Source organism: Jiangella sp. DSM 45060, from assembly GCF_900105175.1.
Classification (GTDB): domain Bacteria; phylum Actinomycetota; class Actinomycetes; order Jiangellales; family Jiangellaceae; genus Jiangella.
Window position 1 is genome coordinate 7,031,507 of record NZ_LT629771.1, and the last position, 56,825, is coordinate 7,088,331.

53 protein-coding genes (2 of these 53 running past the window's edge) are annotated in these 56,825 nt (G+C 73.0%); 31 read left to right on the plus strand and 22 right to left on the minus strand.

Features of this window, described 5'->3' with window-relative positions:
- Nucleotides 1-219, plus strand: partial view of a hypothetical protein gene (locus BLU82_RS31805; RefSeq protein ID WP_092624812.1) — the 3' portion only. Its footprint begins 768 nt before the window's first position; 219 of the gene's 987 nt are visible here — the last part of the coding sequence; its start codon lies beyond the left edge, outside the window; it ends in the stop codon at nt 217-219.
- A gap of 41 nt (nt 220-260) precedes the next feature.
- Nucleotides 261-941, plus strand: coding sequence for a class I SAM-dependent methyltransferase (locus tag BLU82_RS31810; protein ID WP_092624813.1), 681 nt, complete (start codon nt 261-263; stop codon nt 939-941).
- A 2-nt stretch (nt 942-943) separates the two neighbouring features.
- Here BLU82_RS31810 and BLU82_RS31815 read toward each other — a convergent pair whose 3' ends face one another.
- From BLU82_RS31815 to BLU82_RS31825, 3 genes are all read right to left on the minus strand, one after another.
- Nucleotides 944-1,777, minus strand: a complete 834-nt coding sequence (locus BLU82_RS31815; protein WP_092624814.1) for an SMP-30/gluconolactonase/LRE family protein — start codon at nt 1,775-1,777, stop codon at nt 944-946.
- 52 nt (nt 1,778-1,829) lie between these two features.
- Nucleotides 1,830-2,009, minus strand: a complete 180-nt coding sequence (locus tag BLU82_RS35365) for a hypothetical protein (protein ID WP_197682602.1) — start codon at nt 2,007-2,009, stop codon at nt 1,830-1,832.
- A gap of 508 nt (nt 2,010-2,517) precedes the next feature.
- A complete protein-coding gene (locus tag BLU82_RS31825) occupies nt 2,518-3,351 on the minus strand; it encodes an alpha/beta fold hydrolase (protein WP_092624815.1) in 834 nt (277 codons plus the stop codon).
- Between the two features lie 108 nt (nt 3,352-3,459).
- On the opposite strand from BLU82_RS31825, the gene BLU82_RS35870 reads away from it, so the two are divergent.
- A complete protein-coding gene (locus BLU82_RS35870; protein WP_172885747.1) occupies nt 3,460-3,957 on the plus strand; it encodes a CGNR zinc finger domain-containing protein in 498 nt (165 codons plus the stop codon).
- Nucleotides 3,958-4,281: 324 nt separating this feature from the next.
- Here the strand turns inward: BLU82_RS35870 and BLU82_RS31835 are convergent, their stop codons facing one another.
- Nucleotides 4,282-4,686: a VOC family protein gene (locus BLU82_RS31835; RefSeq protein WP_092624817.1), complete on the minus strand. Its 405-nt coding sequence runs from the start codon at nt 4,684-4,686 to the stop codon at nt 4,282-4,284.
- A gap of 83 nt (nt 4,687-4,769) precedes the next feature.
- On the opposite strand from BLU82_RS31835, the gene BLU82_RS31840 reads away from it, so the two are divergent.
- Together BLU82_RS31840 and BLU82_RS31845 are read left to right on the plus strand one after the other, a co-directional pair.
- Nucleotides 4,770-5,270, plus strand: a complete 501-nt coding sequence (locus tag BLU82_RS31840; protein ID WP_092624818.1) for a gluconokinase — start codon at nt 4,770-4,772, stop codon at nt 5,268-5,270.
- Between the two features lie 253 nt (nt 5,271-5,523).
- Nucleotides 5,524-7,995: a transglycosylase domain-containing protein gene (locus tag BLU82_RS31845; RefSeq protein WP_092624819.1), complete on the plus strand. Its 2,472-nt coding sequence runs from the start codon at nt 5,524-5,526 to the stop codon at nt 7,993-7,995.
- On the opposite strand, the gene BLU82_RS31850 is transcribed toward BLU82_RS31845, so the two are convergent.
- On the minus strand, nt 7,976-9,322 hold the full coding sequence (locus BLU82_RS31850) for an FAD-dependent oxidoreductase (RefSeq protein ID WP_092624820.1): 1,347 nt from the start codon (nt 9,320-9,322) through the stop codon (nt 7,976-7,978). The genes BLU82_RS31845 and BLU82_RS31850 overlap by 20 nt on opposite strands.
- Before the next feature lie 163 nt (nt 9,323-9,485).
- Here BLU82_RS31850 and BLU82_RS31855 point away from each other — a divergent pair, with 163 nt between their 5' ends.
- The 7 genes from BLU82_RS31855 (at nt 9,486) to cobA (ending at nt 19,138) form a co-directional block, all read left to right on the plus strand.
- Nucleotides 9,486-10,853 carry an MFS transporter gene (locus BLU82_RS31855; protein ID WP_092624821.1) on the plus strand — a complete coding sequence of 456 codons (1,368 nt, stop codon included), beginning with the start codon at nt 9,486-9,488 and terminating at the stop codon, nt 10,851-10,853.
- A gap of 94 nt (nt 10,854-10,947) precedes the next feature.
- On the plus strand, nt 10,948-13,023 hold the full coding sequence (locus tag BLU82_RS35375) for a molybdopterin oxidoreductase family protein (protein WP_197682604.1): 2,076 nt from the start codon (nt 10,948-10,950) through the stop codon (nt 13,021-13,023).
- Nucleotides 13,020-14,456 (plus strand): FAD-dependent oxidoreductase, encoded by a 1,437-nt coding sequence (locus tag BLU82_RS35380; protein WP_231947636.1) that lies wholly within the window; start codon nt 13,020-13,022, stop codon nt 14,454-14,456. Before BLU82_RS35375 ends, BLU82_RS35380 begins: the two co-directional genes overlap by 4 nt.
- Complete coding sequence (nirB, locus tag BLU82_RS31865; RefSeq protein WP_092624822.1) at nt 14,453-16,954, plus strand: nitrite reductase large subunit NirB; 2,502 nt, start codon at nt 14,453-14,455, stop codon at nt 16,952-16,954. The genes BLU82_RS35380 and nirB overlap by 4 nt, the downstream gene beginning before the upstream one ends.
- Nucleotides 16,951-17,292: a nitrite reductase small subunit NirD gene (gene nirD, locus BLU82_RS31870; protein ID WP_092624823.1), complete on the plus strand. Its 342-nt coding sequence runs from the start codon at nt 16,951-16,953 to the stop codon at nt 17,290-17,292. The genes nirB and nirD overlap by 4 nt, the downstream gene beginning before the upstream one ends.
- Nucleotides 17,289-18,422, plus strand: a complete 1,134-nt coding sequence (locus BLU82_RS31875) for a uroporphyrinogen-III synthase (protein ID WP_231947637.1) — start codon at nt 17,289-17,291, stop codon at nt 18,420-18,422. Before nirD ends, BLU82_RS31875 begins: the two co-directional genes overlap by 4 nt.
- A complete protein-coding gene (gene cobA / locus BLU82_RS31880) occupies nt 18,419-19,138 on the plus strand; it encodes a uroporphyrinogen-III C-methyltransferase (protein WP_092624825.1) in 720 nt (239 codons plus the stop codon). Before BLU82_RS31875 ends, cobA begins: the two co-directional genes overlap by 4 nt.
- An 8-nt stretch (nt 19,139-19,146) precedes the next feature.
- Here the strand turns inward: cobA and BLU82_RS31885 are convergent, their stop codons facing one another.
- On the minus strand, nt 19,147-20,562 hold the full coding sequence (locus BLU82_RS31885; RefSeq protein ID WP_092624826.1) for a threonine/serine exporter ThrE family protein: 1,416 nt from the start codon (nt 20,560-20,562) through the stop codon (nt 19,147-19,149).
- 50 nt (nt 20,563-20,612) lie between these two features.
- Here BLU82_RS31885 and BLU82_RS31890 point away from each other — a divergent pair, with 50 nt between their 5' ends.
- Nucleotides 20,613-21,305, plus strand: coding sequence for a sirohydrochlorin chelatase (locus tag BLU82_RS31890; protein ID WP_092624827.1), 693 nt, complete (start codon nt 20,613-20,615; stop codon nt 21,303-21,305).
- Here BLU82_RS31890 and BLU82_RS31895 read toward each other — a convergent pair.
- Genes BLU82_RS31895 through ddaH form a run of 6 tightly spaced genes read right to left on the minus strand, consistent with a single transcriptional unit; the run spans nt 21,277 to nt 27,520 of the window.
- Entirely contained in the window at nt 21,277-21,786 is a 510-nt protein-coding gene (locus tag BLU82_RS31895) for a hypothetical protein (RefSeq protein WP_092624828.1), read from the minus strand. The genes BLU82_RS31890 and BLU82_RS31895 overlap by 29 nt on opposite strands.
- A complete protein-coding gene (locus BLU82_RS31900; protein ID WP_092624829.1) occupies nt 21,783-22,931 on the minus strand; it encodes a hypothetical protein in 1,149 nt (382 codons plus the stop codon). The genes BLU82_RS31895 and BLU82_RS31900 overlap by 4 nt, the downstream gene beginning before the upstream one ends.
- 37 nt (nt 22,932-22,968) lie before the next feature.
- Complete coding sequence (locus BLU82_RS34885) at nt 22,969-25,269, minus strand: S8 family serine peptidase (RefSeq protein ID WP_092624830.1); 2,301 nt, start codon at nt 25,267-25,269, stop codon at nt 22,969-22,971.
- Nucleotides 25,266-25,442, minus strand: a complete 177-nt coding sequence (locus BLU82_RS34590; RefSeq protein ID WP_157741393.1) for a hypothetical protein — start codon at nt 25,440-25,442, stop codon at nt 25,266-25,268. The genes BLU82_RS34885 and BLU82_RS34590 overlap by 4 nt, the downstream gene beginning before the upstream one ends.
- A gap of 60 nt (nt 25,443-25,502) precedes the next feature.
- Nucleotides 25,503-26,720: an ornithine--oxo-acid transaminase gene (gene rocD / locus BLU82_RS31910; protein WP_092626659.1), complete on the minus strand. Its 1,218-nt coding sequence runs from the start codon at nt 26,718-26,720 to the stop codon at nt 25,503-25,505.
- Nucleotides 26,721-26,722: 2 nt separating this feature from the next.
- Nucleotides 26,723-27,520 (minus strand): dimethylargininase, encoded by a 798-nt coding sequence (gene ddaH, locus BLU82_RS31915; protein WP_092626663.1) that lies wholly within the window; start codon nt 27,518-27,520, stop codon nt 26,723-26,725.
- Between the two features lie 250 nt (nt 27,521-27,770).
- Between ddaH and BLU82_RS31920 the strand changes: the two genes are divergently transcribed.
- A complete protein-coding gene (locus BLU82_RS31920; RefSeq protein WP_092624831.1) occupies nt 27,771-28,253 on the plus strand; it encodes an Lrp/AsnC family transcriptional regulator in 483 nt (160 codons plus the stop codon).
- Between the two features lie 241 nt (nt 28,254-28,494).
- Nucleotides 28,495-29,871, plus strand: coding sequence for an NlpC/P60 family protein (locus tag BLU82_RS31925; protein ID WP_157741394.1), 1,377 nt, complete (start codon nt 28,495-28,497; stop codon nt 29,869-29,871).
- Between the two features lie 10 nt (nt 29,872-29,881).
- Here the strand turns inward: BLU82_RS31925 and BLU82_RS31930 are convergent, their stop codons facing one another.
- Nucleotides 29,882-30,376 carry an inorganic diphosphatase gene (locus tag BLU82_RS31930; RefSeq protein ID WP_092624833.1) on the minus strand — a complete coding sequence of 165 codons (495 nt, stop codon included), beginning with the start codon at nt 30,374-30,376 and terminating at the stop codon, nt 29,882-29,884.
- Between the two features lie 94 nt (nt 30,377-30,470).
- Here BLU82_RS31930 and dacB point away from each other — a divergent pair, with 94 nt between their 5' ends.
- The 6 genes from dacB (at nt 30,471) to folE (ending at nt 38,060) form a co-directional block, all read left to right on the plus strand.
- The gene (gene dacB, locus BLU82_RS31935; RefSeq protein ID WP_092624834.1) at nt 30,471-31,826 is read left to right on the plus strand and encodes a D-alanyl-D-alanine carboxypeptidase/D-alanyl-D-alanine-endopeptidase; all 1,356 of its coding nucleotides are present in this window, start codon (nt 30,471-30,473) and stop codon (nt 31,824-31,826) included.
- 34 nt (nt 31,827-31,860) lie between these two features.
- The gene (locus tag BLU82_RS31940) at nt 31,861-32,961 is read left to right on the plus strand and encodes a zinc-dependent metalloprotease (protein ID WP_092624835.1); all 1,101 of its coding nucleotides are present in this window, start codon (nt 31,861-31,863) and stop codon (nt 32,959-32,961) included.
- Nucleotides 32,962-32,971: 10 nt separating this feature from the next.
- Complete coding sequence (gene tilS / locus BLU82_RS31945) at nt 32,972-34,453, plus strand: tRNA lysidine(34) synthetase TilS (RefSeq protein WP_092624836.1); 1,482 nt, start codon at nt 32,972-32,974, stop codon at nt 34,451-34,453.
- Between the two features lie 225 nt (nt 34,454-34,678).
- Nucleotides 34,679-35,230, plus strand: coding sequence for a hypoxanthine phosphoribosyltransferase (hpt, locus tag BLU82_RS31950; protein ID WP_092624837.1), 552 nt, complete (start codon nt 34,679-34,681; stop codon nt 35,228-35,230).
- Nucleotides 35,231-35,434: 204 nt separating this feature from the next.
- Nucleotides 35,435-37,456 (plus strand): ATP-dependent zinc metalloprotease FtsH, encoded by a 2,022-nt coding sequence (gene ftsH / locus BLU82_RS31955; protein ID WP_092624838.1) that lies wholly within the window; start codon nt 35,435-35,437, stop codon nt 37,454-37,456.
- 4 nt (nt 37,457-37,460) lie between these two features.
- The gene (folE, locus tag BLU82_RS31960; protein WP_069109965.1) at nt 37,461-38,060 is read left to right on the plus strand and encodes a GTP cyclohydrolase I FolE; all 600 of its coding nucleotides are present in this window, start codon (nt 37,461-37,463) and stop codon (nt 38,058-38,060) included.
- A gap of 170 nt (nt 38,061-38,230) precedes the next feature.
- Here folE and BLU82_RS31965 read toward each other — a convergent pair whose 3' ends face one another.
- The 4 genes from BLU82_RS31965 to BLU82_RS31980 all read right to left on the minus strand — a co-directional run bounded on the left by BLU82_RS31965 (nt 38,231) and on the right by BLU82_RS31980 (nt 40,664).
- A complete protein-coding gene (locus tag BLU82_RS31965) occupies nt 38,231-39,010 on the minus strand; it encodes an LLM class F420-dependent oxidoreductase (RefSeq protein WP_092624839.1) in 780 nt (259 codons plus the stop codon).
- 76 nt (nt 39,011-39,086) lie between these two features.
- The gene (locus BLU82_RS31970; protein WP_092624840.1) at nt 39,087-39,782 is read right to left on the minus strand and encodes a hypothetical protein; all 696 of its coding nucleotides are present in this window, start codon (nt 39,780-39,782) and stop codon (nt 39,087-39,089) included.
- Nucleotides 39,779-39,934 carry a CopG family transcriptional regulator gene (locus tag BLU82_RS31975; RefSeq protein ID WP_069109962.1) on the minus strand — a complete coding sequence of 52 codons (156 nt, stop codon included), beginning with the start codon at nt 39,932-39,934 and terminating at the stop codon, nt 39,779-39,781. Before BLU82_RS31975 ends, BLU82_RS31970 begins: the two co-directional genes overlap by 4 nt.
- A gap of 19 nt (nt 39,935-39,953) precedes the next feature.
- Complete coding sequence (locus BLU82_RS31980) at nt 39,954-40,664, minus strand: GAP family protein (RefSeq protein ID WP_092624841.1); 711 nt, start codon at nt 40,662-40,664, stop codon at nt 39,954-39,956.
- Between the two features lie 67 nt (nt 40,665-40,731).
- Here BLU82_RS31980 and BLU82_RS31985 point away from each other — a divergent pair, with 67 nt between their 5' ends.
- On the plus strand, nt 40,732-41,340 hold the full coding sequence (locus tag BLU82_RS31985) for a TetR/AcrR family transcriptional regulator (protein WP_092624842.1): 609 nt from the start codon (nt 40,732-40,734) through the stop codon (nt 41,338-41,340).
- Here the strand turns inward: BLU82_RS31985 and BLU82_RS34890 are convergent.
- The gene (locus tag BLU82_RS34890; protein ID WP_172885748.1) at nt 41,333-41,476 is read right to left on the minus strand and encodes a GPGG-motif small membrane protein; all 144 of its coding nucleotides are present in this window, start codon (nt 41,474-41,476) and stop codon (nt 41,333-41,335) included. The genes BLU82_RS31985 and BLU82_RS34890 overlap by 8 nt on opposite strands.
- A gap of 100 nt (nt 41,477-41,576) precedes the next feature.
- Between BLU82_RS34890 and purB the strand changes: the two genes are divergently transcribed.
- Nucleotides 41,577-43,010: an adenylosuccinate lyase gene (purB, locus tag BLU82_RS31990; protein ID WP_092624843.1), complete on the plus strand. Its 1,434-nt coding sequence runs from the start codon at nt 41,577-41,579 to the stop codon at nt 43,008-43,010.
- A 449-nt stretch (nt 43,011-43,459) separates the two neighbouring features.
- Here the strand turns inward: purB and BLU82_RS31995 are convergent, their stop codons facing one another.
- Nucleotides 43,460-47,788, minus strand: a complete 4,329-nt coding sequence (locus BLU82_RS31995) for a carboxypeptidase regulatory-like domain-containing protein (RefSeq protein WP_197682605.1) — start codon at nt 47,786-47,788, stop codon at nt 43,460-43,462.
- A gap of 367 nt (nt 47,789-48,155) precedes the next feature.
- Between BLU82_RS31995 and BLU82_RS32000 the strand changes: the two genes are divergently transcribed.
- The 4 genes from BLU82_RS32000 to purL all read left to right on the plus strand — a co-directional run bounded on the left by BLU82_RS32000 (nt 48,156) and on the right by purL (nt 52,204).
- On the plus strand, nt 48,156-48,638 hold the full coding sequence (locus tag BLU82_RS32000; protein ID WP_157741395.1) for a winged helix-turn-helix domain-containing protein: 483 nt from the start codon (nt 48,156-48,158) through the stop codon (nt 48,636-48,638).
- A gap of 394 nt (nt 48,639-49,032) precedes the next feature.
- A complete protein-coding gene (purS, locus tag BLU82_RS32005) occupies nt 49,033-49,284 on the plus strand; it encodes a phosphoribosylformylglycinamidine synthase subunit PurS (protein ID WP_069109956.1) in 252 nt (83 codons plus the stop codon).
- Entirely contained in the window at nt 49,284-49,955 is a 672-nt protein-coding gene (gene purQ, locus BLU82_RS32010) for a phosphoribosylformylglycinamidine synthase subunit PurQ (RefSeq protein WP_092624846.1), read from the plus strand. Before purS ends, purQ begins: the two co-directional genes overlap by 1 nt.
- Complete coding sequence (gene purL / locus BLU82_RS32015) at nt 49,952-52,204, plus strand: phosphoribosylformylglycinamidine synthase subunit PurL (protein ID WP_092624847.1); 2,253 nt, start codon at nt 49,952-49,954, stop codon at nt 52,202-52,204. The genes purQ and purL overlap by 4 nt, the downstream gene beginning before the upstream one ends.
- On the opposite strand, the gene BLU82_RS32020 is transcribed toward purL, so the two are convergent.
- From BLU82_RS32020 to BLU82_RS32030, 3 genes are read right to left on the minus strand one after another with little or no spacing between them, the layout of a single operon-like run.
- Complete coding sequence (locus tag BLU82_RS32020) at nt 52,168-53,523, minus strand: MFS transporter (protein ID WP_092624848.1); 1,356 nt, start codon at nt 53,521-53,523, stop codon at nt 52,168-52,170. The two genes, purL and BLU82_RS32020, sit on opposite strands and share 37 nt — an antisense overlap.
- The gene (locus tag BLU82_RS32025) at nt 53,520-54,113 is read right to left on the minus strand and encodes a winged helix-turn-helix domain-containing protein (RefSeq protein WP_092624849.1); all 594 of its coding nucleotides are present in this window, start codon (nt 54,111-54,113) and stop codon (nt 53,520-53,522) included. The genes BLU82_RS32020 and BLU82_RS32025 overlap by 4 nt, the downstream gene beginning before the upstream one ends.
- 32 nt (nt 54,114-54,145) lie before the next feature.
- Entirely contained in the window at nt 54,146-54,556 is a 411-nt protein-coding gene (locus BLU82_RS32030; RefSeq protein WP_092624850.1) for a VOC family protein, read from the minus strand.
- A gap of 83 nt (nt 54,557-54,639) precedes the next feature.
- Between BLU82_RS32030 and BLU82_RS32035 the strand changes: the two genes are divergently transcribed.
- The 4 genes in view from BLU82_RS32035 to BLU82_RS32050 are tightly spaced (at most 34 nt apart) and all read left to right on the plus strand, a layout consistent with a single transcriptional unit that may run on beyond the window.
- Entirely contained in the window at nt 54,640-55,233 is a 594-nt protein-coding gene (locus BLU82_RS32035; RefSeq protein WP_092624851.1) for a TetR/AcrR family transcriptional regulator, read from the plus strand.
- A 34-nt stretch (nt 55,234-55,267) separates the two neighbouring features.
- Nucleotides 55,268-55,531 (plus strand): type II toxin-antitoxin system prevent-host-death family antitoxin, encoded by a 264-nt coding sequence (locus BLU82_RS32040; RefSeq protein WP_197682606.1) that lies wholly within the window; start codon nt 55,268-55,270, stop codon nt 55,529-55,531.
- Nucleotides 55,528-55,959: a type II toxin-antitoxin system VapC family toxin gene (locus BLU82_RS32045; protein ID WP_092624852.1), complete on the plus strand. Its 432-nt coding sequence runs from the start codon at nt 55,528-55,530 to the stop codon at nt 55,957-55,959. Before BLU82_RS32040 ends, BLU82_RS32045 begins: the two co-directional genes overlap by 4 nt.
- 4 nt (nt 55,960-55,963) lie before the next feature.
- Nucleotides 55,964-56,825 carry the 5' portion of an AAA family ATPase gene (locus BLU82_RS32050; RefSeq protein WP_092624853.1) on the plus strand. Its footprint extends 302 nt past the window's final position, so only the first 862 of its 1,164 coding nucleotides appear in the window; it begins with the start codon at nt 55,964-55,966; its stop codon lies beyond the right edge, outside the window.

Consider the following 56,825-nt stretch of genomic DNA (forward strand, 5'->3'; position numbering starts at 1 on the left):
AACCACACCCGCGGCCGCGCCGTCGACATCTGGGCCGTCGACGACCGGCCGGTCGTGTCGATGGCGAAGGACGAGCCGTTCCTGCTCGACTTCCTGGCGGCGGTGCGGGCCACCGGCAGCGACGAGATCGGCGGCCCGGTGGACCCGGACGGCCCCGGCGGCCAGCACTTCGCCGACGACCTGCACCGCGACCACGTCCACCTCGGGTTCGAGCGATAAATGGGTAGGCCCAGCGCCGCGAGGTCTGATCGAGTGAGGGCATGGGACAGCGCTACGACGAGTTCGCACAGTGGTACGCCGGCTACGTCACCCGCGGGGTTGGACAGACGGTCGCCCGTGCGGCTGACCGCCTGCTGGATCGCCTGCTCGGCCCCGGCGACGGCCGGCTCTGCCTCGACCTCGGCTGTGGCGGCGGCGCCCACGTCCCGGCACTGACCGGCCTGGGCTGGCGGGTGATCGGCGCCGACATCTCCGCCCGGCAGGTCGAGCTGGCCCGCCGGGCCGGCGTCACCGCCGTGGTCGCGAGCGCCGACGACCTCCCGCTCGACGACCGGTCCGTCGACGCCGTCGCGACGATCATGACGACGACCGACTTCGACGCGCTGCCGCCGGTGTTCGCCGAGGTCCACCGGGTACTCCGTCCCGGCGGCCGGCTCGTGGTGGTCGCCGGGCACCCCTGCTTCGGCGGCGCGTTCGTCGAGCGCGACGATCACGGCGCCTGCACCGTCCATCCCGGGTACCGCAGGCACGAGCGGGTCGAGGCGCACCCGCTGCTCGGCGACGGCATCCGATCCCGCGTCGGCGTCGTCAACGTCCCGCTGCCCGCGCTGCTGAACGCCGTGATCGGCGCGGGGCTCGTGCTGCGCGAGACCGCCGAGGACGACGGCGACGAGCCGGTCCCGTCGCTGCTCGGTCTGGTCGCGTCCCGGCCAGGGGGCTGAGCTCAGGGGCGCCCGGCGCCCGGGGCGGGCGCCGGGTAGGCGACCAACCGGCCGGTGGGTTCGGGCGACGGCGGGTCGGTGAAGTCCTGCCCGACGACGTACAGCTGGGGGTCGGCGCCGCGGCTGAGGGCGCAGGCGAACGCGCCGCGGCCGAAGTCGATGGCGGCCAGCACCTCGCCGCCCTCGCGGACCCGGACGCAGTGCTGGCGGCCGACGTCGGCGTACCAGACCGCGCCCTCGGCGTCGACGCAGATGCCGTCGGGGTGATCGCCGGGGGTGTCTGCCCAGACGCGCCGGTCGCCGAGCGTGCCGTCGTCCTCGATGGGGAACGCGGTGAGCCGGTTCGCGTACGACTCCGCGACGATCAGCGTGGCGCCGTCGGCGGTGACGGCCATGCCGTTCGGGAACGCGAGGCCGCCGGCGACGTGGTCGACCCGGCCGTCCGGCGTGACGCGGACGACGAGGCCCGGCGCGAACTCGCCGCCCGGGAAGTCGAACCCGATGCCGTTGACGTAGGCGTCGCCGCCGGCCGTCACCACGATGTCGTTCCACGGGTGCTCGGAGAACCCGCCGAGGTCCGCGTGCGCGACCAGGGACCCGTCCGGCTCGCGCCGCAGCAGCCGGCGCCGAGCGGAGTCGACCACCAGCAGCCGGCCGTCGGGCAGGAAGTCGATGCACATCGGGAACGACTCGACCGTCGCCACCACCTCGTGCCGCCCGTCGTCGTCGACCGCGATGACCTGGTGGGCGCCCCAGTCGGAGAACCACAACCGGCCGTCGTGCCAGCGCGGCGACTCGCCGAACGCGATCCCGTCCATCAGCACCCGTGCGCTCATACCCGTTCCTCCTCGTCGGTCTGACCGGGTAGACCGGGGCCGACGAGGGAACTCATCGCGACCGGCGGTCGAGGCGGCGCAACCGGCGCCGTCCGTACACGGCCAGGGCGGGCTTGAGCAGGATCCACTCGCCGAACCGGTAGTCGGCGCCGCGGACCAGGCGGCGGGCCAGTTCGGGGTAGGCGCGATGCAGGTACTCACGGCCCTTCTCGGCGTGCAGCGGGTGCGACACGATCTTGATGCGGTCGGCGTCGGCCAGCAGCGGGGCGGCGGGAGCGCGTCGACGGTCGCGGCCAGCGTTGCGGATGTTCTCCCAGGTGGTGCGGCTGTCCGGCTCGAGCCGCAGGTCGCCGTCGTAGCCGCGTCCGCCCGTGCGTACCGCGCCATCAGCGTCGCCTCGGGCACCGGCCCGGCGGTGCTGCCGCCGCAGACGACCAGGCGGGACGGGCCGAGGTCGGGCCGCTGCGAGCGCAGCCCGGCCCGCACCCGCCAGCGGTTCATCGCGTTCGCCCGCGGTCCGGCGTCGCGGTACCCGAGGACGACGACGGCCTCGCTGCCGCGCGCCGCCGGTGCGTCGCCGAGGCGGCGGTGCGACGCCCGCCAGTGCTCGTACTCGCCCCAGAGCAGGACGGCGCCCAGCGCGCCCGCGACCCATGCCGGCCTCATGTCCCGAACCCTACGAAGTGCGGACGCGCCGAGGGGCGGCCGGGCCGTGGCCCCGCCGCCCCTCGTCCGGCGGACTACTTGCGCAGGAAGGCGAGCAGCGCCTCGGTGACCTCGTCGGCGTGGGTCCAGAGCAGGCCGTGCGGCGCGCCCTCGATCTCCACGTAGTCGGCGTCCGGGAGCCGCTTCGCGAACTCGCGGGCGGTCGCGTCGATCGGCAGGATCCGGTCGGCCGTCCCATGCAGGATCAGCGCCGGCACGTCGACCTTCTCGATGTCGGCCCGGAAGTCGGTCAGCCAGCTCTGCACCACGGCGAACGAGGCGTACCAGGACGCCCCGGCGGCGACGTTCCAGCTGGCCCGGACCGCGGCCTCGCCGATGCGGCTGCCGAGGTTCTCGTCGAGGTTGTAGAAGTTCTCGTAGAACGAGTCGAACCAGGCGTAGCGGTCGCCCTTGGCGGCAGCCTCGATGCCGGCGAACACGTCGGCCGGCACGCCGGTCGGGTTGTCGTCGGTCTGCAGCAGGAACGGCTCGAGCGACGCGAGGAACGCGGCCTTGGCGACCCGCTCGCTGCCGTACGTGCCCAGGTAGCGGCCCACCTCGCCGGTGCCCATCGAGAACCCGACGAGCACGACGTCGCGCAGGTCGAGGATGTCGAGGACGGTCTTGAGGTCGGCGGCGAAGGTGTCGTAGTCGTACCCGGTGGTCGGCTGGCTGGACCGGCCGAAGCCGCGGCGGTCGTAGCTGATGACGCGGTAGCCGGCGTCGAGCAGGGCGGCCGACTGCTTCTCCCAGGAATGCCCGTCGAGCGGGTAGCCGTGGATCAGCACGACCGGCTGCCCGGTGCCGTGGTCCTCGTAGTACAGGTCGATGTTCGCCGAGTTCTCGGTTCCGACGGTGATGTACGGCATGACGTGGACTCCTTCTAACTGGTTCGGATGCTTGTGGGGGTTACAAGTGCGATCGAAGCACGGGTATTCCAACCTGTCAACAGTCTCGGTGGGGTTAGAATGGATGGCATGACGGAGTTGCTGCTCGACCTGGTGAACTCGCGCATCGTCTATCCCGACGGTCCGCGCGACGAGCTGGGTTCGGACGCCGCGGCTCGTGAGTGGCTGCGGTCGCGAGGCGCTCAGGGCACGCGCGCCGAGATCGCCGATGCCCGCGAGGTGCGGTCCGTCCTGGCCGCGGTCATCAGGGGCGAGGCGCCGGTGGAGGCACTGGCCCCGTGGGTCTCGGTCATGCGGCGAAGCGCCCGGCTCACCCCCGACGGCCTCCTCTGGCAGGACGACGTCCCCGACGGGCGGCAGGTGGGTGCGCGGGCCGTCGAGGAGTGGGCCGCGCTGCAGGGGCCGGACGGGTCGCGCATCCGGCCCTGCGCCGACCCCGACTGCCAGCACTTCCTCGTCGACCACAGTCGCGCGAACGCCCGGAAGTGGCACTCGATGGAGATCTGCGGCAACCGCGCGAAGGCGCGGCGCCACTACGCCCGCTCGAAGGAGGCGGCGGACGACTGACCCGGGGCCGGGCGACGTGCCCCGCCTCTGGGGGTGGGGCCGTGGCGGCGGCCCTGCGACGCTGCCCGGGCCTGGCGACGGCTCGCGGCCCCGCCGTGTTCCCCGGCCGGGCCCGCGGTGCTGCCTTGGCCTGGCGACGGGGTGGCGCGCCGGCGAAGGGATGCGGCTCGGCAATGCCGCGGCGACCTGTGCGTTCGGCTGAGTACGGTCCCCGCCCGGCTGGGAGGGCTTCCCACCCTACGGGCGGGCACCGACAACGTGCGCGCGCCGACGGACGGACTTGCCGTTCGCCGGCTTCGATGGCGAGAGGTCGGCCGCCCGCCGTCAGTCGCCGAGTTCGGTGAAGAGGGTGAGCTGCAGGCCGCCGGGGGCGTCGAGGCGGGAGTTGAGGGAGTCCCAAGGGGTGCGGGTCGGCTCGGCCAGCACCTCGGCGCCGGCGGAGGCGAGGCGCCGGGTGGTGGCGGCCGAGTCGTCGACCTCCAGGGCGACGCGGATCGGGCCGGCCACCCGCGAGCCTACCTCGACGCGGTCGATGAACTCGGCCTGGGACTGGTCGACGATCTCGAGGGTGGCCCGGCCGGCGCCCAGCAGGATGACCCTGCCGTCGGGGGAGGAGAAGTCGGCGAGCTCGGGCAGGCCCAGCACGTCGCGGTAGAAGTGGACGGCGGCGTCGTGGTCGGGGACGGTGACGACGAGGCGGAGTTCGCGCACCGGCGCGGAGTCGGTCATGTCCCCAGTCTGGACGCCGCACCTGGAGCGGGCCAGGCCATGCGACCCTGGTCCGCGTGACCCTTCCGCCCCACATCGTCGTCATGGGTGTGTCCGGCTCCGGCAAGACCACCATCGCGACCCGGCTGGCCGACGCGCTCGGCCGGCCGTTCGCCGAGGCCGACGACATGCACCCGGCGGCCAACGTCGCCAAGATGGCGGCCGGCACGCCGCTCACCGACGAGGACCGCGCGCCGTGGCTCGCCACTGTGCGTGACTGGCTGACGAGCGAATCGACGCAGGGCCGCGCCGCCGTCGTCACCTGTTCCGCGCTGCGCCGGGTCTACCGCGACGTGCTCCGTGAGGCGGCCGGCGGGGTCACGTTCGTCCAGCTCGACGTCGATCCGGACGAGCTCGCCGAGCGCATGCGGCGGCGAAAGGGCCACTTCATGCCGCCGAGCCTGCTGCAGTCGCAGCTCGACACGCTGGAGCCGCTGCAGCCGGACGAGGACGGCGTGCGGGTCGCGGCCGAGGGCCGGCCGGACGACGTCGTCGCCGAGGCGTTGCGCCGGCTCGGTGCGAAAGCGCACGGTCACGCCCAGTGATGTGACCCCGGCCTCGGTTTCAGTTCCGGTACGAACCGGGTATACCGGGTCGGCGGGCAGGGCGCGGCGAGACGTGGTCTCCGCTCGCGGGGGTGGCGGAGAACGTCGCTGCGCCGTGCCCGTCCCCGGGCGGGCCGCAGCGGCGCCGACGGTGTGATCGGCGTCGCCCAGCGGCCCGGAACTCCACGGCGGCCCCAGCCGTCTTCCCATTGGCACGAGCGACCCAACCGCGCAACGTACCATCGAAGACGTCATGAGCACGGAACCCGAACCCGAGAACGCCGAATCCGCCGACACCTCCGACCGCCCCGACCGGGGCGGTCCGCGTTATCGAGCCGGCCGCAAGAAGCGGACCGGCTGGCGCCGCATCTTCAACTGGAAGGTGTTCGGCTTCACCGTGCTCGGCATGTTCCTGCTGTTCGCAGGCGCCATCGGCATCGCCTTCGCGATGATCGACGTGCCCGAGCCGAACGACTTCTCCACGTCCGAGTCGACCATCGTGTACTGGGACGACGGCCAGACCGAGCTGGGCCGGTTCAGCGCCGAGAACCGTGAGATCGTCGGCATCGAGGAGATCCCCGAGACCCTCCAGCAGGCCGTCGTGGCCGCCGAGGACCGCAGCTTCTACGAGAACTCCGGGTTCTCGATCACCGGCATGGCCCGGGCCGGCTGGGATGCGCTGACCGGCTCGTCCAGCGCCGGCGGCGGCTCGACCATCACCCAGCAGTACGTCAAGAACTACTACCTCACCCAGGACCGCTCCTACACGCGGAAGCTGCGCGAGCTGGTCATCTCGGTGAAGATCGACCAGGACGTCGACAAGGACCAGATCCTGGCCGACTACCTCAACACCATCTGGTTCGGCCGCGGCACGTACGGCGTGCAGACGGCGTCGCGGTCCTACTTCGGCGTCGACGTCGCCGATCTCGATCTCGCGCAGAGCGCCGCGCTGGCCGCCATCCTGCGCTCGCCGACGCGCTACGACCCCACGCTCGGCCCCGAGAACGCCGAGCGGTTCGCGCAGCGGTTCCAGTACGTGCTCGACGGCATGGTCACGACCGGCGCCGTCGACCAAGCCACCGCCGACGCCACGGTGCCGCCGGAGATCCTGCCCGAGCAGCAGGTCAACCGGTACGGCGGGCCCAACGGCTACCTGCTGATGATGGTCCGCAACGAGCTGGTCGCCATGGGCTACGACGAGCAGGAGATCGAGACCGGCGGGCTGCGGGTCACGTCGACGTTCAACACGCAGGCGCAGTCGGCGGCCATCCAGGCGATCCAGGACGAGCGGCCCACCGAGGACGCCGACGGCGTGCGCATCGGCCTCGCGGCGGTGCGGCCCGGCGACGGCGCCGTCGTGGCGGTGTACGGCGGGCCCGACGCCGTCGAGCAGAGCTACAACGACGCCGTCGACGCCATTCCGCAGGCCGGTTCCACGGTGAAGCCGTTCGTGCTGGCCGCGGCGCTGGAGAACGGCTACTCGCTGCGCAGCCGCTTCTGGGGCAACTCGCCGTTCGACCCGCCCGAGCTCGGCCCGCCGGTGAACAACCAGGGCAACCGCGACTACGGCCGCAACGTCACGCTCGAACGCGCCATGGAGAACTCCGTCAACACCGCGTTCGTCGACGTCGCCCTGCAACTGGGCTCCGACAAGGTGGCCGACTCCCTGGTCCGGGCCGGTTTCCCCGACGACGAGCAGTTGTCCGCGAACCTCAACCCGCGCATCGCCATCGGCATCGGCGGCGTGTCGGCGCTGAACATGGCCAACTCCTACGCCACGCTCGCCGCCCAGGGCCTGCGCTCGACCACGACCACCGTCCAGCAGATCGTCGACCGCGACGGCGCCGTCATCCACGAGCTCCAGGCGGCCGGGGAGCGGGTGTACGAGGAGGACGTCACCAGCGACGTCACCTACGCCCTCACCGAGACCGTCGACAACGGCACCGCCGACGCCGCCCAGGACCTCGACCGCCCGGTCGCGGCGAAGACCGGCACCCACGACGACAAGACGGCCTGGTTCGCCGGCTACACGCCGCAGCTGGCCGCGTCGGTCGTGTACTTCCGCGGCGACGGCACCGAGTCGCTCGACGGCGTCGGCGGCATGTCCCACTTCAGCGGCGGCGCCTACCCGGGCCGCACGTGGACGGCGTTCATGGAGGGCGCGCTCGAGGGGCTGCCCGAGGAGGACTTCCCAGACGCCGCGAACATCCGCGAGGACAACGGCAACGAAGACGAGGACCGGCCGAGCAACAACCGTCCCAACCGTCCTGACAACGACGACGAGGACGAGGACGACAACAACGGCAACCAGAACGGCGACGAGGGCGGGCAGCCCCCGACGGAGGAGCCGCCGCCGACCGAGGAGCCGCCGCCGAGCAGCGACGAGGGTGGCGAGGAGCCGCCGCCCGGAACGGACGACGGCACCGAGTCCGGCACCGACACCGGCGGCACCGACACCGGCGGGACGGACACCGGCGGCACCGACACGGGTGGTACTGACACCGGCGGCACGGACGGCGGGACAGACGACGGCACCGACTCCGGCACCGACACGGGCGGCACCGACACCGGCGGCACCGACACCGGCGGGACGGACACCGGCGGCACCGAGATCGGCACCGAGCTGGGCGGCACCGACACCGGCACCGACGCCGGCCGGGGCGCGGTCGTGCTGCTGGGCGCGGGTGCGCTGGCCGTCGGCGGGATCAGCCGGCGGCGTCGATGACCTCGAGGGCGGTGGCGAGGTCGTGCACCACGATCGGGTCACCGCCCGCGGCGTCGCCGGTCGCCTTCTCGTGTGCCTCGAGCCGTAGCCAGTCGGCCCACGTCACGACCCTGACGCCGCGCTCGGCGAGCAGTTTGTCGACGCTGTCGGGGTCGGACGGACGCTCCGGCAGGGTGTCGAGGTCGGCCAGCACCGACTCGGCGACCTCGTTGGCGTCGCCGCGGTTGGTCGCGATGACGCCGGTGGGGCCGCGGCGCAGCCAGCCGGTGACGTAGACCCCGGCGAGCGTCGCGCCGTCGTTGAGCACCCGGCCGTCCTGCGACGGGATGGTGCCGCTGCTCTCGTCGAACGGCAGCCCGGGGATCGGCCGGCCGTGATAGCCGATGGCCCGCACGACCAGCTGCGTCGGCAGCGACAGCGCTTCGCCGCCCGGCCGGGTGGGCTCCAGCTCGATGCCGGTGACCGCGTCGTCGCCGAGGATGCGCGCCGGCCGGCGCCAGTAGTGCAGGTGGATGCGGCGCGGCGCGCCGGTGGCCGGGCGCTCGGCCCACTCGCGGCAGACGTCGACGGTGACCTTGGCGTGACGGTCGTGGGCGACGGCCTCTTCGTCGGCCGGGCCGAGCACGAGGTCGGCGGGGTCGACGACGAGGTCGACGGCGTCGAGGGCGCCCAGTTCGTGCAGCTCGGGCGAGGTGAACTTGGCCTGCGCCGGCCCGCGCCGGGCGACCAGGTGGATGTCGGTGACGGTGCTGGCGGCCAGCGCGTCGACGACGTAGCGCGGCATGGACGTGCTGCGCAGCGCCGTCGCGTCCTTGGCGAGGATGCGGGCGATGTCGAGGGCGACGTTGCCGGCGCCGATGACCGTCGCACTGGTGAGACCGTCGGGCAGCGAGACGTCGCCCGCCTCGGGGTGGCCCGTGTACCAGGCGACCAGCTCGGACGCGCCGTACGAGCCGGGGAGGTCCTCGCCCGGGATGCCCAGCCGGCGGTCGCCGAGCATGCCCGTGGACACCACGACGGCGTCGTAGCCGGCCCGCAGTTCGTCGACGGTGACGTCGCGGCCCACGCTCACGTTGCCGAGGAACCGCACCCGGGTGTGCTCGAAGCCGCGGGCCAGCACCCGGGAGATGTTGCGGGTCTTCGGATGGTCCGGCGCGACGCCGTAGCGGACCAGGCCGTACGGCGCGGGCGCGGCCTCGAACACGTCGATGCGGTCGAACCGTTCCTCGCGGACCAGCGCCGCCAGGGCGTACAGCCCGGCCGGACCGGCACCGACGATGGCGGCCGCCCGGCCGGCCGCCTCGGATCGACTCCCGTCGTCCTCCATCCCACCAACGTATGCCGTCGGCGCCCGCCCGCACCAGAGGCTCACGGGCGGGGGCGGGGCACGGTGAGGAGACGTTGACACGGGCGGGCCGATCAGGGCACGTCGCGGAAATGCGGCGTTCCTAGCGTCGGCGACGCAGTCAGACCCCGACCCGGAGGACGTCATGACACGGACGCCGACGCTCGCCCCGCCCACACCATCCCCTCCCGTGCGACGCGGCGGACGGTGGATCGACCACTGGGAGCCGGAGGACGAGGCGTTCTGGCAGCGCACCGGCCGCGGCGTCGCCCGGCGCAACCTGGTCGTCTCGATCGTCGCCGAGAACGTCGCGTTCTCGGTGTGGACGCTGTGGAGCATCTCGTCCGCGCTGCTCGTCGCGCACTACGGGTTCGGCTTCAGCGCCGCCCAGATGTTCTTCCTGGTGGCGGTGCCGAACCTGGTCGGCGCGGTGCTGCGCATCCCATACACGTTTGCGGTGCCGCGCTTCGGCGGCCGGAACTGGACGGTCGTCAGCGGGCTGCTGCTGCTCGTGCCGACGGTGCTGCTGGCGGTCGCGGTCGGCAACCCGGGCACGCCGTACTGGGCGTTCCTGCTGATCGCGGCGACGGCCGGGTTCGGCGGTGGGAACTTCGCGTCCAGCATGACGAACATCAGCTTCTTCTACCCGGACCGGTCGAAGGGGCTGGCGCTCGGCCTGAACGCGGCCGGCGGGAACGTCGGCGTCGCGCTGATCCAGCTCGGGCTGCCGCTGATCGTCGGCGCCGGCGGGCTGTTCGGGCTGGTCGGCGCGAGCGCCGCCGGGGTGGACCTGGCCCGGGCGGGATGGGTGTGGGCGGCGCTGGGGCTGGTCGCGGCGGTCTGCGCGTGGTTCTTCATGGACAACCTGTCGGTGTCGCTGGCGACGTTCCGCTCGCAGATCGCGGTCGTCCGGCACCGGCACACCTGGATCGTGTCGTGGCTCTACATCGGCACGTTCGGCTCGTTCATCGGCTACTCGTCGGCGTTCCCGTTGCTCATCCAGCTGCAGTTCCCGGAGGTGCCGGCGGCGAACTACGCGTTCCTCGGCGCGCTGGTCGGCTCGGTGGCGCGGCCGTTCGGCGGCTGGCTGTCCGATCGGGTGGGCGGGGCGCGGGTGACGTTCTGGAACTTCGCGGCGATGGCCGCCGGGACGGTCGTCGTGATCATCGCGGTCGACGGCGGCAGCTGGCCGCTGTTCCTGGGGGCGTTCCTGCTGGTGTTCGTGACGACCGGGCTCGGCAACGGGTCGACGTTCCGGATGATCCCGATGATCTTCCGCAACCGGACCGAGGCGGCCGCCGTCATCGGGCTGTCGTCGGCGGTGGGCGCGTTCGGCGGGTTCGCCATCGTCGCGACGTTCGGCGTTCTGGGGCTGGTGAACGACGGCCGGGTGCCGGCCGGCGCCGTCGCGGCCGCGTTCGTGATCTTCCTCGGCTTCTACGTCACCTGCGCGGCGCTGACCTGGTGGAACTACGCGCGACGGGGCGCGGCGCTGGCCGGCTCCGACATCTGATCACGGCCGGCGGAGGTGACGAGTGCGAGGCATTTATCGCGGGCGTAACGTGGCGGAGCCGGTCCGGAAACGGCCGGTTCACATCGTGGCGGGCATGGGCACCACGGCCACCCACTGCGCGTACTGCGCCCTGCAATGCGCCATGACGCTGACGGCGGACGCCGGCGGCCGCGTCACCGTGGGCCCGCGCGACTTCCCGACCAACCGCGGCGGCCTGTGCCAGAAGGGCTGGACCGCGGCCGAACTGCTCGGCTCGCCGCACCGGCTGACGACGCCGCTGCTGCGCGACGACCGCACGGCGCCGTTCCGGGAGGCGAGCTGGGACGAGGCGCTCGACGTGGTGGCGACCCGGCTGACCACGACCCGGCGCGACCACGGCCGCGACGCGGTCGCCGTCCTCGGCGGTGGCGGGCTGACCAACGAGAAGGCCTACCAGCTGGGCAAGTTCGCCCGGGTCGCGCTGCGGACGAAGAACATCGACTACAACGGCCGGTACTGCATGTCGTCGGCCGCGGCGGCGTCGAACCGGGCGTTCGGCATCGACCGCGGGCTGCCGTTCCCGCTGCCGGACCTCGCCGAGACCGGCGCCGTCCTGCTGGCCGGCGGCAACGTCGCCGAGACCATGCCGCCGCTCGTGCGGCACCTGGCCGCCGTCGTCGACCGCGGCGGTGCGCTGATCGTCGCCGACCCACGCCGCACCGCCACCGCCGAGCAGGCGACGTTGCACCTGCCGGTCGCGCCCGGCACCGATCTCGCACTGGCGCTCGGGCTGCTGCACATCGCCGTCGCCGACGGGCACGCCGACCGCGCCTACATCCACGACCGCACGACCGGGTTCGACGCCGCTTGGCGAGCGGCCGCGCAGTGGTGGCCGGAGCGGGTGGAACGGGTCACGGGCGTCTCGGTGCAGGCGCAGCGGGCGACGGTCGCGCAGCTGGCCGCGGGCGCGCGCGGGCGCGGCGCCGTCGTCCTCACCGCCCGCGGCGCGGAGCAGCAGAGCAAGGGCACCGACACCGTCTCGGCCCTGATCAACCTGACGCTGGCGCTCGGCCTGCCGGGCAAGCCGTCCAGCGGGTTCGGCTGCATCACCGGCCAGGGCAACGGGCAGGGCGGGCGCGAGCACGGGCAGAAGGCGGACCAGCTGCCCGGCTACCGGAAGATCGACGACCCCGCCGCCCGCGCGCACCTCGCCGCCGTCTGGGGCGTCGACCCGGACGACCTGCCCGGGCCGGGCCCGTCGGCGTACGAGCTGATCGAGAGCCTCGGGACGGACGGCGGGCCGCGAGCGCTGCTGGTGCACGGCACCAACCTCGCGGTGTCGTCGCCGCGCGGGCGCTTCGTCGCCGAGCGGCTCGCGGCGCTGGACCTGCTGGTCGTCAGCGACGTCGTGCTGTCCGAGACCGCCGCGCTGGCCGACGTCGTCCTGCCGGTCACGCAGTGGGCCGAGGAGGACGGCACGATGACCAACCTCGAGGGCCGGGTGATCCGGCGGCGCCGGGCCGTCGCGCCGCCGCCGGGCGTGCGCACCGAGCTGGAGGTGCTGACGGCGCTCGCGAGGCGGCTGGGCCGGGGCGAGGGATTCAGCGCCGACCCGGAGACCGTCTACGACGAGTTGCGCCGGGCCAGCGCGGGCGGCGTCGCCGACTACGCCGGCATCGGCTGGGACCGCATCGACGCCGAGGGCGGGGTGTTCTGGCCGTGCCCGTCGGCCTCGCACCCGGGGACGCCGCGGCTGTTCGCGGACGGCTTCCCGACGCCCGACGGCCGGGCCCGGTTCGTCGCCGTCGAGCACCGGCCGCCGGCCGAGGACGTCGACGCCGACCACCCCGTCTACCTGACGACCGGCCGGGTGCTGCAGCAGTACCAGAGCGGCGCGCAGACCCGCCGGATCCCGGCGCTGGCGGTCGAGCCGCACGTCGAGATCCACCCCGACCTCGCCGGACGCAGCGGGCTGGCCGACGGCGACCTCGTCCGGGTGGTCAGCCGTCGCGGCGACGCCGTCGGACGGGTCCGGCTGACCACGACGATCCGGCCCGACACCGTGTTCATGCCGTTCCACTGGGGCGGCGAGCAGGCGGTGAATCGGGTGACCAACCCCGCGCTGGACCCGGTCTCGCGGATGCCGGAGTTCAAGGTGTGCGCGGTGCGGCTGGAACGGGTGGTCGCGTGACCCGGATCCTCGTTGTCGGACACGGCATGGCCGGCGCCCGGTTCGTGCAGGAGCTGCGCGCCCGCGACCCCGGCCGCCGGTTCGAGCTGACGGTGCTGGGTGCGGAGCCGGAGGCCGCGTACAACCGGGTGCTGCTGTCGTCGGTGCTGGCCGGGTCGCTGACGCCGGCGGAGATCGAGACGGTGCCGTCGGCCTGGTACGCCGCCGAGGACGTCGAGCTGCGTACCGGCGTCACGGTGGCCGCGATCGACCGACGTCGCCGCCGCGTCCTCACGACCGCCGGCGAGCACATCCCGTACGACCACCTCGTGCTGGCCACCGGCAGCCGGCCGTGGGTGCCGCCGATCGACGGGCTGACCGGCGACGACGGCGAGCTTGACCGCGACGTCGTCGTCTTCCGCACTCTGGGCGACTGCCGGGCGATGCTGGCGCGGCTGCACCGGGTGCGGCACGCGGTGGTTCTCGGCGGCGGGCTGCTCGGACTGGAGGCGGCCCGCGGGCTGGCCGGTCGCGGGATCGCCGTCGAGGTCGTGCACCCGGCGGACCGGCCGATGGAGCGGCAGCTGGATCTCGACGCCGGCCGGGTGCTGGCCCGGACGCTGCGCACGCTGGGGGTGCACGTGCGGCTCAACGCGGGGGCGGTGCGGTTCACCGACGGCTGGGGCGGCGGCGGGCGCGGCCTGCGGCTGGAGGACGGCACCCGGCTGCCGGCCGACCTCGTCGTCGTGGCCTGCGGGGTGCGTCCGAACAGCGCGCTGGCGGCGGCCGCGGGCGTCGCGACCGAGCGGGCGATCGTCGTCGACGACACCATGACCTCGGTGACCGACCCGGCGATCCACGCCATCGGTGAGTGCGCGCAGCACGACGGCCAGGTGTACGGGCTGGTCGCGCCGGCGTGGGAGCAGGCCACGGTGCTGGCCGACGTGCTCACCGGCGGGGCCGCGCGGTACAGCGGCTCGGCCGTCGTCACCCGGCTCAAGGCGGCCGGCGTCGACCTCGCCGCGATGGGCGAGACCGACGTCGACGACTTCGCCGACGGTGTCGAGGTGCTGCGGTTCGCCGACCCGGCCCGCGGGACGTACCAGAAGGTCGTGATCCGCGACGACCGCGTCACCGGCGCGATCATGCTCGGCGGGCCGGAGACGGTCGGCGCCGTCACCCAGCTGTTCGACCGCGCGGCGCCGCCGCCGGCCGACCGGCGCGCCCTGATCTTCCCCGGCGTGGCCTCGGCCGCCGTCGATGCCGCGGACGCGCCGGACGACCAGACCATCTGCCGGTGCAACGGCGTCACCGCGGGCCGGATTCGCGCGGCCGGCGCGGACACCGTCGCCGAGGTCGCCGCCACCACCCGCGCGACCACCGGCTGCGGCGGCTGCCGCGCCGACGTCGCCGCGCTGCTCGCGTCCCGACCCACCGTGGAGGTCCCCGCATGAGTGCACCACGTCACCTCGTCGTCGTCGGCAACGGCATGGTCGGGCAGCGGCTGGTCGAGGCGGTCCGGCAGCGTGACCCGCGGCGGCGGTGGCGCATCACCGTCCTCGGCGAGGAGCCGCGGCCCGCCTACGACCGCGTCGCGCTGACCTCGTACCTCACCGGGACGACCGAGGAGGAGCTGCGGCTGGTCCCGGACGGCTGCTACGACGACGGCTGCGAGCTGCTGCTGGGCGAGGCGGTCGTCGAGATCGACCGGGCTGCCCGGCGGGTGCGCACGTCGGCCGGTCGGGAGGTCGGCTACGACGCGCTGGTGCTGGCCACCGGGTCGCGGCCGTTCGTGCCGCCGGTGCCGGGCGCGGACCTGGACGGCTGTTTCGTCTACCGGACCATCGACGACCTGGACGCGCTGCGATCCCGGGCCGCGTCGGTGTCGTCCGGCGTGGTCGTGGGCGGCGGCCTGCTCGGGCTGGAGGCGGCGAACGCGCTGCTCTCGCTCGGACTGTCGGCCGGCGTGGTGGAGTTCGCGCCGCGGCTGATGCCCGCGCAGGTCGACCGCGGCGGCGGCGAGGTGCTGCGGCGCCGGGTCGAGGCGCTCGGGCTGACCGCCCGGCTGGACACCGCGACCGAGCGGATCTCGGCCGTCGACGGCGGGCTGCGGCTGACCTTCGCCGACGGATCGTCGCTGGACACCGGGGTGGTGGTGTTCTCCGCCGGGATCCGGCCGCGGGACGAGCTGGCGCGTGCGGCCGGGCTCGCCGTCGGGGAGCGCGGCGGTGTGGTCGTCGACGAGGGCTGCCGGACGTCCGACCCGGCGATCTGGGCGGTCGGCGAGTGCGCGGTGGCCGGCGGCCGCGTCTACGGGCTGGTCGCGCCCGGCTACGAGATGGCCGAGGTGGTGGCCGACCGGCTGCTCGGCGGCGACGCGGCGTTCGCCGAGGCCGACACGTCCACGAAGCTCAAGCTGCTCGGCGTCGACGTCGCCAGCTTCGGCGACGCGCACGCGGCGGCGCCGGACGCGCTCGAGGTGGTCTACGCGGACCCCGTCGGCGGCGTCTACAAGAAGCTGGTCGTCACCGACGACGCGTCGCGGCTGCTCGGCGGGGTGCTGGTCGGCGACGCGTCGGCGTACGCGGCGCTGCGGACGATGGTCGGGCAGCCGCTCGCCGACACCCCCGAGCAGCTGCTGCTGGCCGGGCCGTCCACGTCCGACCTCGGTGACGACGCACAGGTGTGCTCGTGCCAGAACGTCTCCGCCGGGGCCATCCGCGCCGCGATCCATGACGAGGGCTGCGCCGACGTGGGCGCGCTGAAGGCGTGCACCCGGGCCGGCACCGTCTGCGGTAGCTGTGTCCCGCTGCTGAAGACGCTGCTCACGCAGTCCGGCGTCGAGGCGAACCCGGCGCTGTGCGAGCACTTCGCCATGGGCCGCGCGGAACTGTTCGACCTGGTCAGGGTCACTGGGCTCCGGACCTTCAGCGGGATCGTCGCCCGGCACGGGACCGGCCGCGGCTGCGACATCTGCAAGCCGGTGGTCGCGTCGATCCTGGCCAGCCTGGGCAGCGGCCACGTCCTGGACGGCGAGCAGGCGGCGCTGCAGGACACCAACGACCACTTCCTGGCCAACCTGCAGCGCAACGGCACCTACTCGGTCGTGCCGCGGGTGCCGGGCGGCGAGCTGACGCCGGAGGGGCTGATCGCGATCGGCGAGGTGGCCCGCGACTTCGGTCTCTACTCCAAGATCACCGGCGGACAGCGCATCGACCTCCTCGGCGCGCGGGTGGAGCAGCTGCCGGCGATCTGGCGTCGGCTGGTCGACGCCGGGTTCGAGAGCGGGCACGCCTACGGCAAGGCGCTGCGGACGGTGAAGTCGTGCGTCGGGTCGGCCTGGTGCCGGTACGGCGTGCAGGACTCCACGTCGCTGGCGATCATGCTGGAGCTGCGCTATCGCGGGCTGCGGGCGCCGCACAAGATCAAGGCCGGCGTCTCCGGGTGCGCCCGCGAGTGCGCCGAGGCGCGCAGCAAGGACGTCGGCATCATCGCGTCGGAGCACGGCTGGAACCTCTACGTCGGCGGCAACGGCGGGTTCCGGCCGCGGCACGCCGAGCTGTTCGCGTCCGACCTCTCCTCCGAAGCGCTGGTCGCGCTGGTGGATCGGTTCCTCATGTTCTACGTGCGGACGGCCGACCGGCTGCAGCGCACCTCCGCCTGGATCGAGGCGCTCACCGACGAGCACGGCGACGGCCTGGCCTACCTGCGCCGCGTCCTCGTCGACGACTCGCTGGGGCTCGGCGCCGACCTGGACGCCGCGATGGAGGCGCACGTCGGCTCCTACACCGACGAGTGGGCCGCGGTCCTCGACGACGAGGAGAAGCTCGGCCGGTTCGTGTCGTTCGTCAACGCCCCCGACGCTCCCGACCCGAGCATCCGGTTCGAGGTGGAGCGCGGGCAGATCCGTCCCGTCGTGGCGGGGCCGACCCTGGAGGTGGTGCGCCGATGACCGTTCTCGACGTCCGGCTGTGGACCGTCGTCTGCCGCCTCGACCGCCTGCTGCCCGAGCGCGGGGTGGCGGCGCTGGTCGGCGGCGTCCAGGTGGCGATCTTCCGCGGTGTCTCCGGCGATATCCACGCGGTGGGCAACCGCGACCCGTTCAGCGGCGCCCACGTGCTGTCGCGCGGCATCGTGGGGTCGCGCGGCGCCGTCCCGACCGTCGCCTCGCCCCTGCACAAGCAGGTGTTCTCGCTGCTCACCGGGGAATGCCTGGACGAGCCGGGGGTCGCGGTCCCGGTGTACGACGTGCGGGTGCGCGACGGCGACGTCGAGGTGGCGGTGCCGTGACGGAGCACCTGCCGCTGGCGGGATTCACCGTCGCGCTGACGGCCGCGCGCCGGCGGGAGGAACTGGGCGCGCTGCTGGAGCGGCGCGGCGCCCGGGTCGTGCAGGCGCCGGCGATCCGGATCGTGCCGCTGGACGACGACGCCGAGCTGCTCGCGGCGACCCGCCGGTGCGTCGACGAGCCGGTCGACATCGCCGTCGCCACCACCGGGATCGGGTTCCGCGGCTGGATGGAGGCGGCCGACGGGTGGGGACTGGGGGAACGGCTGCTGGACCGGCTCGGGTCGGCGACGCTGCTGGCCCGCGGCCCGAAGGCGCGCGGTGCGCTGCGGGCGGCCGGGCTGACCGACGACTGGGCGCCGCCGTCGGAATCGTCCGCCGAGGTGCTGGAGCACCTGCTCGCGCAGGACCTGACCGGCCGGCGCATCGCGGTGCAGTTGCACGGCGAACCGCTGCCGGACGTCACCGACGCGCTGACCGCCGCCGGCGCCGTCGTCGTCGCGGTGCCGGTCTACCGCTGGGTGCCGCCGGACGACGTCGCGCCGCTGGGCCGGCTGGTCGAGGCGGTCGCGGCCCGGCAGGTCGACTGCGTCGTGTTCACCAGCGCGCCGGCGGTGGCCAGCCTGCTGTCGCTGGCGTCGTCCATGGGGCTCTCGTCCGCGGTGCTCGACGCGCTGCGGTCGTCGGTGCTGCCCGCGTGCGTTGGGCCGGTGACCGCGGCTCGGCTGGAGCGCCTGGGCATCGCGACGGTGCAGCCGGCCCGATCGCGGCTGGGCGCGCTGGTCCGCGAGATCGTGGCGTCGTTGCCGGCCCGCTGCCGCACGCTGCGCGCCGCCGGGCACGCCGTCCAGCTGCGCGGGCACGCCGTCGTCGTCGACGGGGAGGTGCGCGAGCTGCCGCCCGGGCCGATGGCCGTGCTGGCCGAGCTGGCCCGCCGTCCCGGCGTCGTCGTGTCGCGGGCCGAGCTGCTCGCCGTCCTGCCCGGCGGCGGCAGCGACGAGCACGCCGTCGAGATGGCGGTCACCCGGCTGCGCGGCGCCGTCGGGGCTCGCGTCGTCCAGACAGTGGTCAAACGCGGCTACCGGCTGGCGTACGAGCCCGAGGCGTCCGGCGCGGGGAAGTACGCGTCGTGACGGGGCACGTGGCGATCGTCGGCGGCGGACCGGGCGACCCGGGACTGCTCACCCTGCGCGGGTTCGACCTGCTGAAGCAGGCCGACGTCGTGCTGGTGGACCGGCTGGCGCCGCGGTCGCTGCTGGACGCGCTGCGCCCGGACGTCGAGGTCGTCGACGTCGGCAAGGAGCCGCACCGGCACCGGCGCGACCAGCGCGAGATCGAGGCGCTGATGATCGACCGCGCCCGCCGCGGGCTGCGCGTCGTCCGGCTCAAGGGCGGCGACCCCTTCGTCTTCGGCCGCGGCGGCGAGGAGGCGCTCGCCTGCGCCGCGGCCGGCGTGCCGTACGAGGTGGTGCCCGGGGTGAGCAGCGCCGTCGCCGTCCCCGGGCTGGCCGGCATCCCGGTGACGCAGCGCGGCGTGACGCAGGAGGTGACGATCGTCAGCGGGCACGCCCACCCCGATTCGCCGGAGTCGACCGTCGACTGGGATCGGCTGGCGGCCGGCACCGGCACGATCGTCGTGCTGATGGGCGTGACGCACCTCGCCGGTATCGCCGCCCGGCTCGTCGCCGGCGGGCGGCGGCCGGGCACGCCGGTCGCCGTCGTGATGGCCAGCGGCGCGCGGGTCGTCGTCGCGACCCTGGACACCGTCGGCTGCGCGGCCGAAGGGATCGAGCCGCCCGCTGTCGTCGTGGTCGGCGACGTGGTCGCGCTGCGCGACCTGCTGGCGTGAGCGCGCGGTCAGCTGCGGGTGCCGCGGGCGCGGCGGGCGACCCGGCGCTGCCAGCGGTCCATCTCCGAGCGCAGCGGCGTGGCCAGGAACTCGCCCAGCGTGACGCCCGCGGCCAGCGCCAGCGCGATGCCGAACGCGGCGATCAGCTGCCCCGTCCCGCCGACGACGTCGTCGCCCTCGACCATGCGGAACATCGCGTTGTAGATCGCCAGGCCCGGCAGCAGCGGCGTGATACCGCACACCGAGATGACCAGGTTCGGCGTCTTCAGCGGCTCGCTCAGACCGCCGGCGATCAGGCCCACCACCAGCGCCGCGAGGAAGGACGAGCCGGCCGGGCCGATCTCCAGCACCTGACGGCCCAGCAGCAGCACCGCGGCCGCCACCATGCCGACACCGAGCACGACCGGGATCGTGCGCGCCCGCGTGTACGACGCGAGGCTCCAGGCGCCGGCGATGAGGCCGCCGCTGAGGATCTGGATCGTGGTCGGGATGTTCAGCGTGCCCGGCTCGAGGATCGTCAGCGGGATGCCGGCCCGCTGGCCCAGATCGAGCATGACGCCGATGCCGACCACCAGCCCGATCGTGTGCAGCACCACCTCGTACGTCCGGGCCGCGGCCGTCAGCGGATAGCCGGCGATGGCGTCCTCGGCCGAGCCGACCAGCGACAGCCCGGCCAGCAGCACGACGATGCCGGACGCCACGATCAGCGACGGCGGCAGCAGCGTCGGCGACCAGCCGAAGCGGTCCGTCGCCCACAACGCCGCCAGCCCCACCACCGTCGCCAGCCCCGCGCCGATGACCTGCTGGAACAGGTACGGCAGGCCCCAGCGGCGCAGCGCGCGCAACGTCCGGTCGATGACGACCGTGGTGATCGCCGCGACCAGCGCCACCAGCCAGCCGCCGTTGAGCAGCAGCGCCACCCCCGAGGCCATCAGGCCCAGCGCCAGCGTCACGATCCAGCGCCGGTACGGGTGCGGCGCCGCCAGGACGTCGTCCAGCCGCCGCTGCGCGTCGTCGAGGGTGACCCCGCCGCGATGCACGTCGTCGACCAGGTCGAACAGCTCCGCCAACCGGCTGTAGTCGGAGTTGCGCAGGTTGATGACGCGGACCTTCGTGATGGGGTCGTCGTCGCGGTCGATGGAGGCGATGATCGAGATGAACGTGATGTCGACCTGCAACCGCGTCACCCCGAACCCGGCCGCGAGCCGCAGCAGCGCCGCCGTCACGTCCGCCACCGGCGCGCCCGTCGCGATCATGGCGTCGCCGGTGCGCAGGATGAGGTCCAGGACCTGACGTTCCTCGTCCGCCGTCAGCCGGCTCTGCAGGCCGCGGATCGCCAGCGGCTGCGTCGGCGGGCCCTGCGGGCGGACCACGCGGCGGGCACGCTGCCGGAACGGGCCCTGGGCGCTGGGGTCGGACGTCATGATCTGACGGTACGAACTCCGGCGAGCCGGCGTCGAGCGAGACTGGTGTCGTGACCCTCATCGCCGTGGCGCACGGGACCCGCGCCCCCGAAGGACCCGTCGTGCTCGAGTCGCTGCTGTCCGGCGTGCGGACGTTGCTGCCGGGGGTGGACGTCCGGGTGGCGTACGTCGACGTGATCGAGCCGACGCTGTCGTCCGTGCTGGCGGGGGTTCCCGCCGGTGAGCGGCCGGTCGTGGTGCCGATGTTCCTCGCGTCGGGGTACCACGTGCGGGTCGACGTGCCCGAGGCCGTGACGGCGGACGGCGGACGGGCCTTGGTGACGCCGGCGCTCGGTCCAGACGCCGCCGTCGTCGCCGCCGTGGAGGCGCGGCTGCGTTCTGCTTCTGCCGACCTGCCGTCCGCCGTCGTGCTGGCCGCCGCGGGTTCGTCGGACGCCTCGGCCCTGGCCGAGGTCTCCGTCGCGGCCTCGCTGCTCTCGTCGGCGCTGTCCCGTCCGGTCGTGCCGGCCTTCGTGACGACCGCCTCGCCGTCCGTGCCCGACGCGGTCGCGTCGCTGCGCGCCGCCGGCCACGCCCGCGTCGGCGTCGCGTCGTACCTGCTCGCGCCCGGGCTCTTCCAGCAACGCCTCACCACCTCCGGCGCCGACGTCGTCGCCCCGCCGATCGGGCCGCACCCGCTGGTCGCCGCCCTCATCGCGGAGCGCTACCGGGCGGTCACGCCTCCCGCAGACCCGCCTCCGTGAGCCGCCGCAGATGCTCGGCGTACCCCTCCGGCTCCGGCCGCCGCACGGTCTCGCCGGAGACGGCGTCGTACACGCCCTGCGCGGTCAGCCCGCGCGCCGCCAGCCACGCCGCGGCCCCCTCGCTACTGCCCTCCTCGTCCTCGTCGACCGCGTGCAGCATGTAGTCGGTGAGCCGCTCCCGGCCCCACTGATCGGCCGGGACGGGGTACGGGTCGCCAGGCGGCGCCTCCGGCCCGAACGCGTCGAACCAGAGGTCGCGCAGCCATTCGTCCGTGCCCCACTGCGAGTCGTTCGGGCGTGGCGGCAACGACGACTCGCGGATGTGAGTGGCCAGTTCGGCGCGGAAGTCGAGGACGCCCTGGTTGCTCTCGGCCAGCCAGGCCGGGACGCGCTCGCACGCCTCGATGTACAGCCGGAGGTCGGTCTCGGCGCTGAACCAGCCGCCGAGGTAACCGCGGAAGTTCTGACTGCGTGGGATCACGTGAGGTCCTCGAGACGCTGGTTGTCGGGCGCAGGGCTGTCGCTGGGGTAGTAGGTCACCATGACCCAGCCGTCCTCCCGGTGTTTGAACACGAGCCGGACGCCCGGGTCGGCGCCGTCGGCGATCGGGTCGTACGGAATGGTACGCACGGGCGCCATGCACTCGTCGTCGTTCTTCATCGCGTCGCGGCGCATCCGTACCCAGTCGCGGGCGGCCTGCGGGGTACCGGTTCCCGCGCCGCGGTACGCCACCGCGTCGCCGGGTGCCAGCCCGCCTTGGCGTGCGGTGATGAAGAACGGCGCGATGCCGCCCGCTGAGTGATCCCGGAGAAACCCGTCGATACCGCCCTCGTGACGGCCGGCGACCGCCAGGAAAGCTTCGAGCGGCCGCACGAACGCCGCCTCGCTCGTGAACGCGCCGGCATCGACCATGACCCGGTGCTGGGAGACGACCTTGCCGTCGGGGCGGATGCGCCAGGGGTCGGCGCCCGGGGTGGCGTGGTCGGGCGGGCGGGTCCAGCCGACGCGGAGTTCGAGCTCGCGGTCGCTGACCTGGGGGCCGTGGATCTCGACCGCATGGCAGGCCTCATGCGACAACCACGCCCGCACGACGGCCTGGTGGGGCGGGGAGACCGCCGCCACGATGCGGTCGCGGGCGTCGTCGATGGCGAGCTGCCGGGCGGCGGGCTGAGCGGCGGCGTCGGCCTTGGACGTGGCGCGGCCGCCGGAGAGGTCGCCGAGCACAGCGGCCACGTAGGAGCGGGCGAAACCGTCCGGAAACGCCTGCACGAACCCGGCGGCGCCCGGGACGGCGAGCGGGCCCGGGTCGAGCGGCGGCAGCGGCGGGAGTTGGTGGTGGTCGACGGCGAGGAGGTCGAGCAGGGCGTGGATCTCGGTGGCGATGGCGGTGCGGGTGTCAGTCGCCAGCGCGGCCAGGTCGGCGGGGAACGCGGCGGCCGGCCCCGCCGCGTCGTCGGCGGCGCGGCGGGCCAGCGGGTGCCGCGCGGCGCGGGCCGCCTCGGACGGGCGCAGCGCGGCCTTCGCGGCCCGGGCGGCGACGTCGTGCAGCTCGCGTTCGGCGTCGGCGCGGGCACGCAGCAACGACTCCACCGCCTGACGCAGCACGCTCTGGCCCGACCCGCTCACACCGTCGAAGGTCCCCGCCGCACGAACCCTGTGACACCTACGGCCAGGGAACCTCGGTGTGGGTGGGCGTCGCCCAGGGGCCGTGCGTGATCGTGCCCAGGTCCTCCTCCGACGGTCCGCCGGGCAGCGGCGGCACGAACGCGGCCAGCTGGTCCGGCCGGTAGACCAGCCAGCTCTGCTCGACCCCGCCGGTCAGGCCGTCCAGGGGTCGGGCGCCGAAGAAGCCGTCGGAGACCTCCTGCCACCGGTCGCCGTCGAGCCGCCACAGCCCGGCCGGCGAGAGCGCCGAACAGTCGCTCGCGGTCTCGTCCATGCTCGCGTAGAGGGCCTCGCCGTTGAAGAACACGTCCCCGACGATCAACCCGTCGGGCACCGGCGCGGACGCGACCTCCGTCAGGTCGGCGCCGCCGAGCACCGTCGCCTCGGCACTGCACGCGCCATAGCCGGTGACGACGGCGACCCGCGTGTCGTCGGCGGAGACGGCGATCGCCGCCTGGGACGAGCCCATGACGTCGTGCGACAGTTCGGCGCTGCCGGAGGCCGGGTCGACCAGCCACACCCGTTCCGACGCCTGCGCGCCGCCCGACTCGTGCACGAGCAACCGCCCGCCCACCGCGCCGAGCAGAGTCTTCGACCCGACCGCGTCGGCCGGGAACGCCGCGGTCGTGGTCGCGACCTCCTCCAGGGTCGCGGCGTCGTACCAGGTCATGGTGCCCGCGTAGTCCATGCCGACGACGACGTCGCCGGTCTCGCCGTCGACCTCGACGTCCTCGAGGAACGCGGGCCGGCCCTCCGAGCACCAGCCGCACGGCGCCTCGACCAGCTCGGCGCCGGCCGCGTCCCAGGTGAACAGCTCGCCGTCGTCGGCGCCGACGAGCCGCGACCCGTCGGAGGCCCAGCCCACCCAGCGCACCGCGACCCCGGGGTCGACCGCCCGGACGTGCTCCACCCGACCACCGTCGAAGGCGAACAGCTGGTCGTCGCTGACGTAGGCCAGGCGGGTGCTGTCCGCCGACGGCGTCGCGGGCGGCTCGCCGTCCAGGACCTGCTCCAGTGCGCCGGTGATGTCCAGGAAGCCGTCGCCCAAGCCGAGTCCCAGCCGGTCCTCCTCGTCCAGCGGGTCGAGGTCGGCGGTGTCCACCAGCGCGTGCGCGATCGTGTCGCCACGCGCTTCCGGCGCGGCCGCCCGGATCAGCGCGGCCGCGGCGGCGACGTGCGGCGCGGCCTGGGACGTGCCGCTGATCCCCTTGTAGTCACCGCCGGGGTACGTGGAGAGCACGCTGGTTCGCAGGTCACCGCCACCGGGCGCGACGAGGTCGATGTCCTCGTTGCGCGTGGAGTAGCCGGCCAGGTCGAAGTCCTCCTGCACCGCGCCGACGGCGATCACGCCCGCGAGGGCGGCCGGGGTCTGCCGCTGGTGGCGGTCGTCGCAGCCGATGACCGGCAGCCCGCAGTTGCCGCCGGACGAGACCACGACCACGTCGTTGCTGACGGCGAAGTACACCGCCGCCGCCTCGACGTCCAGGTCCTGGTTCTCCTCGACGTCGGGCGACTCCGGGATCGGCCCGCCGAAGGACATGTTCACCGCATCGGCGTCGTGGTTGACGGCCCAGACCAGCCCGGTCGGCCAGGTCGGCCGCCCGGGGTCGTCGGCGTCCTCGAGCAGCACCGGCACGTCGAGGACGCTCACGCGCGGCGCGACCCCCACGATGCCGCCGTTGTCGCGCCGGGCGGCCGCGATGCCGGCGACGTGCGTGCCGTGGCCGTGCGGGTCGTGGGCGCCCTCACCGGGATAATGGCGGCGTTCGACGACGGCGTCGCCGAGGTCCGGGTGCGTCTCGTCGATGCCGGTGTCGAGGACCGCCAGCACGGCGCCGTCGCCGTCCGGCCAGGGCAGGTCGGGCGACCCAGTCTCGGCACCGAGCCGGTCCAGCGGCCACTGGTCGTGGCGGCGGTCGTCCTCCGCGTCGACGGCGACCTCGCCGACCACGCCGGCGGCGACGACGCCGCTCTCCTCGAGCACCTCGGCCCGGCGCGCCTCGACCTCGTCGGCCGCGAGGTACTCGGTGGTCGCGACGAGGCAGTCGTTCTCGTCGACGCGCAGGATGTCGAGGGCGACCAGCGTGTCGTCGCCGGGCGCGGCGACCGGCTCGTCCGGGCAGTCCGCGGCGGGGACGGCGGAGTCGAGCAGCGCCCGCTGCTCGTCGCTGAGCACGCCGGCGAGATCGGCCGCGGTGTCGGCGGCTTCACCGTCGTCACGGGTCACCACGACGACCACGACGGCGGCCGCGATGACGACGACCAGAGCCGAGAGAGCGAGCAGCAGCCGGCGGTTCACGGCGCGCGCTTCACCCGCTCGCTGGGCGGCAATGGCTCGTTGTGCACGACGACGTCGAACTCGCCGCGGATCTCGATGCGTCTGGCGTCACCGTCAGCCGCCTTCAACGCCTGCGCCCAGACGGCGGGGTTGACGCGGAGAACGGTGACCTCGTCGTCGGGCTTCTTCGGCACCGGGTCACCGTACGCCTGTCAGGTGTCCGGCAGGTGCCGTCGGCCGCGGCGTGGCGGACGTCACGCCCCGCGCGCCGCCAGCACCCGGCCGAGCGCGTCGACGGCGAGGTCGATCTCGTCGCGCGTCACCACGAGCGGCGGCGCGAACCGGATGGTCGAGCCGTGCGTGTCCTTGACGAGGACGCCCTCGGCCAGCAGCGCCTCGCACGCCTCGCGGCCGCTCATCAGCTCCGGGTTGATGTCGACGCCGGCCCACAGCCCGCGCCCGCGGACCTCGACCACGCCGTGCCCGATCAGCTCGCGCAGCCGCGCATGCAGGTGCGCGCCCAGCTCGACGGCGGCCCGCTGCCACTCACCCGTCGCCAGCATCGCGACGACGGCGCGCCCGGCCGCGCAGGCCAGCGGGTTGCCGCCGAACGTGCTGCCGTGCTCGCCGGGGTGGATGACGCCGAGGACGTCGCTGTTGCCGACGACCGCCGACACCGGCACGACCCCGCCGCCGAGCGCCTTGCCGAGCAGGTAGAGGTCGGGCACGACGCCTTCGTGCTCGCAGGCGAACGTGGTGCCGGTGCGGCCGAGGCCGGACTGGATCTCGTCGGCGATGAACAGCACCCGCCGCTCGTCGCACAGCCGCCGCACGTCCGCCAGGTACCCGGACGGCGGCACGACGACGCCGGCCTCGCCCTGCACCGGCTCGACCAGCACGGCCACCGTGGTGTCGTCGATCGCGGCCGCCATCGCCTCGGCGTCGCCGTACGGGACCACCCGGAAACCGGGCGTGAACGGGCCGAAGTGGGTGCGCGCGACCGGATCGGTGGAGAAGCTGACGACGCTGATGGTGCGGCCGTGGAAGTTGCCCTCAGCGACGATGATCGTCGCCTGGTCCTCCGGCACGCCCTTGACCTCGTAGCCCCACTTGCGGGCCACCTTGAGGCCGGTCTCGACCGCCTCGGCGCCGGTGTTCATCGGCAGCACGAGCTCCTTGCCGGCGAGGTCGGCCAGCTCGCGGGCGAACGGTCCGAGCACGTCGTGGTGGAACGCGCGGCTGGTGAGCGTGACGCGGTCGAGCTGCGCCTTGACGGCGGCGACGATCTGCGGGTGCCGGTGGCCGAAGTTCACCGCGGAGTACGCGGCGAGGAAGTCGAGGTAGCGGCGGCCCTCGACGTCGGTGACCCACGCGCCCTCGGCCTCGGCGACGACGACGGGGAGTGGGTGGTAGTTGTGCGCGGTGCTGCTCTCGACGAGGGCGATCGCGTCCTGGGTGCGGGTGGTCTGCATCGTCACGGGTGCTCCTCGGCGATGGATGGGGCGTGCAGTTCCAGAGTGGCGCACTTGACGCCGCCACCGGACCTCAACAGCTCGGAGACGTCGACGGGAACCGGCTCGAACCCGGCCCGGGCGACGGCGTCGGCGAGGTCGTGCGCCTGTGCGGCGAGCACCACGTGCCGGCCGTCGCTGACGGCATTCAGCCCGAGCACGAGCGCGTCGGCCTCGGTGGCGACGATCGCCTCGGGGAACAGCCCGGCCAGCAGCTCCTGGCTGGCCGGCGAGAACGCCGGCGGGAAGTACGCGATCGTCGTCGAGTCGAGGACGGCGAGCGCGGTGTCGAGGTGGTAGAAGCGCGGGTCGACCAGCTCCAGCGGCACCACCGGCACCCCGAAGACGGCGGCCAGCTCGGCGTGCGCGGCGGGGTCGGACCGGAACCCGGCGCCGGCCAGGATCCGCCCGCCGGCCCACGCGAAGTCGCCCTCGCCCTCGTTGACGGCGACCGGCTCGGTGACGGCGACGCCCGCGGCCTCCAGCCACGACCGGTGCGCCGGCGCCTCGTCGGCCCGGACCAGCTCGCGGAACCGGGCACCGAGCGCGCGGTCGCCGACCACGAACGCGCCGTTCGCCGCGAACACCATGTCCGGCAGGCCGGGCCGCGGGTCGAGCAGGTGGACGCGATGGCCCAACCGCTCGTACGTCGCGCGCAGGTCGTCCCACTGTGTCAACGCACGATCAACATTGACGGGTCGGGATGGATCCATCCATACGTTGATCGAGTAATGGACGGCGAAGTGTTCTGGACGGCACATCACGTAGTCGCGGGTGGTCGCGACACGGGAGCTGCCGGTCGAGAACGCGTTCGCGCTGCCCGGCACGGGCCGGCCGGGAGGGAGCCGGGTCAGCTCCGTGGCGTCGTTCACGGTCACAGCGCCAAGGTAGAGCGCGGCGACGGTGGCGATCGAGATCGTTCCATTGCCATATGCAGGCGAAACGTTGCGTCTGTTCTCGAACGAACGGCGATTCGTTGCGTCGGATGGCGCGGAAGGGGACGATCCACCCATGACACTCGACGCGCTGGACGAGCGGATCATCCGGGCCCTCATGGCCGACGGCCGGGCCAGCTACGGCGCCATCGGCCAGAAGGTCAGCCTGTCCGCGCCCGCCGTCAAGCGCCGCGTCGACCGGCTGCGCGCCCGCGGCGTCGTCACCGGGTTCACCGTCAGGGTCGAACCGGCCGAGATCGGCTGGAGCACCGAGGCGTACGTCGAGCTGTTCTGCAACCCGCGCACGACCGGCGAGCAGATCGCCCGCCGCGTGCAGACCTACCCGGAGGTCGTCGAGGCGTTCATGGTCACCGGCGACGCCGACGCCATGCTGCACGTCTTCGCCGGGAGCATGCAGCACTTCGAGCGCGTGCTGACGGAGATCTCCGCCGAGCCGTTCGTCGCCCGCACCCGCAGCGTGCTGGTGCTGTCGCCGCTGCTCCGGCGCGTGCAGGCGCCCCGAACCGACGCGGACGCCGACGTGGACGCCGACGCCTGATCGTCCCCCGACCCCGCCGTCCGAGTTGATCTTGGAGCAACGGCGCAATTGCGGGGCGATGTGCCCGATTGGTTCCGCGGCTTCTCCAAGATCAACGTGGCGCGAGGCGTGGAATTACACGTGTGTGCTTAGTCAAGGCGACACGCCGTGTGACTCCTGAAATTCTTGTGATTCCTGTTCACTCCCGTGATTTTCTTGGTTACTGTGCTTCGTGGGACGCCAGGTACGGGGGAGGTTGTCAGTGCGGAATCGGTTCGTGGCAGGGGTGTTCGCCACCGCGCTGGCCGCCGGCGTGGTCGGGCCGGCGCACGCCGACCCGGCCGTTCCCACCGAGTCCGAGCTCCAGGACGCCCGCGACGCCGAGGCGGCCGCCGCCGGTGACGTGGCGGCGCTGGAGGCGCGGCTGGCCGATCTGACGGCGCAGGTCGACGCGCTGTACATCGCGGCGGCCAAGGCGATCGAGGCCTACAACGGCGCCCGGGTGCTGCTCGAGCAGGCCACCGAGGCGGAGGCGACGGCGCGCGCGGCGGCCGAGCAGCGGGCGGCCGAGGCCGAGCAGGCCCGCATCGAACTGGGCCGTATGGCCGCGGCGACGTACAGCCAGGGCGGCCAGCTGGCCGGCGTCGGCATGGTGCTCGGCGCCGACGACGGGCAGGCGCTCTACGAGGGCATGGGCGCGCTGCGCGCCGTCACCCGTTCTCAGGCCACCATCGCGCAGCGGGCCCGCGACGCCCGGCACGAGGCCGACGACGCGGCGGCACTGGCGGCCACGGCGCTGGCGGAGCGGTCCGCGGCGGCCGAGCAGGCCGACACCGCGCGCGCCGCCGCCGAGGCCGCCGTCGCCGGGCAGGAGCAGGCCGTCGCCGCCGTCGAGGAGCAGCGCGGCGCCGCCATCACCCAGCTCGCCGCGGCCCGAGGCACCACCGTCGCGCTGGAGCGGCAGCGTCAGGAGGCGCTCGCCGCCGAGCAGGAGCAGGCCGAGGAAGAGCAGGCGGAGCAGCCGACCGCCCCGCCGCAGCCGACCACCGAGCCGTCGGTCGGCCCGCCGGACGACCCGACCGTGCCGGTCGAGCCGCCGCCGACCACCCCGCCGCAGCCGACGACGGAGCCGAGCCCGCCGCAGCCCACGACGCCGCCGCAGCCCACGACGCCGCCGGAGCCGCCTGAGCCACCGGTCCCGCCGCAGCCCACCGTCGAGCCGTCGCCGGAGCCGACCGAGGAACCGGAGGAGCCCGAGCAGCCGGACCCGCCGGCCAACGGCGCCCAGGCCGCCGTCGACTACGCGTACGCGCAGGTCGGCAAGCCGTACGAGTGGGGCGCCGACGGCCCGAACAGCTTCGACTGCTCCGGCCTCACCATGCGGGCCTGGGAGGCCGGCGGTGTGGGTCTGCCGCACTGGAGCGTCGCCCAGGCGCAGGCGGTCGACCGCGTCTCGTACTCCGACCTGCGCCCCGGCGACCTGATCTTCTGGTCCGACAACGGACAGGCCTCCGGCGTGTACCACGTGGGCCTGTACATCGGCGGCGGCCGGATGATCCACGCGCCGCGGCCGGGCAAGAACGTCGAGGTCCAGAACGTCTTCTACTGGGTCGACCCGTCCTTCTACGGCCGCGTCTAGAACCCGGCCGCTAGTGCGTCCCGCCTGAGTCGATCAGGCGCTGGCGGGAGGCCTTGATCTCCTCCTCGGCGGCGCCGCGGTCGACCCAGGTGGCGCCCTCGACCGACTTGCCCGGCTCGAGGTCCTTGTAGATCTCGAAGAAGTGCTGGATCTCCAGCCGGTCGAACTCGGGGACGTCGCCGATGTCCTGGAACGTGCTCTTCCGCGGGTCGCCCGCGGGCACGCAGAGCACCTTGTCGTCGCCGCCGGCCTCGTCCTTCATCCGGAACATGCCGACGGCGCGGCAGCGGATGAGGCACCCCGGGAACGTCGGCTCCTCGAGCAGCACCAGGGCGTCGAGCGGATCGCCGTCGAGCCCCAGGGTGTCGTCGATGAACCCGTAGTCGTGGGGGTAGCGCGTCGACGTGAAGAGCCGGCGGTCGAGTTTGATGCGGCCGGTCTCGTGGTCCATTTCGTACTTGTTCCGGCTCCCGGCCGGTATCTCGATGGTGACGTCGAACTCCACCTGTAGGTCCTTCCCCCACGCGTCCCGATGTGCTGGTCGGGTCCAGTCTCCCGTACGGTGATGACCGCCGTGTCAACAGGTTGAGGGGGCGACGATGTGGAGGCGGGTCGCGATCGCGACGGGCTGCGTGGTCGTGCTGGCCGCCGGCGCCGGTGTCGTGCTCGACCGCACCACCGGCCTGCCCTGGATCGACGACGAGGCGGCGGCCGAGACGCCGCTGTTCCGGCCGGCGGCGGCGCCCGCTCCGACGTGGACCCCGGCGCCGGGCGTTCTGGCTGCTCCGGCCGACGCCGGCGCGACGGGTGAGCCGGCCGTCGGCGACGTGCTCGCCCCGGCGCTGGGCGCGGCCGGGCTGGGCGGTCGCGTCGGGGTCAGCGTCGTGGACCTCGTCACCGGGACGCCGTCCTACGAGACCGCCGGCGCCGACCCGCACACGCCGGCCAGCACGCTGAAGATCCTCACCGGCGCCGCCGCGCTGCACGCGCTCGGTCCGGACCACCGGTTCACCACCCGCGTCGTCAGCGGGCCGGACCCGTCCGCCGTCACACTGGTCGGCGGCGGCGACCCCACGCTCACGGCCGGCGACGACGGCACCGGCACCCGGCTGGCCGGCCTCGCCGCGGCGACGGCGCAGGCGCTGACCGACGCCGGGGTGTCGTCGGTGACGCTGTCGTACGACGCGTCGCTGTTCAGCGGGCCGGCCGCGGACCCCGACTGGAGCCCCGGCTACATCCCCAGCGTCGTCTCGCCCACGACCGCGCTGGCCGCCGACATCATGGACCGCCCGTCCGACCCGCCGCTCGACGCGGCCGAGGAGTTCGCCGGCCTGCTCGCCGACCACGGCATCGCGGTCGACGGCGACCCGGCCGAGGCCGTCGCACCCGCCGACGCCCCCGAGCTGGCCTCCGTCGCGTCCGCACCGCTCGCGACGATCGTCGAGGACATCCTCACCAGCAGCGACAACGACGGCGCCGAGGTGCTGGCCCGGCACGTCGCGCTCGCGTCCGGCGCGGCCGGGACGTCCGAGGCGGCCGGCCCGGCCATCGTCGCGGCGCTCGCGGACCTCGGCCTCGACGCGTCCGGCGCCACGCTGCTCGACGGCAGCGGGCTGGCACGCGGCAGCGCCGTCCCGGCCACGCTGATCACCCAGACGTTGGCCCTGGCCGCCGGGCCGGACCACCCGGAGCTGCGCGCCGTCGTCACCGGGCTGCCGGTCGCCGCGTTCACCGGCACGCTCGCCGACCGGTTCGACGACTCCGCCGCGGCCGGTCTGGTCCGCGCCAAGACCGGCACGCTCACCGGCGTCAGTGCCCTGGCCGGCGTCGTGGTCGCCGCCGACGGCGTCGCGTACGCGTTCGCGGTGCTCGCCGACGACGTCGGCAACACGACGGAGGCGCGGGCCGCCCTCGACGACGTCGCGGCCGCCCTCGCCGGCTGCGGCTGCGCATAGGGCCCGCCGCCGCCCGGTGACGTAGCGTGGTCGTATGACGACCGCTGACTCCGCTCCCGACATGGTCGACTGGGATCTCGCGGTCGCGACGGCGCAACGACTGGCCGGTCCCGGGCCGTCGGTCACCGACTCCGAGGCCCGCGAGGCCGTGGCGGAGTTGCGCCGGCTCGCGACCGAGGCCGAGGCGCACGTCAACGGCTTCACCGGTCTCGACGCCTCGCTCGGCTACGCGCCGCTGGTGGTCGTCGACCGCGGCAACTGGGCCCGGGCCAACGCCCAGAGCATGCGCACGATCATCGCGCCGCTGCAGCGCAAGCTGCAGAAGGGCCGCGAGCACAGCCCGTTCCAGCGGGTCGGCCCGAAGGTCACCGGGCTGCAGACCGGCGCGCTGCTGGCGTTCCTGGCCAGCAAGGTGCTCGGCCAGTTCGACCCGTTCTGGGCCGGCAAGCTGGGCGGACCCGACGACGGCGCACAGGGCCGGCTGCTGCTGGTCGCGCCGAACATCGTCCACGTCGAGCGCGAACTGGGCGTCGACCCACACGACTTCCGGCTCTGGGTCACACTGCACGAAGAGACCCACCGCGTGCAGTTCACCGCGGTCCCGTGGCTGCGCGACCACCTCGCCAGTGAGATCGAAGCGTTCGTCGAGGCCACCGACGTCGACCCCGGCGCGTTCCTCACCCGCGCCCGCGACGCCATCCGGGCCCTCGGCGAGACCGCCCGGTCCGCCGACGGCGGCGGCTCCGTCCTCGATCTCGTGCAGACGCCGGCGCAGAAGGCCGTCCTCGACCGCGTCACCGCGTTCATGTCGCTGCTCGAGGGGCACGCCGACGTCGTCATGGACGGCGTCGGGCCCGACGTCATCCCGTCGGTCGAGACCATCCGGCGCCGGTTCCAGCGCCGCCGCTACTCCTCCGTCGGGCTCGACCGCACCATCCGCCGGCTGCTCGGCCTCGACGCCAAGATGCGCCAGTACCGCGACGGCGCCGCCTTCGTCAACGCCGTCGTCGGCCGCGTCGGCATGCCGGGCTTCAACCGCATCTGGGAGTCGCCGGCCACGCTGCCGACCAAGGACGAGATCGCCGATCCCGTCGCCTGGGTGCGCCGGGTGCACGGCCAGCCGGCGCTGGGCTGATCCTGCTCCCATGGGGCACCCGCACCTCGACGTCCGGCGGGCCGTGCGCTCTGCGCTCGCGGACCTCGCCGATGGCTCGACCGTGCTCGTGGCCTGCTCCGGCGGGGCCGACTCGCTCTCGCTGGCGGCGGCGACGGCCTGGGTGGCCGCCCGTTCGTCCGGAGCGCTGCGGGCCGGCGCCGTCTGCGTCGACCATGGGTTGCAGGACAGGTCGGCGGCGCGGGCGCGTGCGGCGGCCTCGGCGCTGGTGCGGCTCGGCCTGGACCCCGTCACCACGGTCCACCTCGACGCGTCGCGGGGGCCGGACGGTCCCGAGGGCAACGCGCGGGCGGCCCGGTACGCGGCCCTGGCGGCGGCGGCGTCGCGGGTGGGCGCGTCGGCGGTGCTGCTGGGCCACACCCTGGACGACCAGGCCGAGACGGTGCTGCTGGGGTTGGCGCGCGGGTCGGGGTCGCGGTCGCTGTCGGGCATGGCGGTGCGCTCCGGTTCGCTTCGGCGCCCGCTCCTCGGCCTGCGCCGCTCGGTGGTGCGGGCGGCGCTGCCGGCCGGGCTCGTCGCGTGGGAGGACCCGCACAACGAGGACGACGCATATGCGCGGGCGCGGGTGCGGCACCGGGTGCTGCCGGTGCTCGAGGCCGAGCTGGGTCCCGGTGTCGCCGAGGCACTGGCCCGCACCGCCGCCCTCGCCCGCGCCGACGCGGATGCGCTGGACGCCGCCGCGGCCGCCGCGTTCGCGGCGCTGACGGAGCCGTCGGCGTCCGCGGCGGCGTCCGCGGCGGGGTCGACGTCGGGGGCTGCGGCGTCGGCGTCCGCGGTGGCGGGCGCGGCCGCAGCGCTGGCGGCCGACGCGGCGCTGGCGGCGGACGCGGGGGCGGCGCTGGCGTCGGACGCGGGGGCGGCGCTGGCGTCGGACGCGGCGCTGGCGTCGGACGCGGGGGCGGCGCTGGCGTCGGACGCGGCGCTGGCGGCCGGGGCGGGGGCGGCGCTGGACCCGTCCGCTGATCGTCGCGACCGTACGCAGACCCCGCCCGGCCCGGGTGGGGCCCCACCCTACGGGCGGGCACCGACAACGTCCGCCGACGACGCGGTCGCGCCGGCTCACGCCGACGCCGCTGCGTCCGGACGCGCCGGTGCCCTGGACGGTGCTGAGCCCGTTGTGCCGGTCGGCGCCGCGGCCGCTGCGCTGGAGCGCGCCGGTGCCCTGGATGGAGCTGAGCCCGCCGTGCCGGCCGGCGCCGCGGCCGCTGCGCCCGCCCGCGCCGCGACCTCGCCGGGGCTGGACGTCGCCGAATTGGCGGTGTTACCGCAGGCGGTCCGCTGGAGGGTGCTGCGCCGGGCCGCGATCGCCGCCGGGAGTCCGCCCACCGACCTCACCGCGGCCCACGTCGCCGCCGTCGACACGCTCGTCACGGGGTGGAGGGGGCAGGCCGGCATCGACCTCCCCGGCGGCCTGCGCGCCACCCGCCGCGACGGCCGCCTGCACTTCACCTAGAGAGGCGCGGACGCGGCAGCACGAGCGCGGCCTGCAGGCGAAGGTGCCGGTGGATGCGGAGCCGGCGTCAAGCGCGCACGCGGCATGCTTCACCGCCGCGAAGCGGAGCCGGCGCAGCATCCACCGGCACCTCCGCCCCCAGCGCGAAGCTGAGCCGGCGCGGGGCCGCGGCCGAGATCCGCCACACCCCGCGCCGGTCGCGACGGCGTGTGAAAGGCTGCGGATGTGGATCCAGAAGACGTCGACGGTGACCTCGAGCAGATCCTCCTCACCGAGGAGCAGATCCAGGACAAACTGGCGGAGCTGGCGGCCGCCATCGAGCGTGACTACGACGGCAAGGATCTCCTGCTCGTCGGCGTGCTCAAGGGCGCGGTCATGGTCATGGCCGACCTCAGCCGGCACCTGTCGCGGCACGTCGAGCAGGACTGGATGGCCATCTCGTCCTACGGGTCGGGCACGAGGTCCAGCGGCGTCGTCCGCATCGTCAAGGACCTCGACACCGACATCACCGACCGCCACGTGCTCGTCGTCGAGGACATCATCGACACCGGGCTGACGCTGTCGTGGCTGGTGTCGAACCTGCGCTCGCGCGGGCCGGCGTCGGTCGAGGTGTGCACGCTGCTGCGCAAACCCGAGGCCGCGAAGACCGCCGTCGACGTCAGGTACGTCGGCTACGACATCCCCAACGCGTTCGTCGTCGGCTACGGCCTCGACTACGCCGAGAGGTACCGCAACCTGCGGGTCGTCGGCACGCTGGCACCCCACGTCTACAGCTGATGTGACGCAGTTGTCCGGCGTCCCGGGAACACGGGTGCTCACCTGCGACGTTCCTACCATGTAACCGACCTGCCGGAATGGTCGAGCAGGCCCGCGCAAGGTATCGTCGGACGATCCGACACCTTCGGTGGACATGCCGGGCGTTCGCGGCGTGTGCAGAAGGCAGCCGATCACAGGAGGTACGGGGCCAGCAGGTCTCGCATCATGAACGCCAAGCGATTCACGCGACCACTCATCTGGTTGCTCGTCTTCGTGCTCGCCGCCGTCGTGCTGAGCAGTGTGCTCGACCGTGCCGGCGGCGCGGAGAAGGTCGACACCGCTCGCATCGTCTCCGAGATCGAGGCCGGCAACGTCCAGTCCGCGAAGATCACCGGTGGTGAGACTCAGGAGATCGAGCTCACCCTCGCCGACTCCGACAACACCAAGATCGTCTCCCAGTACGTCGAGGGTCAGGGCCTGCAGCTGCAGGAGTCGCTGCAGCGGCTGCACGACGAGGACGGCACCAAGCTCGAGAGCTACAACGTCGAGGTGCCGCAGCCGAGCATCCTGTGGGGCATCCTCGGCACGCTGCTGCCGTTCCTGATCCTCGGTGCGCTGATCTTCTTCTTCATGACGCAGATGCAGGGCGGCGGCGGCCGCGTCATGCAGTTCGGCAAGTCGCGCGCCAAGCTGGCCAGCAAGGACGCGCCGAAGACGACGTTCGCTGACGTCGCCGGCGCCAACGAGGCCATCGAGGAGCTCCACGAGATCAAGGAGTTCCTGCAAGAGCCGGGCAAGTTCCAGGCCGTCGGCGCGAAGATCCCGAAGGGCGTGCTGCTGTACGGCTCGCCCGGTACCGGCAAGACGCTGCTGGCGCGCGCGGTCGCCGGCGAGGCGGGCGTGCCGTTCTACTCCATCTCCGGTTCCGACTTCGTCGAGATGTTCGTCGGTGTCGGCGCCTCCCGGGTCCGCGACCTGTTCAAGGAGGCCAAGGAGAACGCGCCGGCCATCGTGTTCGTCGACGAGATCGACGCGGTCGGGCGGCACCGTGGCGCCGGCATGGGCGGCGGCCACGACGAGCGCGAGCAGACGCTGAACCAGCTGCTGGTCGAGATGGACGGCTTCGACGTCAAGACGAACGTCATCCTGATCGCCGCCACCAACCGGCCCGACATCCTCGACCCCGCGCTGCTGCGTCCGGGCCGATTCGACCGGCAGATCGCGGTCGAGCCGCCCGACCTCGAGGGCCGCGAGAAGATCCTGGGCGTCCACGCCCGGGGCAAGCCGTTGACGGAGGACGCCGACCTCCGCGCGGTGGCGCGCCGCACGCCGGGCTTCACCGGCGCCGACCTCGCCAACGTGCTGAACGAGGCCGCGCTGCTGACCGCGCGCCGCAACGAGAAGCAGATCACGCCGCAGGCGCTCGACGAGGCCATCGACCGCGTGGTGGCGGGCCCGCAGAAGAGCTCGCGCATCATGAAGGACGACGAGAAGCGCATGACCGCCTACCACGAGGGCGGGCACGCGCTGGTGGCGGCGGCGCTGCACCACACCGACCCGGTGCACAAGGTGACGATCCTGCCGCGCGGCGGCGCACTCGGCTACACCATGGTGCTGCCCGACGAGGACAAGTACTCCACCACGCGCAACGAGATGCTCGACCAGCTCGCCTACATGATGGGCGGGCGGGCCGCCGAGGAGATGGTGTTCCACGACCCCACCACGGGGGCGTCCAACGACATCGACAAGGCCACCACGCTGGCCCGGCGCATGGTCACGCAGTACGGCATGACGGAGCGGCTGGGCGCCATCAAGTTCGGCTCCGACCGGTCCGAGCCGTTCCTGGGCCGCGACATGGGCCACGAGCGCGACTACTCCGAGACCGTCGCCGGCATCGTCGACGAAGAGGTGCGCAAGCTCATCGAGACCGCGCACCAGGAGGCCTTCGACATCCTGGTCGAGAACCGCGAGATCCTCGACCAGCTCGTCATCGCGCTGCTCGAGCGCGAGACGCTGAACAAGGAAGAGGTCGCCGAGGTCTTCGCCGCCATCCGCAAGCGCGGCCGGCGTCCCGCGTGGACCGGTTCGGCCACGCGCAAGCCGTCCGAGCGCGGCCCGGTCGCGTTCCCGATCAAGGTCTCGACCAACGGCCACCACGCCGAGGAGCAGGCCGCCATCACCGTCGCGCCCGACCCCACCCCGGTGCTGCCGCCGATGCCGAAGCCCGAGGGCCCGGCCGAGGGCTGACGGAGTGAACGCGGAGCCGGTGCCGACGCCGCCGCCCGGGCAGTTCGATCACGCCCGGGTGGAGGCGGCCGTGCGCGAGCTGCTGGTCGCCATCGGGGAAGACCCCGAGCGTGACGGCCTGCTCGACACCCCGTCGCGGGTCGCGCGGGCGTACGCCGAGATGTTCGGCGGGCTGCACCAAGACCCCGCCGACGTCCTCACCACCACGTTCGAGCTGGGCCATGACGAGATGGTGCTGGTCAAGGACATCGAGCTGGCCTCCATGTGCGAGCACCACCTCGTCCCGTTCTACGGCTTCGCCCACGTCGGCTACATCCCCGGCCCGTCCGGCCGCATCGCCGGACTGTCCAAGCTGGCCCGCCTGGTCGACGTCTACGCCAAGCGGCCGCAGGTGCAGGAGCGGCTCACGTCGCAGGTCGCCAACTCGCTGGTCGAGCTGCTCAAGCCGGCCGGCGTCATCGTCGTCGTCGAGGCCGAGCACCTGTGCATGACGATGCGCGGCGTCCGCAAGCCGGGCGCCAAGACGGTCACCAGCGCGGTCCGTGGTCAGCTGCGCGACGCCACCACCCGCGCCGAGGCGATGAGCCTGATCATCGGGCACTAGTTCGCCGTCAGCGCCTGACCTTCGCGGCCACTCCGCCGGTGGGTGGGGTCGCCGGCCCCGCCCGCCTCGCTCGTTCCTCGCTCGGACGCCCGCAGCCTACCCCTGCCGGCGACCCCACCCACCGGCTCAGCTCCACGGGCGGGCGGGGCCGGCCTCCCTCAGCGCCGCTGTCAGGGGGTGTTGTGGCGGTCGCGCCAGGCGACCCAGTCGGTGAGGGAGCCGAGGTCGTAGAGCGGGCCGGACGCGCTGATCGTGAACAGGGTGATGCCCAGCTCGACGAGCGCCTCGGCGGCCGCGCCGGGACGGCCGCTCACCGCCGTCGAGCGCTCGATCTCGCCCGGGTCGCGGCCGACGGTGGCGCACCAGCCGTCCAGCACCTCGGACTTGTGCCGCAGGATGCTCGCGTCGCCGAAGGCGTGCCAGATGGTGCCGTGCTCGGCGACGTGACGCAGGGTCTTCTTCTCGCCACCGCCGCCGATGAGGATCGGGATGTCGCGCGACGGTGCGGGGTTCAGCTTCGACCAGCGGTCCTTGATGCGCGGCAGCGCCTCGCCGAGGTCGTCGAGCCGGGTGCCCGCGGTGCCGAACTCGTAGCCGTACTCGTCGTAGTCGCGCCGGAACCAGCCGCCGCCGATGCCGAGGATCAGCCGGCCGTCGCTGATGTGGTCGACGGTGCGGGCCATGTCGGCCAGCAGTTCCGGGTTGCGGTAGCCGACGCTGCTCACGAGAGCGCCGATCTCGACCGTGGACGTCTGCTCCGCCCACGCGCCGAGCATCGTCCAGCACTCGAAGTGCTTGCCGTCGGGCTCACCGCGCAACGGGAAGAAGTGGTCCCAGTTGAAGACGATGTCGACGCCGGCGTCCTCGGCCTCCGCGGCGGCGCGGCGGATCTCCCGGTAGTCGGCGTGCTGGGGCTGGATCTGGACACCGATGCGGATCGGTCGGGACATACGTGCCTCGTTCTCGTCGGGGGGATGCCACAGGGACAACCCCGCGGCGCCGTCGCGGCATTCCGGCCGCGACGGACTACGTGCCGGCCCGGCGGAATCCGTGCAGGTCGGTCTGGACCTGGTTGACGAAGATGTCGCCGCCGCCGTCGGGGTCGGGCACCCGCACGGTGAGGCCGTAGTTCTCGTCGACGACGGACGCGGTGAGGCCGCAGGCGCTCAGCCGGGCGGCCAGCGCGCGGACGTCGCCGTCGTACTCGAACGAGACCTGGACCGACGGCCGGTCGGCGCCGTGTGCCGCGACCAGCCCGCCGCCGGGCGCGACGAAGTCGACCCAGTCGCCGGTCTGCGAGGCGATGCGCACCGCCAGGCCGAGCCGGCTCAGCACGCCGGCCGCGCCCGCGACGTCCGGCGAGTACCAGAGCGGCAGCGTCGACAGCGCGGGATCGGCGCCGGGCGGCGGCGCGACCTCCGGACGCTCGTCGACGTGCACCCGCAGGCCGTCGGGCCCGGTGACCTCGAGCCGGCCGCCGGCTGACACCGTCGCGAGGCCGTTGCGCTCGCATTCCGCGGCGACGGCGAACAGGTCCGGCGCCTCGAAGCCCAGTTCGGCGGCGGACTCGTCGGCACGCACCACGGCGACCCGGCCGTGCCCGAGCGCGAGGTCGACGCGGTCGCCGTCGCGGCCGGTGACGACGCCGCCGAGCGCCTCGACGACCCGGACCCACGCCTCGGCGTGCGGTGTGCGCCGGACCGGGCGGACGGTGAGCGTCATCGGGGATCCTCCTGCTGCGCGGTGGCGAGGTACTCACGCAGCACCTTCTCGACGAACGCCGACAGGCTCAGCTCCTCGTCGATGCTGCGGTGCTTCGTGGCGCGGACGACGTCCGGCGGCAGGTAGACGTTGAACTGCACCTTGTCGGCCATGGCTAGGATGCTAGCGCGCTCAGCCGAACAGCTGGAACTCGGTGTGCAGCACGTAGACGGCGTCGCGGGCCAGCAGGAACCCGGCGATGCCCATGATCCAGCTCAGTGTCTCGGCCGAGTTGGCCTGCAGCCAGTCGCGGAACCGCTCGAGCCGGGCCCGCACCCGGTCGCCGGCCACCCGCCACACGACGAACAGCAGCACGCCGGGCAGGACCATGATCACGTTGTAGCCGGCCAGCAGCGGCGCCCACTGCGCCGGGCTCAGCTCGTTCGACGTCATGATGCCGATCGCGGCCAGGTACGGCAGCGCCGTCGCGCCCTCCAGCAGGCCCGTGGTGACGCCGAGCCCGACCGCCGCGGGGACGGTCTGCGCCCGCCCGGCCCGCCGCTCCCGCCGTCCGGACGGCCCGCCGCCGTCGTCGTCCTTCGTCTTCGTCGGCACGAACCAGGCGCCGATGAACAGGGCGGCGCCGACGCCGGCCTGGATCAGGTACGCCGTCCGGCTGTTGGCGGCGTCGCCGAGAGAGTCGACGACGGCGCCGAGCCCGGTCATCAGCGCGGTGCCGAGGACGAAGTAGAACAGCGTGACGGTCGCGAGGTAGCTGAACAGCAGCCGCGGCGTGCGTGCGCCGGCCGTCAGCAGCAGGTAGATCGAGATGCCGATGGTCGCCGGGCTCATGGTGTCGAGCAGGGCCAGGCCGTACACCGGCAGGATGACGTCGGGTCCCACGGCGGTCTCCCTCGGGTTGCAACACGACTGTGCGAAATAAATTAGCACAGGCGTGATAGAAAGAGGCATGCCCAAGGTCGTGGACCACGAACAGCGCCGGCGTGAGATCGCCGAGGCGGCGCTGCGGGTGGTCGTGCGCGACGGCGCGGCGGGTGCGTCGGTGCGCACGGTGGCGGCGGAGGCCGGCTGGTCGACCGGTGCGCTGCGCTACTACTTCTCCACCCAGCGTGAGCTGCGCGAGTTCGTCGCGACGGTGGTCAGCGAGCGGGTGGAGCGGCGCGTCACGGAGCGGGCCGCGGCCGAACGAGGGCGGCTGCCGCTGCTCGACCTGGTCGCCGGGTTGCTCGAGGAACTGATCCCGCTGGACGAGCGGCGGCGCGAGGAGTTCCTGCTGTGGCTCGCGGTGACGGAGTGGTCACGTCAGGAGCCGCTGGCGGGTGCGGAGGAGCTGTGGGAGAACCAGCGCCGTCTCCACGTCCAGGTGGTGTTCGCGCTGGCCGGGTTCGAGGGCGAGCCGGTGGACGTCGACCCACGGGTGGCGGCCTGGGCGGAGTACCTGCACGTCTTCGTCGACGGGCTGGCCACCCAGGCGATGTTCGTGACCGCCCGGATGCCGCCGAAGCGGGTCCGGGCGGTCCTTCGTGAGTTTCTCGCCGAGGTGCCGCGGCTCAGGTGAAGACGCTCACCCCGCCGGGCCCGACCAGCAGGCCGACGACGATCAGCACGATGCCCCACAACAGCTGGCCGCGGACCAACGAGACGATGCCCGCGATCACGAGGATGACGGCCAGGATCCAGAGCACGAATTCCATGGTGCCTCCTTCTCTCATCTCCCGACCGGTTGGTGCCCGAACGCCCGATCTCCAAACGGGTGGTGCCGACCGCCCGGGCGTCGTGCGGGAGAATGGACCCGTGCCCGACAAGCCCGCGATCCTCGACGTCCTCGCCGCCCGCTACGCCTCGCCGGAACTCACCCGGCTGTGGTCGCAGCAGAACAAGATCGTCCTCGAACGGCGGCTCTGGCTGGCCGTGCTGCAGGCGCAGCGCGACCTCGGCGTCGACGTCCCCGACGGCGTGGTCGAGGCGTACCAGGCGGTGCTCGAGGACGTCGACCTCGACTCCATCGCCGCCCGCGAGCGCGTCACCCGGCACGACGTCAAGGCGCGCATCGAGGAGTTCAACGCGCTGGCCGGCCACGAGCACGTCCACAAGGGCATGACCAGCCGCGACCTCACCGAGAACGTCGAGCAGCTGCAGATCCGCCTGTCGCTCGAGCACGTCCGCGACCGCATGGTCGCCGTCCTCGTCCGGCTGGCCGCGCGCGCCGCCGAGCACGCCGAGACCGTCATGGCCGGCCGCAGCCACAACGTCCCCGCCCAGGCGACGACGCTCGGCAAGCGGTTCGCGTCGGCGGCCGACGAGGTGCTGGTGGGGTTCGACCGCGTGCAGGAGCTGATCGCGCGCTACCCGCTGCGTGGCATCAAGGGTCCGGTCGGCACGGCGCAGGACATGCTGGACCTCCTGGGCGGCGACGACGCCCGGCTCGCGGAGCTCGAGCGGCGCATCGCGGCGCACCTGGGCTTCGAGCGGGTGTTCACCAGCGTCGGCCAGGTCTACCCGCGCTCGTTGGACCATGACGTCGTGTCGGCGCTGGTCCAGGTGGCCGCCGGGCCGTCGTCGCTGGCCACCACGGTGCGGCTGATGGCCGGGCAGGAGCTGGTCACCGAGGGGTTCAAGGCCGGTCAGGTCGGCTCCAGCGCCATGCCGCACAAGATGAACACCCGCTCCTGCGAGCGCGTCAACGGCCTCGCCGTCGTCCTGCGCGGCTACGCGTCGATGGCGGCGGAGCTGGCCGGCGCCCAGTGGAACGAGGGCGACGTGTTCTGCTCGGTCGTGCGCCGGGTCGCGCTGCCCGACGCGTTCTTCGCGCTCGACGGCCTGTTCGAGACCTTCCTCACCGTTCTCGACGAGTTCGGCGCCTACCCCGCGGTCATCGCCCGCGAGCTGGACCGCTACCTGCCCTTCCTCGCGACGACGTCCGTGCTGATGGCCGCGGTCAAGGCCGGGGTCGGACGCGAGACGGCGCACGAGGCCATCAAGGAGCACGCCGTCGCCGTCGCGCTGTCCATGCGCGAGCAGGGCGCGGAGCGCAACGACCTGTTCGAGCGGCTGGCGGCGGACGAGCGGCTGGGGCTGGACCAGGCGCATCTGGACTCGCTGGTCCGGGCGCCGCTGGAGTTCACCGGCGCCGCGCGGGCCCAGGTCGGCGCCGTCGTCGCCCGGGTCGAGGAGATCGCGGCCGCTCATCCCGTCGCCGCCGCCTACACCCCGTCGCCGATCATCTGAGGCCGAGCAGCAGAAACCCCGGCGCGGAACCAAAGCAGAACGCGCCGGGGTTCTAGCCAGGATCGTCGGTGTTAGCCGCACCTCCCCTGGCGAAATCAGCCTACAGTCATTGACCTCCTCGTGACCAGGTGTCATCCTGAAGGGCTAACTACATACGGGATCCGCCCGGGTGTAGTTCATCGAAAGTGGATGGGCTACCGGGCGGGCTGTTGGCCGCGGCTCACTGGTGGCCCCCCGAGAGGGAGTGGCGTCGATCCTCGCGAGCATGGTGAGTGTGATCCTCCTCCTGGGTGTTCCCCTGATGGAGCTCGTGTCGCTGCTGAGGTAGCGGGGCGGACCGCAGGGAGCGAACGGGGCTGGTGAGAACCGGCCCCGTTGTGCGTCGCGAGCCGGGCATGCCGCCGGGGACGGCGCCGCGCACGGCACCGCCCCCGGACAGCCAGAACCTCCTACAGGTCGGGCCGGTCCGTCACGCGCAGGGCGTTGACGATCGGCAGCTGGTAGCCGAAGCGGTCGTGGAACTGGATGTTGAGCGGACCGCCCTGGTGCTCGACGACGAACGTGTGCTGGTCGGCCCACAGCCCGCGGACCTCGGCGGCCACGTCGTGGTTGACCAGCACGTACGACCCGTTGACGCTGACGTCGAAGACGCGGCGTCCGGGCAACATGTTCGCCTGGAACTCGGCGAACCCGAGCTCCACCTCGTACGTCCCGGCGGGCACGTTGTCGAACCGGTAGCCGAAGATGCCGGACCGCCGGCTCTGGAACAGCTTGTCGTCGTCGGTGCCGCCGATGGCGCGGTTGGTGGACGACGTCTCCACCCGCTGGCCGACCCAGCCCCAGGAGCCGGCGGTGAACGCGCGGTCCGCCTGCCACACGTCCAGGTCGCCGTCGGTGTAGGCGGCGCCGCCGGCGTTGACGCCCACCTGGTAGGCGGGCACCACCAGCGAGACCGGGACCTGGTGGTTCGGTTCCCGCCCGGCGTTCGTCCCGATCGTCAGCGTCGCCTCGTAGCGGTTCGGCGCGAGGCCGGTGCTGTCGGCCGTGACGGTGACGGTCGCCGACTCGCCCGGCGCCAGGGTCCCGGCGGCCGGGTCCTCCGACAGCCACGCCACGTCACTGGCGTTCGGCACGCCGGTGTCGACGAGGTACGCCGTGTTCGTCAGCTGGCTGGTCGCCCACAACTCACCGGTGGCGTTCATCTCCAGGCCGGCGCCCGGGCCCTCGCCCTGCTCCGGGAACTCGATCGCCGAGATGGTGTCGCAGGTCGACGGGTCGATCTGGTAGATGAACGTGGTCAGCGAGCTGTTGACCATCCAGAGCACGTTCGCCGTCGGGTTGTAGGCCAGGCCGGCGATGGAGGCGTCCTCCGTCGAGCACTGGGCGAGGGTGGCACCCGGGTCGTCATGGGACTGGCCCGCGACGGTGTAGATGACGCCCTCGTTCCAGCCGCCGATGTAGAAGACGTCGTCGACGGGGTTGTAGGCGAGGCCGCGCTGCGAGGTCGCGGTCCACGGCGAGCCCGAGACGACGTACTGTTCGGTGCCGTCGGCGGTGTCGAAGCAGTGGATCGCGTTGTCGCCGCCGACGTTGACCTGGCACATCGCGCCGGTGCTGGAGTCCAGCGCCATGTCGCCGTTCCAGACGCCGCCCCAGTTGCCCGGGAAGACGGAGCCCGCCTCGCCGGACGTGGAGAACTGGTGGTTGGTGATGGAGTCGGGGTCGGATACCCAGACGTCGCCGTCGAAGCCGACGCCCCAGGCCACGGAGAGCCCGGTGGTGGGCCACTGGGCCACGACGTCGCCGGGCGCGGCCGGAGCCATGTCCCGCGACGCGAGGTCGGCCAGCTGCTCCTTGGAGTACGTGCCCAACGCGTTGGTGGCGTTCTCGTCCACCTCCGAGCTGCCCATCAGCGCCGGCGTCGGCGCCGACTGCCGGCCGGTGCCGCGGTCGACCTCGGTCGCCTCCCAGGTCAGGTCCGCGGAGCCGGTGTTGGTGATGGTCACCTCGCCGGAGCGGGTCTGGCCCTCGGTGATGGTCCAGGACAGCTCGTCCGCCTCGACGACGGCGACGCCGGTGCGCAGCGCGTAGTCGACGGTGTTGACCTCGCCGTCCTGGTTGATCAGCACGTCCTCGGAGCCGCCCTCGTACCCGGCGCTGCTCGCCTGCACCGTGTAGGCGCCGAAGAACAGCTGCATGGCGTAGTCGCCGTTCGCGTCCGTGGTCGCCTGCCGTACGACGGTGCCGTCGGGCGCGACGGCGTCGACGGTGGCGCCGACGATCGGCAGGCCGTCGTTGGCGTCGGCGACGGTGCCCGTGACGGACCCGTTCGGCGGCAGCTCGAACGTGATCGCCGTGTCGTCGGACAGCGCGGCCTCGTTGAACGAGTACTGCAGGGCGTCGGTGCCGGTCGCGTTCTCGATGCCGACGGTCGCGCTGTTGCCGAGCTCGCGCGCCTCGGCCGGGTCGAGGTTGCGGTAGGCGAAGCTGACGGTGCCGTCCTCGTACAGCGTGACGCTGAAGTCGATCCGCACGTCCGCGACGCTGAAGAACGACACGTTGCGGTACTCGATGACGAACCCGCCGTCCACGGCGCCGGTGTAGACCCCGCCGCCGGCCTGGATGTTGAGGTCGTCCCAGAACGGCGCCAGCGTGGCGTTGGGCGCGGCCGCGTTCGGCAGCGCCGTGTTGGAGTAGTTGGTGACGGTCGCGAGGAAGTTCACGTGCCCGTTCGAGGACAGGTACGCGGTGTCGTAGTTCTCGCCGTAGAACGGGAAGCTGAACGGCAGCGCGACCGTGGCCGTCGCCTCGTCCCCGCTCAGGGCCACCGGGTCGGTGCCCTCGACGTACTCCGACGGGCCGGTGGTGCAGAAGTAGCCGTAGCCGTCGGCCCGCTTCGGCAGCGCGAAGTCCAGCGTCGACGGACCGCTGACCGTCAGCGCCTGCGTCAGCGGGTCGGCGCACCGGCCGCCGTCGGCGGTCAGCGAGTACGAGCCGGCCGGGACCGCCGCGAACGCGTACGTGCCGTCGGCGCCGGTCGTGACCGGGTCGACGGGTACGCCGTCGATGCTGACGGTGGCGCCGGCGACCGGTGCCCCGGAGACGGCGTCGGTGACGGTGCCGGTGACGGGGTGGCTGCTGGCCGGCTCCAGCGCGACGTCGAGCGTCGTCGCGGTGTCGGCCGTGACGGTGGCGGTGGACGTCGCGGTCGCGTAGCCGAACGCGGACACCGTCACGTCGTAGTCGCCGGTGGTGAGGGTGAGGGTGTAGGTGCCGTCGGCGCCGGTGGTGGTCTGCCGCTCCAGCGGCCCGGCGGCGGCGACGGTGGCGCCCTCGACCGGTGCGCCCGCGGCGGTGACGGTGCCGGTGATCGTGCCGGTCTCGCCGGTCGGCGCGGCGTCGATCAGCGCGAGCGCGTCGAGCCGGCCCTCGCCCCAGACGTTGTTGTCGTCGGCGGTGCCGCCGCAGGTGAGGTCCTCGACGTCGATGGCGGTCTGGTCGAGCAGCGCGCGGGTGCCCTCGATGTCGCCGACCAGCGTCGGCGCCGCCGACCACAGCAGCGCGATGGCGCCGGCCGTGTGCGGCGTGGCCATCGACGTGCCGGACAGCAGGTTGTAGCCGCCGCCGTCGATCGACGAGCGCACGGCCACGCCGGGCGCGGAGATGCTCGGCTTGATCTCACCGTCCTGGCCGGGGCCGCGGCCGGAGAAGTCGGCGATGACGTTGTTCGAGTCGTACGCGCCGACGGAGTAGTTGATCGTCCGGCTGCCGGGCGAGCCGCTGCTCGAGCAGGAGTCGCCGCTGTTGCCGTTGGCCCAGACGCCGAAGATGCCGGCGTTCGCCCACTCGATGAGGATGTCCTCCATGAACGGGTCGTTGGACGGGAACCGCGACCCCCACGAGTTGTTGACGATGTGCGGGCGCTGCGAGACGTCAGGGTTCTGGCCGTTCAGGTCGGTCGGCGCGAGCATCCACTCGCCGGACGCGATGAGGTCGGCGTCGGAGCAGGTGTTGCAGCCGTTCGCCGCGATCCACGTCGCGCCGGGCGCCACCCCGATCTGGTTGCCGCTGCCGTCGTCGCCCACCATCGTGCCCATCGTGTGGGTGCCGTGCGAGTTGCCGGCGCCCTCGAACGGGGTGTCGCTGGAGCCGGTGGCGTCGAACCAGTTGTAGTTGTGGTCGAAGCTGCCGCCGTTGTTGCCGCGGTAGTGCTCGACCAGCGCCGGGTGGTCGTAGTCGACGCCGCTGTCGATGTTGGCCACGACGATGCCCTCGCCGCGGACGCCGTACTGCGACCAGACGTCGTCGGCGTTGATGTTGGCGATGCCCCACTCGACGGCGGCCGTGCCCATGCCGCCGGACCCCTTCTCGTCGACCGGCTCGGGCTGGTCGTAGGTGCGCGGCGCCCGGATCTGCTCGACGCCGTCGAGGGCGGCGATCTGCTCGGCGAGGGCGCGGCTGCCGTCCTCGACCAGGATCGCGTTGGTGATCCAGTGCGCCTCGTAGCCGACGCCGCGCTCGTCGAGGAGCTTGCGGACGGTGGCCTGCGACTGGTCGGCGGTCGCCTTGAGCTGGTCGACCACGAACTGACCACGTTCGGTCCAGTCCGCGATGTCCGACGCGGACGTCGTCCGCGCGGTCGAGCTGAACCGGACCCAGAAGTCGGCGCTGTCCTTGACGGCGTCGGGGTCGAACACGCCTGGCTCGATCTTCGACACGGGCTCGGCCGGACGGCCGAATCCGGCCTGCGCCGGTGTGGCGGCCAGGACCGCCGACACCAAGGCGAAGACCGAGAGTACTGCGGCGAGATATCGCCGCCCTCGGTGGGCTGGAAGCTGCACGGTGGACCTCCTGTGTGGGCGCAACACGGCGGAGGGAGGTGGCCAGGCACCGTGTCACACGTGTCCGAAATGCGGTGCCGCCATCCTCGCGACGTCCGGCTACCGGCGACAAGGTCGGGCGGAGGGCAAGATCGAGGCCGTTGACGGGCGATGTCACAGGCATTGACTCCTGGATGCCCGGGAATTAACCGGAAATATTCCGTGAGACATACCAAAACGTCGCGAAACCTGTCATGCTGCCAAGCAATCGGTGGGGCGATTTGCAGGGAGTTGGTGCATGGTGTCCGCAGCGCCATACATTGAAGTGATCACGCCATTCGTCATCTGCGTCGGCACGTCTCTCGAGGACTCGACCGCGATCGCCCAGGCGATCGACCGGCGGGCCATCGTGATGATCGCGCCCGACTCGGAGGCGGCGCGCAAGCTGCTGGTCGGCGACACGGGCATACCCGACAGCCCGGCCGGCATGGAGGATCTCGAGACCCGCGTCATCGAACGCGGCTGTCTCCGCGTCGACCTCGTGTCCCGCCAGGTCACCTGGGGCGAGGTCGACATCGCGCTGAGCGCACGCGAGTTCGACCTGCTGGCGACGCTCGCGACGGAGGCCGGCCGGGTCTGGACCTTCGAGGAGTTGATGGCGCGGATCTGGAAGACCCGCTACCTGGGCGACGCCGACCCCGTCGTCTCGGCGGTGAAACGACTTCGGCGGCGACTGGCCCTGGTGGTCGACGAACTGCGCGTGGTGTCCGTGCGCGGCGTCGGCTTCCGGCTCGTCGTCCCCGATTAGGGCGGCCGGTCCGCAGCGGCCGGTATGGGTTGGGTGCGGACGGCGGTGGTTCGGTCGGGGCAGGGTGCGGACCGAACCGCCGCCGAGCCGTCGTCGACCCGGGACCACGCCCGGATGGCGTGAGCCCGGAACGCGACTCAAGATCATCGCTCGACGTGGCGTCCCCGCGCCTCGGACCGAGGAGTGCCCGCTCCTTCCCGGTCCCCGGACAGCAGCGGCCATGACGAGAGGCAGCAGGGGACGCCAAGGCCGCAACCCCACGCGCGGCACGCCGAGCCGGCACCGGACCAGGTCGACAAACCCCGAGGATCAATCGGGCTCGCTCATCCAGGGTGTGCCCGACTGGGTATCCTTGAGTACGCCCCCAGTTCTCCGCCGCGCGAGGAGCGTGCCCGTGGCCCGCGTCGTTGTCGACGTCATGCTCAAGTCCGAGATTCTCGACCCGCAGGGCAAAGCCGTGCAGGGTGCGTTCGGCCGGCTCGGCTTCGAGGGTGTCTCCTCGGTCCGGCAGGGCAAGCGATTCGAGATCGAGTTGGACGGCGAGGCGACGCCCGAAGCCGTCGCCGAGATCGAGCGGGCCGCCGCCACGCTGCTCGCGAACCCCGTCATCGAGGACTTCACCGTCCACGTGGAGGCCGGCGTCTGATGCGCGTCGGCGTCGTCACGTTCCCCGGCTCCCTCGACGACCGCGACGCCGCCCGGGCGGTCCGGGTCGCCGGTGGCGAGGCCGTCTCGCTCTGGCACGGTGACGCCGATCTGCACGGCGTCGACGCCGTGGTGCTGCCGGGCGGCTTCTCCTACGGCGACTACCTGCGCTGCGGCGCCATCGCGCGGTTCGCCCCGGTCATGGAGCCGCTGGTCGACGCCGCGCGCGGCGGGCTGCCGGTGCTCGGCATCTGCAACGGCTTCCAGGTGCTGTGCGAGTCGCACCTGCTGCCGGGCGCGCTGATCCGCAACGACCACCGCAAGTTCGTCTGCCGCGACCAGCCGCTGCGGGTCGAGAGCACGTCCACGGCGTGGACGTCCGGCTACGCGGCCGGCCAGGAGATCGTCATCCCGCTGAAGAACGGCGAGGGCGGCTACGTCGCCGACCAGCGCACGCTCGACGAGCTCGAGGGTGAGGGCCGGGTCGTCGTCAGGTACACCGGCGACAACCCCAACGGCTCCTACCGCGACATCGCCGGCGTCACCAACGCCCGCGGCAACGTCGTCGGACTCATGCCGCACCCCGAGCACGCGGTCGAGGCGCTCACCGGGCCGACCACCGACGGCCTCGGCTTCTTCACGTCCGTTCTGGAAGGACTGGTCCGTTCGTGATCGACACCGTCGAGCTGGCCGCGAAGACCCCGGACCAGCCGCAGCCCTGGGACGAACTGGGGCTCAAGGAGGACGAGTACCAGCGCATCCGCGACATCCTCGGCCGCCGGCCCACCAACGCCGAGCTGGCCATGTACAGCGTCATGTGGTCCGAGCACTGCTCGTACAAGAGCTCCAAGGTGCACCTGCGCCAGTTCGGTGAGAAGGCGCCTGAGTCCGACGCGCTGCTGGTCGGCATCGGCCAGAACGCCGGCGTCGTCGACATCGGCCACGGCTACGCGGTCACCTTCAAGATCGAGTCGCACAACCACCCGTCCTACGTCGAGCCGTACCAGGGCGCGGCGACGGGCGTCGGCGGCATCGTCCGAGACATCCTCGCCATGGGCGCGCGGCCGGTCGCCGTCATGGACTCCCTGCGGTTCGGCCCGCTCGACGCCGACGACACCCACCGCGTTCTGCCCGGTGTGGTGGCCGGGGTCGGCGGCTACGGCAACTGCCTGGGCCTGCCCAACATCGGCGGCGAGGTCGTCTTCGACCCGTCGTACGCCGCGAACCCGCTGGTCAACGCGCTGTGCGTCGGCGTCATGAAGCACGACGACATCCACCTCGCCAACGCGACCGGCGTCGGCAACAAGGTGGTGCTGTTCGGCGCCCGCACCGGCGGCGACGGCATCGGCGGCGCGTCGATCCTCGCCTCGGAGTCCTTCGACGACTCGAAGCCGTCGAAGCGGCCGGCCGTCCAGGTCGGCGACCCGTTCATGGAGAAGGTGCTCATCGAGTGCTGCCTCGAGCTGTTCGAGGCGCAGGTCGTCGAGGCCATTCAGGACCTCGGCGCGGCCGGCATCTCCTGCGCGACGTCCGAGCTGGCCAGCAACGGCGACGGCGGTATGTACGTGCAGCTCGAGAAGGTGCTGCTGCGCGACCCCAGCCTGACGCCCGGCGAGATCATGATGTCGGAGTCGCAGGAACGCATGATGGGCATCGTCACGCCCGAGAACCTCGACGCGTTCCTCGCCATCACCACGCGGTGGGACGTCGAGACCGCCGTCATCGGTGAGGTCACCGGCACCGGCCGGCTGATCATCGACTGGCACGGCGAGACCATCGTCGACGTCGACCCTCGCACGGTCGCGCACGACGGCCCGGTGTACGAGCGGCCGTTCGCGCGGCCGTCCTGGCAGGACGAACTGCAGGCGTCCGGGCCTGAGTCGCTGCCGCGGCCGAGCACCGGTGACGAGCTGCGCGGCACCCTGCTGCGGCTGCTCGCGTCGCCGAACCTGACCTCGAAGGCGTGGATCACCGACCAGTACGACCGCTACGTGCTCGGCAACACCGTCCTCGCGCAGCCCGAGGACGCCGGCGTGCTGCGCATCGACGAAGCGACGGGGCTGGGCGTCGCGATCGCCACCGACGGCAACGGGCGCTACGCCAAGCTCGACCCGTACACCGGCGCGCAGCTGTCGCTGGCAGAGGCGTACCGCAACGTCGCCACCACCGGCGCCACGCCGCTCGCCGTCACCGACGGCCTCAACTTCGGCTCGCCCGAGGACCCCGCCGTCATGTGGCAGTTCGCCGAGGCGATCCGCGGCCTGGCCGACGGCTGCCAGGCGCTCGGCACGCCCGTCACCGGCGGCAACGTGTCGCTGTACAACCAGACCGGCGACGCCGCGATCCTGCCGACGGCGATCGTCGGCGTGCTCGGCGTTCTCGACGACGTGGGGCGCCGGACGCCGCAGGGCTTCCGCGAGTCCGGCCAGGTCATCTACCTGCTCGGCGACACCCGCGACGAGTTCGGCGGCTCCGAGTGGGCGTGGGCGGAGCACGGGCACCTGGGCGGGCGTCCGCCGTCGGTGGACCTGGCCGCCGAGCGCGAGCTGGCCGAGATCCTCGTCAACGCCTCACGCGACGGGCTGATCGACGCCGCGCACGACCTCTCCGACGGCGGGCTGGCGGTCGCGCTGGTCGAGTCGGTGCTGCGCTACGGCGTCGGCGCGCGGGTGTGGGTGCCCGACGGCCTCGACCCGTTCGTGTTCCTGTTCGCCGAGTCGCAGGCCCGGGCCATCGTCTCGGTGCCGCGCTCGGAGGAAGTGCGCTTCACCGACATGTGCTCCGCGCGCCGCTTCCCGCACCAGCGCATCGGCGTGGTCGACGACGGCGGCCTGCTCGACGTCCAAGGGCAGTTCAGCGTGCCGGTCGACGAGCTGCGGACGGCTCACGAGTCGACGCTGTCCTCGGCGTTCGAGGCCTGAGCCTTCGCCGCCTCGATGCGGGCGTTGGTCAGCCGCGGCAGCGCGTAGAGCACCATCAGCACGTGCGCGGCCGCGGCGACCAGGAACGGCAGCCGCAGCGCCCACTCGCGACTCAGCCAGACCTCGCCGGCGCTCACCAGCACGCCGCCGAGCAGCGTCCCGACCGAGATGGCGCCCCAGCCGAAGAACCGGTAGACGGAGTTGACCCGGCCGAGCAGGTGGTCGGGGATGATGCTCTGCCGCATCGACACCGTGATGACGTTCCACAGCACGATGAAGAAGCCCTCGACCACGAGCACCGCGTAGACGACGTACGGCGACGAGACGAGGCCGATCGCGCCGATGGTGGCGCCCAGCACGATCAGCGACACGAACAGCGACGTGCCGGGACCGATGCGGGCGCTGACCCGGTGCGCGACCAGCGAGCCGGCCACCGCGCCGACCGCCGTCCCGGACAGCAGGATGCCGAACTCGGTCGCGTTGAGGTCCAGGATCTCCTGCGCCAGCAGCACGTAGATCGCCATGGCGGCCGCGTTCAGCCCGTTCGCGGCGCCGAGCAGGAAGGCCAGCGACCGCAGCAGGTGGTGGTTCCACAGCCAGCGCACGCCTTCGCCGATCTCGGTCCGCCAGTTGATCCGGCCGCTGGTGACCTTGCCCTTCGGGGCGAACTGCCCGGCCAGCATGAACACCAGCGCGGCCGCGATGGCGAACGTCCCGGCGTTGACGAAGAACGGCAGCGCGAACGCCAGCCCCAGCAGCAGTCCGGCCAGCGGCGGCCCGACGAAGTTGTTGACGACGACCTCGGCGCCCCACATGCGCCCATTCGCCTTCTCCAGCCGGTCCTTCGCGACGATGGACGGCAGCAGCGTCTGCGCGGTGTTGTCGCGCAGCACCTCGGCCATGCCCAGGAGGAACGCCATCAGGTACAGCAGGGCGAGCAGGACGGCGCCGTTCTCGGGCACGTCGGCGGTGCCGCCGGCGACCTGATCGGGTGTCGGCAGCTCGGACTGCCAGGCCAGCACCACGAGCGCGAACGCGCCCATGACGGCGAACCGGGCGACGTCCATCGACGCGACCAGCTTGCGGCGGTCGAGGCGGTCGGAGATGACGCCGGCCGGCAGTGAGAACAGCAGCCACGGCAGCCGGGTGGCCAACGTGACCAAGGCGATCTGCATCGGGTCGCGGGTGATGGCGGTGGCCAGCCACGGGATCGCGACCGCCGAGAGCCCATCGCCGAAGTTCGAGACGACCGACGCGCTCCACAGCTTCCAGTAGTTGCGGCCCAGCCCGGCCTTCGCGGGCGCCGTCGTCGTCGTCACGACGCACCGTCCTTCGGCTCCGGCAGGTGCCCGCGCTGGGTCGGGAAGACGCCGACCAGCAGTCCGTAGGTCACCTCGCCGTCGCGCGGCTGCCGGACGAACTCGTCCAGCAGCTCGATCAGCCGCTGTCGCCACTCCGCCGCCCGCTCGGCCGGGATGCGGGCGTAGCGGGTGTTGGTGATCATGGGCAGGTCGAGCAGCTCGGCCGGGAGCTGCTGGATCTCGGTGACGGTCTCCGCGAGCACCCCCTTGGGCTCAAGCCCGATGCCGTCGAACGAGGCGCGGTCCCAGTCGTGATAGAGGAACACGCGGGCGGTGCGGCCGTAGTAGCGGGCCTCGATGGCGCGCACCTGCTTGGTCCGCACGACATGCACCAGGCCCGCGTACTCCAGGACCTTCAGGTGGTGGCCGACGGTTCCCTTCGGCTTGCGCAGCGCGGCGGCCAGCTCCGTCGTCGTGGCGGCCCGTTCCAGCAACAGGTGGACGATCTTCATCCGGGTCTCGTCGAACAACGCCCGGTACTGCGCGGGGTCGGTGAGCTCGAGCTCGTCGGCGAGTGCGTAGTCGGGGACGACAGACTGGTCGGCCATTCCAGAATGGTCGGCGTATCCCGACCATTCTGTCAAGATGTGTACTGGCGGGCGTACTCCGCGGTCGGCTCGATCTCCGTGATGACGTCGACCAGCACGCCGTCGGGCGCCTCGACGATGAAGTGTCGCTGTCCGAAGTCCTCGTCGCGCAGCTCCAGCCGGATCGGCAGCCCCGCCTCCGTCAGGCGCGCGTACCAGTCGTCGACATCGGGCACCTCGACGTTGAGCAGCAGCCCGCTGGCCGGCTGACGGAAGCCGTCGGGGATGGTCGGGTGCCGGTGGTCGACGAACGCCAGCTCGATGTGCGCGGCGGCGGGGTGGCGCAGGCTCACGTACCAGCCGGAATCGAAGACGAGCGTGAAGCCGAGATGCTCGACGTAGAAGTCGCGCGCGGCGGCGACGTCGGTGCTGCACAGGACCGGGTAGTAGCCGGTGATGGCCATGGCGTCCTCCTCAGATACCTACCGTTGGTATGTGTCTGTCAGGGTAGGATGCCTACCGCTGGTATGTCAACGGGAGGTGCGCGGTGTCCCCGTCGAAGGCGGAGCAACGAGAGGCGACAGTGGTCGCGCTGGTCGCCGAGGCGCGGCGGCAGTTCGCCGGGTCCGGCTACGCCGGCGTCAGCCTCGCGGGCATCGTCGACGCGCTCGGCCTCACCAAGGGCGCGCTCTACCACCACTTCGCCGGCAAGGCCGCGCTGTTCCGCGCCGTCGTCGAGCAGGTCCAGGCGCAGGTCGCCGACCGCGTCGTCGCCGCGGCCGAGGTCGAGACCGGCTCGTGGGACCAGCTGAGCGCCGGCTGCGAGGCGTTCCTGCGGGCCAGCGCCGACCCCGAGGTACAGCGCATCCTGCTCATCGACGGGCCGGCCGTGCTGGGCTGGGACGAGTGGCGCGCGCTCGACGACGCCTCGTCCGGGCGGCACCTGCGCGAGGCCCTCGTGTCCGTCATCGACGACGGCGTCATCGCGCCGCAGCCGGTCGGGCCGCTGACGCACCTGCTGTCCGGCGCGATGAACGAGGCCGCCCTCTGGCTGGCCCGCTCCGACGACCCCCGCGACCTCGACGACACCGTCGCCGCGCTGATCGCCCTGCTCGATGCCCTTCGTATCGACGTGAAATGACCATGGTGACTATGATGGTCACCGAGGTGATCAGGTGAGTGCCGCCGACATGTGGAGCGTCGCCGAGGCGAAGGCGCGGCTCAGCGAACTGCTCGACACCGTCGTTCGCGACGGCCCGCAGACCATCAGCCGCCGCGGCCGCCCGGTTGTTGTCGTCGTCTCGCTCGACGAGTGGGAGCGCCGCAAGCGGCGACGCGGCACGTTGACGGATTTCTTCGCCACGTCCCCTCTGCGCGAGCTCGGCGGCGAGCTCGAGCTTCCGTCGCGCGACGAGCCGATGCGAGAGATCGGCCTGTGAGCCACCTGCTCGACACGAACGTCATCTCCGAGCTCATCGCCGCGTCGCCCGACCACCGGGTCGAGTCCTGGCTGGCCGGCATCGACGAGGATGCACTGTTCGTCAGCGTGATCACGCTCGGCGAACTGCGCTACGGCATCGAACTGCTGGCCACCGGGCGCAGGCGCGACCGGCTGGAGGAGTGGTTCACCGAGGCACTTCTGCCCCGGTTCGAAGGGCGCGTGCTCCCAGTCACGGACGCCGTCGCGGACCTGTGGGGCCGCATCAAGGCCAGTGCGCGGTCCGCCGGGCGCCAGCTCACGCCGGCCGACAGCCTGATCGCAGCGACGGCGTTCTGCCACGACCTCGCGCTGGTCACGCGGAACACCGCCGACTTCCGGACGATGGGCGTGGAGCTGTTCAACCCCTGGCTCAGCGAGGCCGAGTAGCGCCATGCTGCGGACCATCGCCATCGCGAACTACCGATCGCTGCGCGACGTCGTGCTGCCGCTGACCGGCCTCGACGTCGTCATCGGGGCCAACGGCACCGGGAAGTCGAGCCTGTACCGGGCGCTGCGGCTGCTCGCCGAGTGCGCCAGGGGCGACGTCATCGCGTCGCTGGCGCGGGAGGGTGGCATGCCGTCGGTCACGTGGGCCGGCCCGGAGAAGATCAGCCGGGAGATGCGGTCGGGGGAGCGGCCGGTCCAGGGCACCCGCCGGACGGGTCCGGTCAACGTCCGCATGGGCTTCGCCGGCGACGACTTCGGGTACCTCATCGACCTCGGGTTGCCGCGGCCCAGCGGCGACCCGCCCTCGTTCTTCCAGCTCGATCCGGAGATCAAGCGCGAGGCGATCTGGAGCGGGCCGGTGCTACGGCCGGGCACCTGGCTGGCCGACCGCCGCAACGAACTGGTGCGGGTGCGGGCCGGCCGCGACTGGGAGCACCTGGCCCAGGGCCTGCGCACGTTCGAGAGCATGCTCAGCGAGGTCGCCGACCCGGTCCGGGCGCCGGAGCTGCTGACCGTCCGCGAGCAGGTGCGCAGCTGGCGCTTCTACGACCACTTCCGCACCGACGCCGACGCGCCGGCCCGGCAGATGCGTGTCGGCACCCGCACGCCGGTGCTGTCGAACGACGGCGCCGACCTCGCCGCCGCGCTGCAGACCATCCGCGAGGTCGGCGCGATCGAGGCGCTCGACGCCGCCGTCGACCGCGCGTTCCCCGGGTCGCGGCTGGAGATCGCCCAGCTCGGCGATCGGCTCGACCTCGCGTTCCGGCAGCACGGCCTGCTGCGGCCGCTGGCCGGCGCCGAACTGT

Bases quoted from the DNA above. Each gene is read 5' to 3' on its own strand.
- BLU82_RS31985 (WP_092624842.1), top strand. From the start codon at position 40,732: ATGCCCAAGGTCGTGGACCACGAACAGCGCCGGCGTGAGATCGCCGAG.
- nirB (WP_092624822.1), top strand. From the start codon at position 14,453: ATGAGTGCACCACGTCACCTCGTCGTCGTCGGCAACGGCATGGTCGGG.
- BLU82_RS31975 (WP_069109962.1), bottom strand. From the start codon at position 39,934: ATGGCCGACAAGGTGCAGTTCAACGTCTACCTGCCGCCGGACGTCGTC.
- BLU82_RS32025 (WP_092624849.1), bottom strand. From the start codon at position 54,113: ATGGCCGACCAGTCTGTCGTCCCCGACTACGCACTCGCCGACGAGCTC.
- purQ (WP_092624846.1), top strand. From the start codon at position 49,284: ATGCGCGTCGGCGTCGTCACGTTCCCCGGCTCCCTCGACGACCGCGAC.
- BLU82_RS35375 (WP_197682604.1), top strand. From the start codon at position 10,948: ATGGGCACCACGGCCACCCACTGCGCGTACTGCGCCCTGCAATGCGCC.
- BLU82_RS35870 (WP_172885747.1), top strand. From the start codon at position 3,460: ATGACGGAGTTGCTGCTCGACCTGGTGAACTCGCGCATCGTCTATCCC.
- BLU82_RS31810 (WP_092624813.1), top strand. From the start codon at position 261: ATGGGACAGCGCTACGACGAGTTCGCACAGTGGTACGCCGGCTACGTC.
- BLU82_RS31965 (WP_092624839.1), bottom strand. From the start codon at position 39,010: ATGTCCCGACCGATCCGCATCGGTGTCCAGATCCAGCCCCAGCACGCC.
- BLU82_RS34890 (WP_172885748.1), bottom strand. From the start codon at position 41,476: ATGGAATTCGTGCTCTGGATCCTGGCCGTCATCCTCGTGATCGCGGGC.
- BLU82_RS31825 (WP_092624815.1), bottom strand. From the start codon at position 3,351: ATGCCGTACATCACCGTCGGAACCGAGAACTCGGCGAACATCGACCTG.
- BLU82_RS31835 (WP_092624817.1), bottom strand. From the start codon at position 4,686: ATGACCGACTCCGCGCCGGTGCGCGAACTCCGCCTCGTCGTCACCGTC.
- BLU82_RS32030 (WP_092624850.1), bottom strand. From the start codon at position 54,556: ATGGCCATCACCGGCTACTACCCGGTCCTGTGCAGCACCGACGTCGCC.
- ftsH (WP_092624838.1), top strand. From the start codon at position 35,435: ATGAACGCCAAGCGATTCACGCGACCACTCATCTGGTTGCTCGTCTTC.
- BLU82_RS31885 (WP_092624826.1), bottom strand. From the start codon at position 20,562: ATGACGTCCGACCCCAGCGCCCAGGGCCCGTTCCGGCAGCGTGCCCGC.
- BLU82_RS31970 (WP_092624840.1), bottom strand. From the start codon at position 39,782: ATGACGCTCACCGTCCGCCCGGTCCGGCGCACACCGCACGCCGAGGCG.
- BLU82_RS31815 (WP_092624814.1), bottom strand. From the start codon at position 1,777: ATGAGCGCACGGGTGCTGATGGACGGGATCGCGTTCGGCGAGTCGCCG.
- BLU82_RS31845 (WP_092624819.1), top strand. From the start codon at position 5,524: ATGAGCACGGAACCCGAACCCGAGAACGCCGAATCCGCCGACACCTCC.
- BLU82_RS31920 (WP_092624831.1), top strand. From the start codon at position 27,771: ATGACACTCGACGCGCTGGACGAGCGGATCATCCGGGCCCTCATGGCC.
- BLU82_RS31855 (WP_092624821.1), top strand. From the start codon at position 9,486: ATGACACGGACGCCGACGCTCGCCCCGCCCACACCATCCCCTCCCGTG.
- rocD (WP_092626659.1), bottom strand. From the start codon at position 26,720: ATGCAGACCACCCGCACCCAGGACGCGATCGCCCTCGTCGAGAGCAGC.
- nirD (WP_092624823.1), top strand. From the start codon at position 16,951: ATGACCGTTCTCGACGTCCGGCTGTGGACCGTCGTCTGCCGCCTCGAC.
- BLU82_RS31940 (WP_092624835.1), top strand. From the start codon at position 31,861: ATGACGACCGCTGACTCCGCTCCCGACATGGTCGACTGGGATCTCGCG.
- ddaH (WP_092626663.1), bottom strand. From the start codon at position 27,520: ATGTGCCGTCCAGAACACTTCGCCGTCCATTACTCGATCAACGTATGG.
- BLU82_RS31850 (WP_092624820.1), bottom strand. From the start codon at position 9,322: ATGGAGGACGACGGGAGTCGATCCGAGGCGGCCGGCCGGGCGGCCGCC.
- BLU82_RS31840 (WP_092624818.1), top strand. From the start codon at position 4,770: ATGGGTGTGTCCGGCTCCGGCAAGACCACCATCGCGACCCGGCTGGCC.
- tilS (WP_092624836.1), top strand. From the start codon at position 32,972: ATGGGGCACCCGCACCTCGACGTCCGGCGGGCCGTGCGCTCTGCGCTC.
- dacB (WP_092624834.1), top strand. From the start codon at position 30,471: ATGTGGAGGCGGGTCGCGATCGCGACGGGCTGCGTGGTCGTGCTGGCC.